General features: G+C 73.6%; 42 protein-coding genes (1 of these 42 running past the window's edge). 28 read left to right on the forward strand and 14 right to left on the reverse strand.

Going from position 1 to position 57,671, the window contains the following annotated elements; translation table 11 throughout:
• Window positions 1–264: 264 nt before the first annotated feature.
• Together ACIQWA_RS36865 and ACIQWA_RS36870 are read left to right on the forward strand one after the other, a co-directional pair.
• Entirely contained in the window at window positions 265–876 is a 612-nt protein-coding gene (locus ACIQWA_RS36865; RefSeq protein ID WP_402490471.1) for a DivIVA domain-containing protein, read from the forward strand.
• Window positions 877–1,052: 176 nt separating this feature from the next.
• Window positions 1,053–1,634, forward strand: a complete 582-nt coding sequence (locus tag ACIQWA_RS36870) for a hypothetical protein (RefSeq protein WP_402490473.1) — start codon at window positions 1,053–1,055, stop codon at window positions 1,632–1,634.
• A gap of 19 nt (window positions 1,635–1,653) precedes the next feature.
• Here the strand turns inward: ACIQWA_RS36870 and ACIQWA_RS36875 are convergent, their stop codons facing one another.
• Complete coding sequence (locus ACIQWA_RS36875; protein WP_402490476.1) at window positions 1,654–2,505, reverse strand: LysR family transcriptional regulator; 852 nt, start codon at window positions 2,503–2,505, stop codon at window positions 1,654–1,656.
• 95 nt (window positions 2,506–2,600) lie between these two features.
• Between ACIQWA_RS36875 and ACIQWA_RS36880 the strand changes: the two genes are divergently transcribed.
• On the forward strand, window positions 2,601–3,332 hold the full coding sequence (locus ACIQWA_RS36880) for an SDR family oxidoreductase (RefSeq protein WP_402490479.1): 732 nt from the start codon (window positions 2,601–2,603) through the stop codon (window positions 3,330–3,332).
• Window positions 3,333–3,398: 66 nt separating this feature from the next.
• Here the strand turns inward: ACIQWA_RS36880 and ACIQWA_RS36885 are convergent, their stop codons facing one another.
• Together ACIQWA_RS36885 and ACIQWA_RS36890 are read right to left on the reverse strand one after the other, a co-directional pair.
• Window positions 3,399–4,628, reverse strand: coding sequence for a methyltransferase domain-containing protein (locus tag ACIQWA_RS36885; protein WP_402490482.1), 1,230 nt, complete (start codon window positions 4,626–4,628; stop codon window positions 3,399–3,401).
• A 316-nt stretch (window positions 4,629–4,944) separates the two neighbouring features.
• Window positions 4,945–5,109 carry a hypothetical protein gene (locus ACIQWA_RS36890; protein WP_402490485.1) on the reverse strand — a complete coding sequence of 55 codons (165 nt, stop codon included), beginning with the start codon at window positions 5,107–5,109 and terminating at the stop codon, window positions 4,945–4,947.
• Between the two features lie 302 nt (window positions 5,110–5,411).
• On the opposite strand from ACIQWA_RS36890, the gene ACIQWA_RS36895 reads away from it, so the two are divergent.
• From ACIQWA_RS36895 to ACIQWA_RS36925, 7 genes are all read left to right on the forward strand, one after another.
• The gene (locus ACIQWA_RS36895) at window positions 5,412–5,852 is read left to right on the forward strand and encodes a DUF2690 domain-containing protein (protein ID WP_360229420.1); all 441 of its coding nucleotides are present in this window, start codon (window positions 5,412–5,414) and stop codon (window positions 5,850–5,852) included.
• Between the two features lie 117 nt (window positions 5,853–5,969).
• Entirely contained in the window at window positions 5,970–6,707 is a 738-nt protein-coding gene (locus ACIQWA_RS36900; RefSeq protein ID WP_402490566.1) for a PIG-L deacetylase family protein, read from the forward strand.
• A 411-nt stretch (window positions 6,708–7,118) separates the two neighbouring features.
• Window positions 7,119–7,625, forward strand: a complete 507-nt coding sequence (locus tag ACIQWA_RS36905) for a hypothetical protein (protein WP_402490569.1) — start codon at window positions 7,119–7,121, stop codon at window positions 7,623–7,625.
• The gene (locus tag ACIQWA_RS36910) at window positions 7,625–9,052 is read left to right on the forward strand and encodes a hypothetical protein (RefSeq protein WP_402490488.1); all 1,428 of its coding nucleotides are present in this window, start codon (window positions 7,625–7,627) and stop codon (window positions 9,050–9,052) included. Before ACIQWA_RS36905 ends, ACIQWA_RS36910 begins: the two co-directional genes overlap by 1 nt.
• 8 nt (window positions 9,053–9,060) lie before the next feature.
• Entirely contained in the window at window positions 9,061–10,545 is a 1,485-nt protein-coding gene (locus ACIQWA_RS36915; RefSeq protein WP_402490490.1) for a VWA domain-containing protein, read from the forward strand.
• Between the two features lie 108 nt (window positions 10,546–10,653).
• Window positions 10,654–11,769, forward strand: coding sequence for an AAA family ATPase (locus tag ACIQWA_RS36920; protein WP_402490493.1), 1,116 nt, complete (start codon window positions 10,654–10,656; stop codon window positions 11,767–11,769).
• The gene (locus tag ACIQWA_RS36925) at window positions 11,766–14,732 is read left to right on the forward strand and encodes a hypothetical protein (protein WP_402490496.1); all 2,967 of its coding nucleotides are present in this window, start codon (window positions 11,766–11,768) and stop codon (window positions 14,730–14,732) included. Before ACIQWA_RS36920 ends, ACIQWA_RS36925 begins: the two co-directional genes overlap by 4 nt.
• A 309-nt stretch (window positions 14,733–15,041) precedes the next feature.
• On the opposite strand, the gene ACIQWA_RS36930 is transcribed toward ACIQWA_RS36925, so the two are convergent.
• The gene (locus ACIQWA_RS36930) at window positions 15,042–16,130 is read right to left on the reverse strand and encodes an alcohol dehydrogenase catalytic domain-containing protein (RefSeq protein ID WP_402490499.1); all 1,089 of its coding nucleotides are present in this window, start codon (window positions 16,128–16,130) and stop codon (window positions 15,042–15,044) included.
• A 126-nt stretch (window positions 16,131–16,256) separates the two neighbouring features.
• Between ACIQWA_RS36930 and ACIQWA_RS36935 the strand changes: the two genes are divergently transcribed.
• The gene (locus ACIQWA_RS36935) at window positions 16,257–17,150 is read left to right on the forward strand and encodes a LysR family transcriptional regulator (protein ID WP_402490502.1); all 894 of its coding nucleotides are present in this window, start codon (window positions 16,257–16,259) and stop codon (window positions 17,148–17,150) included.
• A 68-nt stretch (window positions 17,151–17,218) separates the two neighbouring features.
• Here the strand turns inward: ACIQWA_RS36935 and ACIQWA_RS36940 are convergent, their stop codons facing one another.
• Window positions 17,219–17,728 carry a GNAT family N-acetyltransferase gene (locus ACIQWA_RS36940; RefSeq protein ID WP_402490505.1) on the reverse strand — a complete coding sequence of 170 codons (510 nt, stop codon included), beginning with the start codon at window positions 17,726–17,728 and terminating at the stop codon, window positions 17,219–17,221.
• Window positions 17,729–18,187: 459 nt separating this feature from the next.
• Between ACIQWA_RS36940 and ACIQWA_RS36945 the strand changes: the two genes are divergently transcribed.
• Window positions 18,188–18,784: a restriction endonuclease gene (locus ACIQWA_RS36945; RefSeq protein WP_402490508.1), complete on the forward strand. Its 597-nt coding sequence runs from the start codon at window positions 18,188–18,190 to the stop codon at window positions 18,782–18,784.
• An 8-nt stretch (window positions 18,785–18,792) separates the two neighbouring features.
• Here the strand turns inward: ACIQWA_RS36945 and ACIQWA_RS36950 are convergent, their stop codons facing one another.
• Window positions 18,793–19,329: a hypothetical protein gene (locus ACIQWA_RS36950; RefSeq protein WP_402490511.1), complete on the reverse strand. Its 537-nt coding sequence runs from the start codon at window positions 19,327–19,329 to the stop codon at window positions 18,793–18,795.
• A gap of 289 nt (window positions 19,330–19,618) precedes the next feature.
• Between ACIQWA_RS36950 and ACIQWA_RS36955 the strand changes: the two genes are divergently transcribed.
• A complete protein-coding gene (locus tag ACIQWA_RS36955; protein WP_402490514.1) occupies window positions 19,619–20,392 on the forward strand; it encodes a hypothetical protein in 774 nt (257 codons plus the stop codon).
• A 20-nt stretch (window positions 20,393–20,412) separates the two neighbouring features.
• On the forward strand, window positions 20,413–21,759 hold the full coding sequence (locus tag ACIQWA_RS36960) for a nucleotidyl transferase AbiEii/AbiGii toxin family protein (RefSeq protein WP_402490517.1): 1,347 nt from the start codon (window positions 20,413–20,415) through the stop codon (window positions 21,757–21,759).
• Between the two features lie 315 nt (window positions 21,760–22,074).
• Here the strand turns inward: ACIQWA_RS36960 and ACIQWA_RS36965 are convergent, their stop codons facing one another.
• The 3 genes from ACIQWA_RS36965 to ACIQWA_RS36975 form a co-directional block, all read right to left on the reverse strand.
• Window positions 22,075–22,350, reverse strand: a complete 276-nt coding sequence (locus ACIQWA_RS36965) for a hypothetical protein (RefSeq protein WP_402490520.1) — start codon at window positions 22,348–22,350, stop codon at window positions 22,075–22,077.
• Window positions 22,347–22,634 carry a hypothetical protein gene (locus ACIQWA_RS36970; RefSeq protein ID WP_402490523.1) on the reverse strand — a complete coding sequence of 96 codons (288 nt, stop codon included), beginning with the start codon at window positions 22,632–22,634 and terminating at the stop codon, window positions 22,347–22,349. Before ACIQWA_RS36970 ends, ACIQWA_RS36965 begins: the two co-directional genes overlap by 4 nt.
• Before the next feature lie 673 nt (window positions 22,635–23,307).
• Window positions 23,308–23,961, reverse strand: coding sequence for a class I SAM-dependent methyltransferase (locus ACIQWA_RS36975; RefSeq protein ID WP_402490526.1), 654 nt, complete (start codon window positions 23,959–23,961; stop codon window positions 23,308–23,310).
• Between the two features lie 577 nt (window positions 23,962–24,538).
• Here ACIQWA_RS36975 and ACIQWA_RS36980 point away from each other — a divergent pair.
• A complete protein-coding gene (locus tag ACIQWA_RS36980; RefSeq protein ID WP_402490529.1) occupies window positions 24,539–26,284 on the forward strand; it encodes a WD40/YVTN/BNR-like repeat-containing protein in 1,746 nt (581 codons plus the stop codon).
• A gap of 120 nt (window positions 26,285–26,404) precedes the next feature.
• On the opposite strand, the gene ACIQWA_RS36985 is transcribed toward ACIQWA_RS36980, so the two are convergent.
• Window positions 26,405–26,866: a DUF2199 domain-containing protein gene (locus ACIQWA_RS36985; protein WP_402490571.1), complete on the reverse strand. Its 462-nt coding sequence runs from the start codon at window positions 26,864–26,866 to the stop codon at window positions 26,405–26,407.
• A gap of 551 nt (window positions 26,867–27,417) precedes the next feature.
• Here ACIQWA_RS36985 and ACIQWA_RS36990 point away from each other — a divergent pair.
• Window positions 27,418–28,959 (forward strand): alpha/beta fold hydrolase, encoded by a 1,542-nt coding sequence (locus ACIQWA_RS36990; RefSeq protein ID WP_402490532.1) that lies wholly within the window; start codon window positions 27,418–27,420, stop codon window positions 28,957–28,959.
• A gap of 155 nt (window positions 28,960–29,114) precedes the next feature.
• On the opposite strand, the gene ACIQWA_RS36995 is transcribed toward ACIQWA_RS36990, so the two are convergent.
• Complete coding sequence (locus ACIQWA_RS36995; RefSeq protein WP_402490535.1) at window positions 29,115–29,864, reverse strand: FadR/GntR family transcriptional regulator; 750 nt, start codon at window positions 29,862–29,864, stop codon at window positions 29,115–29,117.
• A 213-nt stretch (window positions 29,865–30,077) separates the two neighbouring features.
• On the opposite strand from ACIQWA_RS36995, the gene ACIQWA_RS37000 reads away from it, so the two are divergent.
• The 5 genes from ACIQWA_RS37000 to ACIQWA_RS37020 are packed head-to-tail and all read left to right on the forward strand — an operon-like array spanning window position 30,078 to window position 35,931.
• On the forward strand, window positions 30,078–31,685 hold the full coding sequence (locus ACIQWA_RS37000; RefSeq protein ID WP_402490537.1) for an amino acid permease: 1,608 nt from the start codon (window positions 30,078–30,080) through the stop codon (window positions 31,683–31,685).
• The gene (locus tag ACIQWA_RS37005; RefSeq protein WP_360229450.1) at window positions 31,682–33,040 is read left to right on the forward strand and encodes a glutamine synthetase family protein; all 1,359 of its coding nucleotides are present in this window, start codon (window positions 31,682–31,684) and stop codon (window positions 33,038–33,040) included. Before ACIQWA_RS37000 ends, ACIQWA_RS37005 begins: the two co-directional genes overlap by 4 nt.
• Entirely contained in the window at window positions 33,037–33,744 is a 708-nt protein-coding gene (locus ACIQWA_RS37010) for a gamma-glutamyl-gamma-aminobutyrate hydrolase family protein (RefSeq protein ID WP_402490540.1), read from the forward strand. Before ACIQWA_RS37005 ends, ACIQWA_RS37010 begins: the two co-directional genes overlap by 4 nt.
• 40 nt (window positions 33,745–33,784) lie before the next feature.
• Entirely contained in the window at window positions 33,785–35,158 is a 1,374-nt protein-coding gene (locus ACIQWA_RS37015; protein WP_402490543.1) for an aldehyde dehydrogenase family protein, read from the forward strand.
• Between the two features lie 5 nt (window positions 35,159–35,163).
• Window positions 35,164–35,931, forward strand: coding sequence for a 3-oxoacyl-ACP reductase (locus tag ACIQWA_RS37020; RefSeq protein WP_360229456.1), 768 nt, complete (start codon window positions 35,164–35,166; stop codon window positions 35,929–35,931).
• A 54-nt stretch (window positions 35,932–35,985) separates the two neighbouring features.
• On the opposite strand, the gene ACIQWA_RS37025 is transcribed toward ACIQWA_RS37020, so the two are convergent.
• Complete coding sequence (locus ACIQWA_RS37025) at window positions 35,986–38,058, reverse strand: HelD family protein (protein ID WP_402490573.1); 2,073 nt, start codon at window positions 38,056–38,058, stop codon at window positions 35,986–35,988.
• A gap of 296 nt (window positions 38,059–38,354) precedes the next feature.
• Window positions 38,355–38,687: a transcriptional regulator gene (locus ACIQWA_RS37030; protein WP_360229460.1), complete on the reverse strand. Its 333-nt coding sequence runs from the start codon at window positions 38,685–38,687 to the stop codon at window positions 38,355–38,357.
• A 469-nt stretch (window positions 38,688–39,156) separates the two neighbouring features.
• Between ACIQWA_RS37030 and ACIQWA_RS37035 the strand changes: the two genes are divergently transcribed.
• From ACIQWA_RS37035 to ACIQWA_RS37060, 6 genes are all read left to right on the forward strand, one after another.
• Window positions 39,157–39,360: a cold-shock protein gene (locus ACIQWA_RS37035; RefSeq protein ID WP_402490546.1), complete on the forward strand. Its 204-nt coding sequence runs from the start codon at window positions 39,157–39,159 to the stop codon at window positions 39,358–39,360.
• 132 nt (window positions 39,361–39,492) lie between these two features.
• Window positions 39,493–39,975, forward strand: coding sequence for a MarR family winged helix-turn-helix transcriptional regulator (locus tag ACIQWA_RS37040; protein WP_402490549.1), 483 nt, complete (start codon window positions 39,493–39,495; stop codon window positions 39,973–39,975).
• Entirely contained in the window at window positions 39,972–40,895 is a 924-nt protein-coding gene (locus ACIQWA_RS37045) for an ATP-binding cassette domain-containing protein (RefSeq protein ID WP_402490552.1), read from the forward strand. The genes ACIQWA_RS37040 and ACIQWA_RS37045 overlap by 4 nt, the downstream gene beginning before the upstream one ends.
• Entirely contained in the window at window positions 40,855–41,748 is an 894-nt protein-coding gene (locus tag ACIQWA_RS37050) for an ABC transporter permease (RefSeq protein ID WP_402490555.1), read from the forward strand. The genes ACIQWA_RS37045 and ACIQWA_RS37050 overlap by 41 nt, the downstream gene beginning before the upstream one ends.
• Before the next feature lie 184 nt (window positions 41,749–41,932).
• On the forward strand, window positions 41,933–42,466 hold the full coding sequence (locus ACIQWA_RS37055; protein ID WP_402490557.1) for a pyridoxamine 5'-phosphate oxidase family protein: 534 nt from the start codon (window positions 41,933–41,935) through the stop codon (window positions 42,464–42,466).
• Window positions 42,467–42,673: 207 nt separating this feature from the next.
• Window positions 42,674–43,711: a GDP-mannose 4,6-dehydratase gene (locus ACIQWA_RS37060; RefSeq protein ID WP_402490560.1), complete on the forward strand. Its 1,038-nt coding sequence runs from the start codon at window positions 42,674–42,676 to the stop codon at window positions 43,709–43,711.
• Window positions 43,712–43,776: 65 nt separating this feature from the next.
• Here the strand turns inward: ACIQWA_RS37060 and ACIQWA_RS37065 are convergent, their stop codons facing one another.
• Complete coding sequence (locus ACIQWA_RS37065) at window positions 43,777–44,091, reverse strand: hypothetical protein (RefSeq protein WP_402490563.1); 315 nt, start codon at window positions 44,089–44,091, stop codon at window positions 43,777–43,779.
• A 271-nt stretch (window positions 44,092–44,362) separates the two neighbouring features.
• On the opposite strand from ACIQWA_RS37065, the gene ACIQWA_RS37070 reads away from it, so the two are divergent.
• Window positions 44,363–57,671: the 5' end (the start) of a type I polyketide synthase gene (locus ACIQWA_RS37070; protein WP_402490576.1), read on the forward strand. The gene runs 14,672 nt beyond the window's last position; 13,309 of the gene's 27,981 nt are visible here — the first part of the coding sequence; it begins with the start codon at window positions 44,363–44,365; its stop codon lies off the right edge, out of view.

A 57,671-nucleotide genomic window follows, 5' to 3' on the forward strand; every position in this document is an offset into this window, starting at 1 on the left:
GGGTTCCCCTTGAGCGTGACCTGAGCCATGAAAAGCCTCCTACCAGCGGTGTACGACTGACAACGCCGACGATCCTACTGCCCGCACCCCGCCCCGACGCGGGGTGACCGAGGAACGGACACCCACCCGCCCGGCGCCGCGGGCGTCGGCCTGGTCCTGTGCCGGTCCTGGTCCTGGTCCTGTTTCCCGGTCCTGGGGCCGGTGGGCGGCTCTGTGCGATGCTGACGGGACGGCAGGCGGCCGGTGGGACAGCGGGAGGGGCGAATGGCCGAGGGCGGCGGGAGCGGGTTCGACGTGGTGCGGCGCGGCTACGAACGCGCGGAGGTGGACGCCTACTTGGCCCTGGCAGCCTCCCAGCGCCCGGACGTTCCGCGTTTCACCATTGCCCGACGCGGCTACGACCGGGCCCAGGTCGACCGCGCGCTGGCCGCCGGACACCCCGCCGACGCCGGTGCTCCTGCCACCGCCGCTGCGACCGCCACCGCTGCGGTGCCGGTGGACGCGGTCGCCCGCCGGGGGTTCGACCTGGTGCGCTGGGGCTACGAGCGGTCCGAGGTGGATGCGTACCTGGCGCCGGCGCCGGCGCCGGCGTCCGTGCCGGGTCGGCGTGCGGGTGGGCCGCGGTTTCGCGTCGTGCGACGCGGTTACGACCCCGCGCAGGTCGACCGGGTAGCGGCGGGCGCGGTGCCGGTGTTCGCCACGGCGTGGCGCGGCTACGACCCGGCCCAGGTGGACGCCCATCTGGCGCAGGCCTCGAACCGGCACCCGGCGGCCGCGGTGTTCGCGGGGTTCGCGGTGGTGCCCCGGGGCTACCGGCGTGCGCAGGTGGACGGCTATCTGGAGGCGTACGGTCCGGGCGCGGTGGCGTCGGCCTGAGGACCGCCGGGCGGGGGCGGGTCGAGAGGTCGGGGTCCTGGCCGGGTGCCGGGGTCATCCGGTGGCCGTCCGCCACCGGCGGTTGCGGAAATTGAGTGACGTTCCGTCAGTTCATCGTGGTCTACTGCGTGCCAGGTTCGTTCGCGCACAAGTCACCCCGAGGAGTGGACTGTTCGATGAGCGCCGTATGCCCGGGTTGCGCCGTCGGGGAGCACGCCCTGCCCGTGCCCGAGGCCCTGGAGGACGTGGCCGCGGCCGCCGTGGACCCACCGGCGGCTGCCCACCTGGCCCCGCCGCCCGCGCCGGGGCCCGCGGCCGTACGGGAGAGTGCGGCGGTGGCCGTACTGGTGGCGCTGGCGGCGCTGTGGCTGCTGCTGGGGGTGCTCGCCATGCTGCGTCCGGAGCCGGACCTGGGCCGTCACGACGACGTCTACCGCGCGGGCTACCTGTTGGGCGGCTTGGTCGGCCCGGCGCTGCTGACGGCCGCGGCCCTGGTGGTGCGCACCGTCTCCCGGCGGCGCGCTCGGCGGCGGGAGGAGGAGCGGCTAAGGGTCCAGCACGCGCGCTGGCAGGACCTGGTGCAGCGGTGGCGGTGCGGCTGGTGGTGCCGGCGCTGCCGGGTGGCGTTCTTCCCGGCCGGTGTGCTGCACCCGGGCAGTCCGCCCTCGCCCGCGCTGGCGGCGCGGCACTATCCGGCCTGGGTGCTGGGCGCCGGTCTCCCGGGGATGTGGGGGGAGAGTGGCCAGGTGTTCTCGTAGTGGGCCAGGCGGATGGGAACTACCGGAGACCGGTCGCAGTCCGGACCAGGTCGGCGACGGCTCTGGACCTAAGGTGCGGCGGCCAGGCGATCACGGTGGTGACCTTCGGCGCGTCCAGCACGGGTACGGCGGCGAGGTCACCGGGGAGTTGGGTTCGGCACGACTCCGGTGAGACCGCGCAGGCACGGCCGAGCGCGACGAGCTGCAACAACTGTGCGTGGTCGCGGACCTGCGGCCCGGGGCCGGGTGGGTAGCTGCCGTCGGGGCCGGGCCAGCGCGGCAGGGGCAGGCCGGGCAGCCCGGTGATGTCGGCCATGTGCACATGGCGCCGGACGGTGAGCGGATGCCCGGCCGGGAGGACCACCACCTGGCCCTCCGTGCTGAGTTCTTCGGTGTGGAACCCGGCCGTCGAGTCGAAGGGCCGGTGCAGCAGCGCCACGTCGGCCCGGCCCTGGCGCAGGAGTCGTTCCTGCTCGCCCGGGCCGCACAGGATGACGTCGACGGGGACCGCGCCGGGTTCGGCGGCGTACGAGTCCAGGAGTTCCGCCAGCAGTTCGCGGGACGCGCTGGCCTTGGTAACCAATACCAGGCCGGGACGGCCGGTCGGGGGAAGGGCGGCGCGACGGGTCCGGCGCTCGGCCGCTTCGACCGCGTCGAGGGCCGCCCGGCCCTCGGCCAGCAGCACCGCGCCGGCTTCGGTCAGCGTGACGCTGCGGCTGGTCCGATCCAGCAGCGTTGCCCCGAGTCGGCGTTCGAGCTGCTGGATCGCCCGCGACAGGGGCGGCTGTGCGATCCCGAGCCGCTGCGCGGCCCGCCCGAAGTTCAACTCCTCGGCGACAGCGACGAAGTAGCGCAGTTCCCTGGTCTCCATCCGGCCACGGTACTCCGGATCGATACCTGACAGGTATCGTTGCCCACCCGATCGGTCTTGGACCCCCGCCGGGGTCCGGGAGCAGCATGGTCTCCATGAGCGAACGAACGACTGCGCTGGTCACCGGCGCGAACAAGGGAATCGGCTACGAGATCGCCGCAGGCCTGGGCGCCCTCGGCTGGAGCGTCGGCGTCGGCGCCCGTGACGACAAGCGTCGCCAGGCCGCGGTGGAGCGACTGCGCGCGGCCGGCGTCGACGCGTTCGGCGTACCGCTGGACGTGACCGACGACGCGAGCGCGACAGCCGCCGCACAACTGATCGAGGAACAGGCCGGGCGCCTCGACGTGCTCGTCAACAACGCCGCCATCACCGGCGGCATGCCCCAGGAGCCCACCCGCGTCGACCTCGCCACCATCCGCACGGTCGTGGAGACCAACGTCATCGGCGTCATCCGCGTCACCAATGCGATGCTGCCGCTGCTGCGCCGCTCTGCCTCACCGCGGATCGTGAACATGTCCAGCAGTGTCGGCTCCCTCACCCGGCAGTCCGGGACCGGCGGTGAGCTGACCACGGGGCCGGTGGCCGTGGCGTACTCGCCCTCGAAGACGTTCCTGAACGCCGTCACCGTCCAGTACGCCCGGGAGCTGAGCGGCACGAACATCCTGATCAACGCGGGCTGCCCCGGCTACGTCGCGACCGACCTCAACGGCTTCCGGGGCGTGCGCACCCCCGAACAGGGCGCGGCCATCGCCATCAAGCTCGCGACCCTGCCCGACGACGGCCCGACGGGCCAGTTCTTCGAGGACGCCGGTGTAGTGCCCTGGTGATGTGCACGGCGGTCATCACCCCTGCGCAGCCACCAGGGTGGAGGCCGCTTCGGCCGCGCGCGCCGATCAGTGTCCGGCCGGTGTCGACCGCCCTGCCGGTGCCGACCCTCCGGCCGGTGCCGGTGCCGGTGCCGGTGCCGGTGCCGACCGTCCGATCGGCCAACGCGGTCCGTCCGGGCCGCCCTGCCACGCCCACTGGGAGTCGGGGGTGACGGTGATGCCGTAGTCGTACCGGTCCGGGCGGCCGACTTCCTCCCACTCGGACCGGGCGGCCGTCACCTCGTCGCCGATGCGGCGCGGCCCGCCCTGGTACAGCAGCACGGAGCCGTCGCCGCGCGCGGTGAACGCGGCCCACGACCGGTCGCCGTCGTGGACCCAGGCGTTGACGCCGTCCTCGTCCCGGTCGGTGAGCAGCGTCGCGTCCGGTACGGCCACGCGCAGGGCGAAGCGCAGGTCCCAGTCGCTCTCCAACGGGCCGAGGTCGTACGCCGGCAGCAGGCGCTCCGTGTCCGGTTCGGCCGTGCCGCGCACCGCGGTGTAGGCGGCGTGGCCGACCGGTCCCGGGGCGGGGGCGGTGCGGTCGGCCATGAACTGGGCGAGGCCCTGGACCCAGCCGGTCGCGCTCTTGCCGTCGTCGGCGACGGTGAGGGCGACGTGCCCCAACAGGCCCCAGGGGTAGACGATCCGGCCGCCCGGCCGTACCGCCTTCACCCAGGCCCACGGGACGGCCTCCACCGCGTAGGTGGCGTGGATCCGGTCGACCGGCACCCCGCCGGGCACCCCGCCGCCGGTCGCGTCGCCGGTCACCACCTCGACGATGAGGCCGGCGGCCGCCAGGCGTCGGCGGGCGGCGGCGGCCAGGCGCTCGTCCAACTCGCTGGAGACCACCAGCCCGGGACCGACCCGCCACGCGGCCAGTGCCGCCGTCCACCCCTGCCCGGTGCCGATGTCCCACACCCGGTGGCCGGGCTCCGGGCGGAGGCTGTCCAGCATGTCCGCCACGACGGACGGCGCCGACAGCGACGAGGACGGCAGGCCGCCGTGGACCTGGGTGACGGCCGCGTCGTGGACGCCGGCGAACAGTTCGTCCGCCCAGCCCCGCCGGTCCGTCGTACGGTCGAGCGGAACGTAGGCCCGGCCGTCCCAGCGCCACAGCCGGTCCGGTGCGAACCGGTCCCGCGGCACCGCCGCCATGGCCTCGCGCACCCACGGGGACGCGGCCGGCCACGCCCCGTCGCGCTCCATCACCGCGTCCAGGCGCGTCCGGCGGCCCGTCAGGTCCTCGTCGTCCGGCATCGTGCCCTACTTGCGCCGCGTGCCGGTGCCGGGGGGAGGGGGCGGGACCTGCCCGTCCCGGTTCCCGGGCGGCGGGGTTCCCGTTCCGGGGTCCGGCGCCGGCTTCTCGTGCTTGCCCATGCGGTTTCCCTTCGGTCGCGGAGGGGACACGGTCGGCCGCTCATCCTGGCCCACCCCGGTGCCGCACGGTAGTGGGCGCGCGGGAGCGCCCACGGGGCGCGCGCCACGGCGCCGCGCCCGCCACGGGCCCCTCGTTCGCCCCGGAAGGGGGGTTCCGGCCGGCCCGTTCGGCGTCCCTGTCCGTGGGCTTCCGAGGTCAGAAGAGGGTGGGCTCGGCCCCGCCGAGTCCCGGAAGGGCGTCCTGCCAGTTGACGGCGTCGGCCAGCGGCACCTGCCTCATGCTGCCTTCGCAGAGGATGAGGGAGCGACGGTCCCGCTTGTGGTCATGGATCACGCCGTAGCCGGCACGGCGGGTCGGCATGAGGGCTACCGGCCGCTCGCAGGCCGGGCATTGAACTCTCGGGGCACGCATACGCACAGGTTGCCCGGTACCACTGACATCGACCAGGTCGCGCGGATGCGGGCAGAGGTCCTCCTCGTCCTCCTCCTCGTCCTCTTCCCGTCACCGGCGGCGGACCGGCGTTCCCGAGCGGTCAATGCTGCCGCGCGATGTCCCCGTTCGAGTGAATGACCGAAGTCCCCTGCTCGGACAGGGCGATGTCGGCAGTACTCAGAGGGATGACGAGCAGCCCCTCCCGGTGCTGCCTGTGGAAAGGACGGACAATGCGCGTATCACGTGCGGCCCTTGCCCTGGTTCTCGCAACCGCCACGGCGCTGCTACCGCCCCTGTTGGCGCCCGCCCCGGCAGTCGCCGCCGAGACCTGTCACGGCAACGCCTGCGACGGCCTGAGCCCGAAGGCGACGGGCTGCGCGGCGGACGCGCAGACGATTCCCGGCACCGCGGTCCCTCCGGGACATGCCGAGGCTGTGCACGCGTGGTTGCGCTATTCCAAGAAGTGCCATGCCGTCTGGGCACAGGCCGACCAGTCGAACGGCTGGGGCTTCCGACTGCAGACCAGCAAGGTCTCCTACGACGGGACGACCGTCATGTCAGGCCCGACCTACACCGCCATGAGCGGCGCGGACCAGCGCCACCGCGTCGGCCTCCAGGACGCCGGCGACGGCCAGTGGACGTACGGAGCCTGGCGCACGGGCGGTGTGTGACCACCCGTCCCGAAGCCCCGTCGTGCCACGACTGGCGGGGCCCGACCGGGTCCAACGCCGCAACCCGGTCGGGAGGATTCCGTGCCGCTGCCCCGCCTGCCCAGCCTGCTCGCCGTGATGGCGCACCCCGACGACGAGTCGCTCGTGGCCGGGGGCGTACTCGCACAGCACGCGGCTGCCGGAGCCCGGACCACCGTCGTCACCGCGACCTGGGCACAAGGGACGCAGCGCGCACGGGAGTTGGCCGAGGCGGCCCGGCTCCTCGGAGCGGGCGAGCCCCGGCTGCTCGGATGGGCCGACCACCGCGTCCCCGCGTCAGCCCCCGGGCGGACGCGGCTGTGCGACGTGCCGCTGGACGTGGTGGTCGGACAACTCGTCAGGATCCTGCGCGAGGTACGGCCCGAGATCGTCGTCACGCACGACTCCCACGGCGGACTCACCGGACACCCCGATCACGTGCACACCCACCGCGCCACCCTGCTCGCCGTCCAGGCGGCCGCACTCCGGCATGCCTACCCCGATGCCGGCGCCCCCTGGCAGCCCCGCGCCCTCTACTGCGCGACCCACCCGGACTCCGCCGTCGGCGACCTGGGCCCGCTGCTGACCGGGGTGAGCAAGTCGGTCCTCAGCGTTCCCGACGAGCACATCACCGCGACCGTCGACGTCCGCCCCTGGCTGACCCAGAAATGGTCCGCGGTGCTCGCCCACGCGAGCCAGGTCGGCCGGGAACGCCCGCTGCCGGGCCTGCTGTCCCGCCTGAGCCCGGACGCCCGAGAACGGATCATCGCCACCGAGTACTTCACCCGCCTCGACCTCCGCCCCACGCCGGGAACGCTCCACGAGCTGACACCCTGACCGGGCCTGCCCTGACGCTCCGCCGGGACCAGCCCCAGACGCCCGCCAGCAGGCCCGGACACCCGAACGGGGTTCGGGGCGAGAACCGCGTGACCTCCGCAGAACGCAGCACCGAATCCGCCGAACCACAGCGCTGACCCCCGCAGGTGCGGGGAGGGGCCCTTCGAACTGCAGCGATGGAGTGGCTTCGCCCTGTTCCTGGCCGATGGCCCCGTAGCCATCGTTCGTGAACCGCAGGGGTGTTGAGGCGTCAAGGAGCGATGGACATCGTGCCACGGGGGCGTGTCTGCGGACCGGGAGAGCGTCCGGCGGGCCCGTTTGTCGGTGGTGACCACTACGTTCATCACCACAAGCGCCGCCGCCGTGTTGCGGCGCGCTGTCCCCCCCAAACCCATTGGAGATGGTGTGCTTCTGCCTGCCTGGGAAGGTTCGAGTACGGTCCGGGTGGTTCCGCCCGCCCGGCCCCGCAAGCTCGCCAAGGTGCCGTTCGTGCAGTTGGCGGACGGTCGCTTGCAGGGTGTCGTGTCCAGCGGCTCGGACATCGGCCGGGTCTACGTGTCGGCCGTCGAGGCCGGTTCCTTCGCGTTCTCGTGCAGCACCAACAACAACCGTCCCTGCGGCGGCGCCCGGGGCAGCTACTGCAAGCACCTGGAGGCGCTGGTCGGCGAGGCCGTGGTGCAGTTCGGCGGCGACCGCGTCGCCCGTTACCTGCGGGTGGACACCGGTACGGCGGAGGCCACCGCCCCGGTCATCACCGGTGCCATGACCGCCACCCGTCCGGCGAAGGCCGCCGAGTCCCCTGCGGCGGCGGTGTTCACCCGGTTCCTGAACCACCTGGAGTACCTGGAGTTCGAGCCGGTGACCACTCCGCTGCCGGACATGCACTGGTTCCCGACCACGCGGACGGCGGTGGCGTGATGCGCACCGACCTCCTCCACGCACCGGTCGACGGCCTCGACGAGGCGCTCGCCGTCGTCGACGCCTTCGACCGGGCGATGTCCGACGGTCTGATGAGGCCTCGGCCCGCCCAGGCGCAGGCGCTGGCCGAGCTCGCCGGGGCCGTCGCGGACTCGCCGCTGGCCGCTCTCGTCGCCGAGGCCGCCGAGAAGGCGGCCGCCGGCACCGCGGACGAGCACCACCTGCTCGCCCTGGCCGCCGCCCGCACCGCTCTGCTCGGCGCGGCCCACGACGCCCTCCACGGCGTGGTGGCCGAGGCGACCGGCCGCCCCACCGCCCCGTGGACGGTGCCCGCCGCGGGCCCGGCCGGTTCGTCGAACGTGCTCACCGCCGCCCGTGCCTGGCTGGCGGACCTGGCCCGGGCCGGCTGGCTCGGCATGGACCACGACCTCGTGTCGGCCTCGGCGCAGGTCGTCTCCGCGATGCTCCCGGATCCGCGGCTGCGCCGCTTGGCAGTGCTGCTGGACGGGTTCGCGGGCGAACTCGCCGCCTCCTGCCCGGGAGCGAGCCTGGAACGCGTGCCGGTCCGCCGCTGGGCCGACCTGGGGTCGCGGGCGGTGCTGCTGACGACTCCCGGTGCGTGCTCCGTCCCTGACCCGCAGCCGGTCAGCGGACGGCTGCTGCCGCTCGGTGTCGACCTGCACGAGCACGCGACGGCCGCGCAGGCCCAGGTCCATGCCGTGTTCGAGCCGGCGGACGGTTCGGTTCCCCGCCTGGTCCGGGCGTCGGTGTCGGTCCCGAAGCCGGACAGCGTTCTGGGCGCCGGGGTCTGGCAGTTGCTGCGGCCCCGGATGTCGCTCCTCGCGGCGGCGGGGGAGGGCCGCGCGATGACGGTGACGGACATGCCGCTCACCGCCGAGGGCGACCTGCTGTGGAGCGACGACCTCGCCCGCACCGCGGCCGAGGCCGACCCGTTCGCCACCGCCCGGGTCGTGCTGCCCACTGCCATGGGCGCGCCGGTCGCGCCGCTGGAGCGCCACCCGGTCCGCCTGGCCGAACCGGTCTTCCTGGAGGGCTACACCGTCCGGCAGCAGGACGACGGGGCGCAGGACGGGGCGCGGGACGAGGCGCGGGACGGGATGCTGACCTTCGACCTGGCCGGCCACCCGCTCGCCGTCGACACCGACCGCATCCCGGCGGCCGGCCCGCTCACGCCGCAGGCGGTGGCGGCGTCCACCGCGTGCATCGGCCTGCTGCGCTGGGACGCCGGGGCCTTCGTCCTCCAGCCGCTCGCCGTCGAAACCACCGTCAAGCGCCGGACGGTGGGCCTGTACGCCGGTGCGTGGGCGGGCGGCACCACCGACAAGAGCGGCGCCAAGGCCGAGGCCGTCGCCACCGAGACGGTGACCGTGCTGCGCGAGCGCGCCGGCAAGCTGCTGCGGAAGTGACCGGACCCATGACCACCACCAGCACCATCTCCACGACCACCATCTTCACGACCACCACTGACGCGAACGGCGTTCCCCTCGCGGACCCCGAGGGGAACCGCCGACAGGTGCTGTACTGGCAGCTGCTGGCGCGCCTGTTCGACCCGGCGGAGCAGCCCGCCCTGGAGACGGCGAGCCTGGCCGTCGTCGAGGACCTGGGCCTGCCCGCGGGCCTGCTGGACCCCCGTACGTCCGTCGATTCGCTCGTCCAGCGCCACCCCGGCCTGGCAGCGGAGTTCGACGGCCTCCTGGCACCCGATGCCGACACCGACGCCGGGGCCGACGCCGACGCCGATGTTGCCGCCCCCGCCGGGGCCCGCGACCGGGCCGCCGAGGTACGGCGCGCGGCCCTGTACTCCAAGATCCTCCTCAACGCCCTTGCCACCGGCTCCGGCACGGTGACCGCGGGCCGGCTCTCCCGCTGGCAGTCCGACGCGGGATGGCTGGAGCGCGCCCTCGGCTGCAAGCCCGGAGAGCTGCGCGCCGGCCGCCACGCCGGTCGCCACGCCGGCACCGGCATACCCACCGGCACCACCGGCACTCCGGACCTGTCCACGCTGATCCCCGTGATCGGCCCCGAACTCGCCGCCATCGAGGCCGACCTGGTCAAGCGGATGCGCCTGCGTGAGGTCCTCGCGGACAGCAAGCTCGCCTCCCGCCTGACCCCGAGCATGTCGCTGATCGAGCAACTGCTGCACGACAAGGGCAACCTCGACGGCACCGCGCTCGCCAACGCCAAGGCCTTGATCCGCCGGTTCGTCGACGAAGTCGCCGAGGTGCTGCGCACCCAGGTCGAGAAGGCCACGGTGGGGGAGCTCGACCGCTCGGTGGCGCCGAAGCGGGTGTGGCGCAACCTCGACCTCAAGCGCACGGTCGAGAAGAACCTCGTCAACTGGAGCCCCGAGGACGAGCGGCTCTACGTCGACCGGCTCTACTACCGGCACACCACCCGCAAGACGACGCCGCAGCGCCTGATCGTGGTCGTGGACCAGTCCGGCTCGATGGTCGACTCCATGGTCAACTGCACCATCCTCGCCTCGATCTTCGCCGGCCTGCCCAAGGTCGACGTGCACCTGGTGGCCTACGACACCCGTGCCGTGGACCTCACCCCGTGGGTCCACGACCCGTTCGAGACGCTGCTGCGCACCCAGCTCGGCGGCGGCACCGACGGCACGGTCGCCATGGCCCTCGCCCAGCCGAAGATCGCCGAGCCGAGCAACACCGTCGTCGTGTGGATCTCCGACTTCTACGAGTGGCGCGGCGAGGAGCTGTTCGCGCAGATGGCCGCCGTGCACCGCTCCGGTGCGAAGTTCATCCCGGTCGGTTCGGTCACCAGCTCGGGCCGGGGCAGCGTCAACCCGTGGTTCCGCACGCGGTTCAAGGACCAGGGCACCCCGGTGATCTCCGGCCACATCAGCAAGCTGGTCCACGAGCTCAAGACCTTCCTCACCTGACCCGGCGCCCCGCCCAGCCCCGCACCCACGTCACGCCCGAAGCCACAAATCCCCAAATCCCCGAACCCCCGAATCCCCAACCCCGTGCCGCAGAAAGGCTCCTGCCCGATGTCCGACATGCTCCGCGCCCCCGCCGAGACCAAGTACGCCGACGAGCTGGACTACCTGGAGTCGGTCGACTCCGGCCCGAAGCCGTCCACCTGGCGGCTGTCCCCGAAGATGATCCGCACCTTCGTCCTCGGCTCCGAGCCCTCCGACGGCCTGGAGCGCGAGGTGGCCCAGAAGTGGTTCGGCGAGCGCAGCGTGGTCGAGCGGGCGATCGTCACGCTCGCCTCCGACCGCGGCCTGCTGCTGCTCGGTGACCCCGGCACCGGCAAGAGCTGGCTCGCCGAACTGCTGGCCGCCGCCGTGTGCCGCAACTCCACCCAGGTCGTGCAGGGCACCGCCGGCACCACCGAGGACCACATCAAGTACTCCTGGAACGTGTCCATGGTGATCGCCAAGGGCCAGTCGCGCGCGTCGATGATCCCCTCGCCGATCATGACCGCGATGGAGACCGGCACGATCGGACGCTTCGAGGAGCTCACCCGCTCCACCAGCGACGTCCAGGACGCGCTGATCTCCATCCTCTCCGAGAAGTACGTGTCGGTGCCCGAGTTGAAGGGCGAGGACGGCACCGTGTTCGCCAAGCCCGGCTTCGCAGTGATCGCCACCGCCAACAGCCGCGACCGCGGCGTCAACGACCTGTCGTCGGCGCTCAAGCGGCGCTTCAACTTCGTCCAGATCCCGGTGGTGACGGACAAGCGGAGCGAGGCGGAGATCGTCCGCTTCCGCACCGAGGAACTGCTGCGCCGCCACCAGATCGAACTGGACGTGCCGCCCACCCTGCTGGACGTACTGCTGCGCTCCTTCGAGGACCTGCGCGCCGTCGCGACGGCGGCGGGCAGCGACGACGAGCGACTGGAGTCGGCCCTGTCCACCGCCGAGCAGATCGGCGTGCTGGAGGACGCCATCCTCCACAGCAACTTCTTCGGCGAGCGCGCGCTCACCGCCCACGCCCTCGGCTCCTCCCTGGTCTCCTCGCTCAGCCGCCGCGCGCCCGAGGACACCAGCATCCTCACCAAGTACCTGGCCAACACCGTCCACCACCGCAGCGAGCAGGAGGGCGGCGAGTGGCCGCAGTTCCTCGCCGCCGGCCTGGAGACCCTCAAGGCGCTCGCATGAGCCGCGCCACCACCCGGGTGCCCGCCCTCGGCGGGCAGCCCGGCCCCGAGACCGTCGAGGCCTTCGACGCGCTTCGCGCCCAACTCGACGCAGCCGCAGCCGAGTTCGCCGAAGGACCGGGTGCCCTGGACGGCATCCTCCACGGCCTGGTGAGCGACGTCGAGCGCGCCCTGCGCGAGCCGCTGGAGATCTTCCCGGTCTGCCACCACTCGCCCGCCTCCGCCACCGCCATGGCCCGCCACCTGCGGGCCCGGCAGCCGAGGACGGTCTTCCTCGAACTGTGCGAGGACATGGCCCCGTTGCTCACCGAGCTGCGCAACTGCCGCCTGCCGGTGGCGGTCCAGGCCTTCGCCACCCGCATCGACGGGTTCCCCGCCGACTGGGCACCGCTGTCCGTCGTCGCGCCGATCACCGAGGCCTCCGCCGAGTACCAGGCCATCGCGTACGCGCTGGAGACGCCCGGCGTGGACCTGGTCCTGGTCGACCGGTCCTCGGACCACGTCTTCCAGTGGCAGGCCCGCCGAAACACCCCCGCCGCCCCGGGCGCGACCCCCGCCGTCCCGGATGCGACCCCCGCCGCCCCGGGCGCGACCCCCGCCGCCCCGGGCGCGACCCCCGCCACCCCGGGCACGACCCCCGCCGGGACGGGCGCGACCCCCGCCGAGGAGGCCGCACTGCACGGCGACGCGGTCGGCGTCGAACTCGGCGACCTACGGCCCCGCTTCGCCGACCTCGAACGGCACCTGCTGCGGCACGGCAAGGTGCGGCACTGGTCGGAGTGGTGGCACCAGTACGTCGAGGGGCCGCTCGGCGACGCCGACCACGACACCTACCGGCAGGTCATGTTCCTGATCGGCAGCCTCTTCCGCCGCCTGGCACCCGGCGACGCCGACCGGGTGCGGGTGGACGAGGACCGCGAGCGGTACATGTGGACCCGCATCCGCGAGCACCTGGCCGCCACCGGCGCCGACCCGGCGCAGAGCGTCTACATCTGCGGCGCCTTCCACGCCGCCAGCCGGGTCGAGGAGTTCGGCCTGCACGGCTCCGACACCTTCGTCGTGCCCCCGCGCACCGCCACCGAGTGGCAGTACGGCCTGATCCCCTCCAGCCACACCGCCATCGAGACGCAGTTCGGCCTCGAAGGCGGGGCGGTGTCGATCGCCGCGGCCCAGTGGGAGAAGAACCTCGAGCGCACCCAGGTCCAGCCCTACCGGCTCAAGGGCCAGGCCGGCGCCGGTGCCAAGGCCCCCCGCGCCCGCAAGGCGGCCACCCGCGCCCGCAAGCCCGTCGCCCTCGCCCCCGTCGCCGAGGCCGACAGCACCGACAGCGCCGACAGCGCCGACCGGCTATCCGGGTTCCTGCAGCGCCCGCCCGTCCTGGACCGGCTGGACCAGGAGGAACTGCTCGGCTGGTCCGTGGAGATCGTGCGCGCGGCCCGCCGCAACGGCTACCTCGCCTCCACCGCCGACGCCATCGCCGTGTACGAGACGTCCATCCTCCTCGCCGGCCTGCGCGACCGCGCCCGCCCGACCCCGTACGACTTCCAGGACGCGGCCGTCACCTGCATCGAGAAGGACACCGTGCCCGGCCGGCGCGACGTCCGCCGCCTGGTCGAGATCATGATGGGCGGCGACCGGATCGGCCAGGTCGGCTACGAGTCGCTGCCCCCGCTGGCCCGCGACGTCCACGACCGCCTCGCCCCGCTCGGCCTCAACCTCCAGGCCCGCGGCGTCAAACGCGCGCTGCTGGACATCAAGTCCCAGCCCGACCTGCGCCCCTGCTCCGATGTGCTCTGGATGCTGCGCCACCTGATCCCCGACGCCGCCCGCCCGATCATGGGCGAGCGCACCCTCGGCGACGAACCCAAGCAGGAGTCCTGGGACCTCTCGCTCGGCACCCACCAGCGCGCCCTGATCGAGCTCGGCTACGAAGGCGTCACCCTCGAACAGGTCCTCGAGCAGCGCCTGCGCCGCGAGGCCACCGCCCCGCAGGCCGACGCCGCCGTCGTCCTGCGGACCGTGGAGGACGCCACCCGGTACCTCGGCAGTCGGCGGCTCGCCGACGAACTCGGCGCCCGCGCCCTCCAGGTGCTCACCACCGAGCGCAGCGTCGACGGCGCCCCCGAGGTGCTGCGCCGGGTACGGAGACTGCTGGCCTTCTACCGCACCAGCGAGCCGGTCCTGCCGCGCTGGATCGAACGTTTCGCCGAGGCCGGGTACGCCCACTACTGCGCCCTGCTGCCCACCGCGTTCACCGACGAGACGGCGACGGCGCGCCAGGTCGCGGCGATGCTGAGCTTCCTGTTCAGCATGGAGGGCCTGGCCCTGTCGCTGGGTGGCGACCGCGCCCAACTGGAGCTCGCCGTCGCCCGGTCCGACCCGCAGGACCAGTCCAAGCGCGCCCTGCTGTGGGCCGCGCAGGTCCAACTCGGCCACCTCACCCGCCAGGAGCTGCGCGAGCGCTGCGACGGACTGCTCGGCAACCCGCTGCTGCTGCCCGCCTACCCGCGCTACCTCAGCGGGCTGCTCCACGCGCTGGAGCCGGTCCCCAGCCTGGTCGACCTCGTCGTCGAGGCCGTCTCCCAGGCCTTCGCCCGCCTGCCCGACCCGGTCCTGCTGCCCTGGCTGCCGATCCTCATCACCACCCTGCGCAGCGGCGGCGCCGAGCTTGCCCCGAAGCTCACCAAGGAAGCCGGACGGATCTTCCCCGGCCGACTCGCCGAACTGGACGCCTGGGTGCCGCCGTGGCTCGCACCGGCGCCCCAGCCGGCCCGGCCCGGCAGCAGCACCGCCGGACGGGGATCCGCCCTGCTCGCGGCACACCCCGCCACCTGCGACGCGCTCGCCGGCCTCCTGGACTGCGACGGGCCCTGGACGGCGCCGCACACCCCGGCGGGTTCGGCGCTGCTAGGCCGGCACCCCGAGACGGGCGGCGCCCTGGCGTCCCTGCTCGGCGCCGCCTGAGCGGAGCGCGAGCGGGCCGCGCGTGCGCCGTGGCCCGTCGGGCCTGTCCTGGGACTCGGCCCTGCCTCGGCACCCGGCCCTGTCCTGACACTCGGTCAGGACAGGGCCGACGGGCGCCTCCGGGGTGGCCGTGGTCATGCGCAGGGCCGAGCGCCCCGTCTACCGTGACCCGGAAACCGGCTTCGAGCGGCACAACGTGTCGGCGGCCCCGGGTGCGGGACGATCCGAGATGATCGTCCACCACCTCCCCGCGCACGTCTCCACCGGACTGCTGCCCGCCGGCCGACTGCCTTCCCCGCTGCGGCCCCGTCAGCAGGCCGACGGGGTGAGGACGGTGCGGTCGAACGGACCGCCGTGCGAGGCGGCGTACGCGACGGCCTCGTTGACCGCGTCGAGACCGAAGGACCGGACCCGTTCGGGGGCGAGGTCCAGGGCGCCCGAGGCGAGCAGCCGGATGATGCCGACGTTCGCCGTACGCGGGTACATCCACTGGCCGCGCACGGTGATCGAGTTGCGCATGATCCACGGGTAGGGGAGTGCGAGGTCGTCGCCGCCGAGCATGCCGACGCCGCCCATGAGGACCACGCGTCCGTACTCGCGCACGGTCATGGCCGCCGTGCGCGCCACCGAGCTGGGAGCGCTCGGCGGCAGCAGGTCCAGCACCAGGTCGATCGGGCCGTCGCCCGCCGCGGACATCGCGGCGCGGTCGCCGGCCTCGTCCCCGGTGAGCGGGACGGGGCGCACCCGCGGGCCGAACCGGTCGGCGAGGAGGTCGAGCGCGGCCCGGTTGCGGCCGGGGGCGACCACACGGCCCGCCCCCATCGCCAGCGCGAGCGCGACGGCGCTGCTGCCGAGGTTGCCGGTGGCCCCGCCGACCAGCAGCGTCTCACCGGCCGCGAGCCCGCCGGCCAGCAGCCCGCCGTACGGGATGACGTGCACACCGAGCGCGGCCCAGCGGGCCGGGTCGTCCCCGGCCGCCGCGGGCAACGGGAACACGTTCTCCGTCGGGACCCGCATGAGCTCGGCGAACGACCCGTCGTGCAGGTGCCGGGCGAGCCGCGCGCCGCCCTCGCCACGTGAGCTCCAGCCCTGGAGGGCGATGTCGGGCGTCAGCGCGTCGTCCCGCGAGCGCACCGTACAGTCGCACCACACCAGGTCGCCGACCCGCAGCCGGGTGGCGTCCGGGCCCACCTGGACGACCCGTGCCACGCCGCCGATGCCGGGCACGACGGGAGGCACGAGGGGGTACCTCCGCTCGCCGCCGAACACCTCGGCGGCGTACGGGGCCACGCAGGCGGCGAGCACCCGGACCACCACCTCGCCACCGCCGGCCTCGGGGTCGGGCACCTCCCGCACCGTGAGCGGGGCGCCGAACCGCGTCAGGACTGCTGCTCGCACGTGTCGACCTCCGTGTTCGTCCTTGTGTCTGTGCGTCCGTGCGTTCGTGTTCGTCGGGATCGACCCTAGGAGCCCGACGGACATGCGGGAAGCGACGATCGAGCATGTGTGGTATGCGTATGCGGCATGGACGTCACCAGCACCGGCCTGCGGGTCCTGCGACAGATCGCGGAGTCCGGCAGCTTCACCGCAGCCGCCGCCCGGCTCGGCTACACGCAGTCGGCGGTCTCCCGCCAGGCCGCCTCCCTCGAACGAAGCGCGGGCACCGCCCTGTTCGAACGCCGCCCCGACGGAGTGCGGCTCACTCCCGCGGGCCTGACCCTGCTGCGCCACGCCCGCACGATCCTGGACAGCCTGACCGCGGCCGAGCGCGACCTCACCGGTACCGCCCCGCAGGCCGAACTGCTGCGGCTCGGACTGTTCCTGAGCGCGGGCGCGGGCATCCTGCCCCCTGCGCTCGCCCGCCTCGCGGCAACCGACCCGCAGATCACCGTCACGACCACCGAGGGCACCACACCCACCCTGGTCCGGGCCCTGCGGGCGGGCTCGATCGACCTCGCCGTGCTGACCTCCCGCCCGCCCCACCGCCCCCTGGACGGCGAGGCGCCGCGGCTGCACGTCGAGACCGTCGCGGACACCGAACTGGTCCTGGCGGCGCCGTCGACGGGGGAGTTCGCCGGCCGCACCGCGGTGCACGTCGACGAACTGCTCGACGCCCGGTGGATCGCCGCCCCGGCGTCGAACTCCGAACCACTGCTCGGCGTCTGGCCCGGCCTGCCCGGCCGACCGCGCATCGTCCACGCCGCGCGCGACTGGCTGACGAAGCTCCACCTGGTCGCCGGCGGCTTCGGAGTGACGACGGTGCCCTCCCGGCTCGCGCCGCTCCTTCCACCGGGGGTGAGCCTGCTGCACGTCGACGGTGCCCCGCCCGAGATCCGCCGGATCCTGGTGGCCCGACTCCCCGGCCGCCCGACCCCGACCGTCACGGCCGTCACCCGAGCCGTCATCGCCACTGCGTAAGCGGGGGTCGGTAGCCCCGCCCGCCTGCGCGTCCACCGCTACCGCCACCGCCACCGCCAGGGCTACGGCTAGGGTTCCTGCTCGGCCTCGGTGCGGTAGACGCGCAGGCCCCGGCGCTGGTAGTTGACGAGTGCGTTCGGATGGTCGTCGGAGTTGGTGTGCAGCCACACCCTGCGCACGACCTCCGCCTCCAACGGTTCGGTCGCCCAGGCCTGTTGCAGCGCAAGCGTCAACGCATGTCCGCCGAGCCCCCGGCCGACGTACTCAGGCAGCAGCCCGAAGGTGCGGATCTCCACCTCCCCGCCGGCCAGGGGCTCCAGCGCGGTGATCCCAGCCGTCTCGCCCTCCAGGACGATCAGCCAGTACTGACGGTGCGGATGAGCCCGCGCCAACTCCTCCCACTCCCGCTCGGACCGCCTCGCACTGCGCCAGCCGTAGGCCGCACCGACCCGCGCCTGCACCGACCGCACCAGAGCCGACAACCCCTCCTCCCGCCGCAGCCCCAACGCCGACACAACGCGCCCGGGCCGCAGCTCCCCGAGACCGGTCATCTCCAGATACGTGACAGTCCTGCCCATCCCGCCACGCTACCCGGGCCCACCGACACATCGGCCTCCGAGCCTCCCGAACCGGCCCAGGCAGCCCACGTTGCCCAGAACGTGCAACCCTCCGGCCAGCGGCTGACCCCCGCGGGCGCGGGGAGGACCCTTCACGACCTGCAGCGACGCAGGGGCTTTGCGGGTTCCTGACCGTCGGCCGGTTGGGTGCTGCACTGCTTCACTCCCCGGTCAGAGGCGTTGGTCGAGGCGCGACGCCATGGCCCGGCGCGATGCGAACCCGTGCTCGCAGTGTTCGGTCGTCGGCCGCCGGGATCCGGTCAACTCGGAGCCGTAACCAGCGGAATTCATCGAGTTCGCAGGCGGCCGATCGGGAGCGGACTCTACGCTCGCACGAACACTGTGGCGCGAAGGGGGAGTGCCGTGGCCCGTGGACCTGTTCGGCGACGCCGGTCGACTGCCGCGCGGAGGGCCCGTCGGGTGCGGCAGGCGCGGGACAACGCGGTGCTGCTGGGCGTGGCGGCCGTGATCGTCCTCGTGCTGCTCTCGGTGGTGGTGCAGTGGCTGGCCCAACACCCGCTGCTGGTGGCCGTGCTGGTCCTCGCGGGCGCGGGGGCGGGCGTCGCCGTGCTGCGCACGCGCGTCCGGGCGCGACAGCGGGAGTTGGACACGCGGGCGGCGCAGCTGCGCCACATCGGGCCGTTCCTGGCGATGAGCCCGAAGGCGTTCGAGCACGCGTTGGCGGACCTGTGCCGACGGGACGGTTGCACGAAGGTCTCGGTGGTCGGTGGTGCCGGGGACCTCGCGGCGGACGTGCTGGCCACCACCCCGACCGGACAGCGGATCCTGATCCAGGCGAAGCGGTACGGGCCACGGACGTTCGTCGGCTCGCAGGACGTCCAGCGGGTCAACGGCACGTATCGTGACGTGCACCGCTGCGACCTGGCCGCCGTGGTGACGACCAGTTCGTTCACCAAGGCCGCCGCCGCGTTCTGCGCGCGGGTCGGCATCCGCGCCGTCGACCGGCGGGCGCTCGCCCGGTGGGCAGAGGGCACGGGCGGCCCGCCCTGGGCGTGACCCCCGGCTCAGCGCCCGGCCACGGGCACCTGGTGCCCCGGCCGCGCGGCCCGGAACCCGACCGCCAGGGCGGCCACGCTCACGGACAACAACGGGACGAGGATGCCGACGGAGCGGCCGTTCAGCAGCCCGTGGCAGACCTGGTCGACACCGACGACGGCCACCGAGGCGGTGCCCAGCGCGGTGACGATGGCGAGGGCAGGCGCTGTCCGTGTCCCCCGGCGGAGGTGGACGGCGGTGCCGATCCACAGGCAGACGGCGGCCGCCGCGATGCTGAGCACCAGGAAGGCGATGAACCCCGCTGCGAGAGTGTTGAGCTGGGAGGTCTCCACCTCGGCGGCGCTCCACTGTTCACGCGGCGGCAGGCGGTTGGCGTGACGGGGCCGCACGACCACGAGGTACAGGGGCGCAATGCCCCAGAGCCAGGCCCCGGCCTGCGCCAGCCGTACGGGTACGAGCCCTTCGGCGACGAGCCTTGCGGGCAGGGGCAGGGGCAGGGGCAGGGGCAGGGGCCGGCGGTCCGACGGTTCGTGGGGTGCGGTCATGGCGGTCGCTCCGGGGGAGGCGGACGGGTGAGGACGGGTAGAGCCTCGTCGGTCCGTCCAGGCCGCCGCATGAGTACGGCTACTCATTCGCGCAGGTCCGGACCCCGAACGGACCGCTGTGACGTTTCCTCAATTGAATCGACCCCGATGGAGTGCCCGGCCCGGCCCACTGGTGCCCACCCTCCTCACCCCTGTTGCCGCCGCCGTGGGGCGGGGGCGGTGCGGTGGTCGATGTCACCAAGTCGACCAGCAAGGGCCGTTGTCAGAGCCGTTTGGCAGGATGATCCCCATGCTCGCCATCCACCCTGACCAGCGCCTTGACGACCGGCCCGCCCAGCCCGCTCAACTCGCTCTCCCCACCGTCCGGGGCGGCTTCGAGGTGCACCTGACCGTCGGGCACGGCGCCGCCGACGCGCTGGCCGCGTGGGCAGACGGCCACGGCTTGAAGTTCACCCACATCCTGCTGGAGCGCGGCGCGTCGCCCTCGCAGCCGATGCTCACCCTGCGCGCCGACGGCACGCTGGAAGAGGTCGCCGCGCTGACCGCCCGGGTCCGGGGCCGGGTCGAGCGGGCCGGATTCACCGTCCTGCGGGCGAAGATCGAGGCCACGCCGTGGGCGGAGGGCGTCCCGGCCTCGGACGAGGACGCCGCGTCGCACGGGGCCGGGCGCTACTTCGAGCACCACGTCAAGCTGCTGCTACCGGCCCAGGCCCAGGCTCTGCCCCAGGCCCAGGCTCCGGCCCAGACGGCCCATCCGGCCCAGACCCCAGCAGCCGACCCCGCCCGCTTCGCCGAGCTCACCGCACTGGCCGTCCGGCACGGCGCGCACCTGTCGCGCAACCCGCGCCGGACGCGCGAGGACGGCCGGCGCGAGTGGTTCGTGACCCAGCGGTGCCGCCTGGTCGGCCTGGCCAGTGCGGGCCGCCGGCTGGACGAGCTGCTGCGGGACCTCTCCGCCGACGGCCGCGAAGTCGCCTCGGTGGAGCGCGAGTTCGTGGTCGTCGACAGCGACGAGACGCTCGACGCGGGATGGATCACCGAGCCCGGGCACAGTGCCCGGTAGTACGGAGAAGGAGAGCCGACATGACCGAGGGCCAGTCCCAGTCCCCCCACTCCCAGTCCCAGCTCGGGCCCCAGCCGCAACCCCGGCCCGAGTCCCCCGTGGCGTGGGAGGACCTGCGGTACGGGCCCTGGCAGGGTGTCCTGCTGCCCAAGCAGCCGCCGTCGGAGGATGTCCGGGAGGACCGCGACCTGCCCAGGAGCATCCGCCCGATCGACGACGAGACGGTGACCCAGCAGCCGGTCTTCGACCCCGCCCTCGCCGGGTACGCCCGCGCCCTCCGGCCCAGCGAACCCGCGTTCACCGACCCCGGGCTCGCCGAACGCTGGCTCACCGCGCGGCGCGAGGCGCTCGACACCGTACTGTCCGCCGTTGCCGACTCGCCGTGGGCCGAACACCTGGTGCTGCGCGGAAGCGTCCTGCTGCGGGCCTGGTTCGGCGAACACGCCCGCGAACCGGGCGACCTGGACTTCGTGGTCCGCCCGGTGGATTGGCAACTGGAGGACGAGCGGACGGAGCGCATGCTCAGCGAACTCGCGACCGCCGCCGAGCGCCTCTCGGGCGAGATGCGGTTGCACGCGGACCAGGCGCTCAGCGACGAGATCTGGACGTACAGCAGGATCCCCGGGCGGAGGCTCGTCCTGCCGTGGTCGGCGCCGGGCGTCCCGGGCGGGAGCGTCCAACTCGACTTCGTCTTCACCGAGCACCTGCCCGTCCCGCCGCAGCCCTACCGGCTCCCGGGCGTCACCGGACCGCTGCTCGGCGCGACGCCGCAGCTCTCCCTCGCGTGGAAGCTCCTGTGGCTGGTCTCCGACAACCACCCCCAGGGCAAGGACCTCTACGACGCGATCCTGCTCTCGCGCACCGCCGAGGTCCCCTACGACCTGCTGCGGCAGGTCTTCGTCCAGTCCGACGAGAGCTGGTCGCGTTGGCCGGTCCGCCCTGAGCAGATCAGCGGCCTCGAGGTCGACTGGGACGAATTCGCCAAGGACCACCCGGAGTTCGCCGAACCCGTCGAGGAGTACCCGGCCCAACTGCTCGCCGCACTCCACCCGACCTTCGCCGACCGCGGCGAGTACGCACTGCGGGCCCGGTGGCTGGCCCCGCTGATCGAGGAACTGCGGGCCGTACTGGCGAGCGAGGGCATGGACGAGGTCCAACAACGCATGTCCCGACGCCACATGCTCCCGGACAACACCCTGGTGATCACGTGCGAACTCCTCGGCGGCGACCTCGACGCCGCCGACCGTACCGTCGCCGACCACCTCGGCACCGCACCCCACCGGAAGACCCGCCTCCTGGCCGAGGCCGCCTCGCGCTACGCCGTCGAACTCGCGGGCGACGACGGCCGGGCGAGCACCACCGGCTGAGACCGATCAACCCCGGGCGCACCAATCGTCGCCCTGACCGGGCCGTGCCGCCTCAGGAGCCCTCGGCGGCGCGGCTGGGGAGGTGGCTGGGTGGGGACGCCGAACGGATTGCGGTCGCGGATGACGGGAACGCGGGCGACGGCCGCGCTGATGTCGATGTCGCCGAACTCGTGGATGGTGATGGCGACACTGTTGCCGTCCCGGCGGTCGGAGAGTCAGGTGAAGTCGGCGGGGGTAGCGACCGTGTAGGCGAGGCTGGACGTAGGCGAGCGCCACAGGCGCGGAGAACGGTCCCGGGTCCGCCCTCACCATGGTTCAGGGATGCCAGCGTGGCGCCTCGTCATCAGGCCTGTCCGGACTGGCGAAGCGGAAGGGCACCGAGAGGTGGGCGGCAAGGGCACGGCCGGCCCGCTCGGCGGCCACCGCCGACGGGTGACGCGGGTGGTGGTCCCCCTCTTCACCCAGGTACCGCGCGGCCGTCGACCGGAAGACGGTGGCCAAGTGCACATCCTCTGCGGGATCGGCGGTGACGGCCAACAGCTCAACGAACCAGTCGTGGACGGTGTCACCGTCCCAGACTGCCTCGATCACCACGACACGGCCGGCATGCCCGGCCGCCCGGTACGCCAGCGACTCCAGGTCGAGTGGGCTCTCCGGCGTGCGGCGATCCGGTCCCCGTAGTGCAGGTACCGATCGTTGGCGATCAGCTGGGCGGTACCGACCCCGATGTCGTGAGACAGGAATCCGACGCTGGTGATGACACGCACCGCCCCGAGCAGGGAGTCCTGCAGGACGTACCCGTCGATCTGCTCGCGGATCCCTGCCGGCAGGCCGTCCCACCACGCGGTCCTGGCCGCCTTGTTCATGATGCCCATCAAATGCCCCCTCCTGGTGAGAGCCCGAATCGTGGAGCTCCGCGCCACTCAGACCTCGCCGATCAGCCGACAGCGGCCACGACCGACCGCCCATGTGCGGTGCGCCGCCCGAAGACACCGACGGGGACGTCCGGACCGGATCGTCCCGTCCTGGTCGACGTACGATATCCGTTCTCGAACGAAGCGTTACAGCCCAGCCCAGCACGCAGGCCGCCATCAGGCTCACCGACTCCCGCCGCTCGGTGGGCAGACACCTCCACCGGCGCTCGACGTGGGCAGCCTGCCGCCGTGGTGGACCGGCCGAAGCCTGGTTGCCCCCACCGGTGCAGGGAGGAGCCCGGCGGGGCTGGTCTATGTGGGGCTCCGAGCGGCTGCCCCCCGCAGGTGCGGGGAGGAGCAAGCCGTCACCTACCAGAACAACTTGATTTTGTCGGGCCATGTGAGAGCCACTGCTCCGGGGTGAACGGGAGCCGGGTCTAGGCTGTTCGTGGCGGTGACGTACTCGACCGTAGCGGGTGTTCTTCGTCGAGTTCGGGAGCCATTCCGGCGAGGGCCGGGGCCGGAGCGTCGGTAGCTTGTTATCGCGGGCCCGGGTCGCCTCCCTGACAGGTCGCGGCCAGGGGCTCGCACCTGGTTGTGCAGGCGGTCTGCAAGAACGTGTCGAGCCATAGCCCTACTGGGTATCGGACTGGCGGCGCGCGAAGAGAATTGCTCCGAGCGGGCTCTCGGCTGAGCTGAGCGTCATCTGCGCCTCGACCGCGAAGCCGGCATCGTTGAGCCAGGCGGCCACCTGGCCAGGCTGGCGGCGATGGACGTAGGTCTTCATCGGGTGGCCGCCGTAGCCCTGCGTCTTCAGCTGCGACTCATCACCGACGTGGAAGCCGAGAAGCAGTGGACCACTGGGCCGCAACACTCGCCGGAAGTGCGCGAAGACCGAGCCGATCTCGTCGTCAGGAACGTGTATCAGCGAGTACCAGGCGACCAGGCCCGCCATCGAGGCGTCGGCGAGGTCGAGGTCCGTCATGGAACCGACCTCGAACCGTAGGCCGGGATGATCACGCCGAGCCACCTCGATCATCGCGGGCGACAAATCGATCCCGAACGTGTCCACGCCCAGGTCACGCAGGTAGGCCGTAATCCTCCCCGACCCGCATCCCACGTCCGCGACTGGCCCCTCGCCGGTGGTCTGCACAAGGTCGGCGAACAGCGTCAGGGCCGTGCGTTCGTAGGGCGTTTGGTCCAAGAGGTCGCGCACCTGGTCCGCATAGCTGGTGGCGACGGTGTCGTAGGACGTCCGGGTGTCTACCAACCAGCCTTCGGTGTTCATAGCCAGACACCGTAGTTCAGTGACCGGGGCGTGCCCACCGCGGCCAAGGTCGGCTGCCCGCCACGGCGGCGGAGCGGCTCAAGGCTCTGGTCGCCTGGATGCGTGGGCAGGCCGCGGCGGGGCATCCGGCACCGGTGCCCGTAGCCGCCGCACGCCGGGCCCTGGGCTGGCTCTGTTCCGGTGTGATCGTGTGTGGCATGCCGCTGTTGGCGCAATGCCGGGGTTGGGCCGTTCGGCCGTCCACGCTGTGCGTGTTGTTCACCGTCATGTCAGGGGACCGCGGGGTGTGAAGGTCGCGTCAGCGGCCCTACGGGAAGATCGGCCACCGGCCGTCCCATACACGACATGCAGTCCGCGGAGGCCCCTGCGCCGGCTGACGTGCGTGGCTGGGTCGCCAGGCACGCGCGTGGCGCTTCCGACCCCACCGAAGGCGAGGAGATTCGAGGTGCTGCTCCGCCCAGCAGATCGCGCAGGGGGCCGCACCCGCCCTCGCCACGTCGTGTCCCCGCCCAGGCCTGCCGGCGGTCCGTCGAAGGGCTTTCGCTCCGTGGGGCTGATCGGGGCCGCCCTACTCGTCATGACGGGCATCCTGTGCGGCCCGGCTTCCGCCCGTACCGCGGAGGTGACGCCACGCTCGTACGGATCGGGGCTGACGCTCACCAACGTCCGGGCGCACGGTCGCACTGTGGTGGCAACCGGCTCTGACGGCCGGTTGATCGTCTCGACCGACGACGGGCAGACCTGGGCGGCGGTGCGCTCGACCGTAGGGCCGAACCTGCGCGGGGTCGCGTACGGGGGTGGTCGGTGGGTCGCGGTGGGTGACCTGGGCGCCGCTGCGACATCCACGGACGCGGTGCACTGGTCCTCGGTCGACCTGGGGTCCACCGAGGGGTTCCGTGCGGTCACCTACGCGAACGGTCGCTGGATCGCCGGGGGCGGGTCGGGCACCGTGCTGGTGTCGAGCGACGGCGCACGCACATGGGCTCCGGTGTCCGTCGGCTCGCAAGTTCCGTTCTGGGGAGCGACCTCGTGGCGCGGGCTGAGCGTCCTCACCGGCGACAACGGCGCGATCCTGACCTCGACGAACGGCGCGACGTGGACGCTCACCCAAGCTCCGGTCCGATGTGAGCCGGCTACCCACCGACGGGCGTTCCTCTGGCAGGTCGTGCACGGCAGCGATGGCTTCGTGGCCGTGGGCGCCTCCGGCGCTGTCGCCTTCTCGCCCGAGGGCAGCCACTGGTCAGCGCCGTCGTCGCCGCTCAGCCAGACGCTGCGCGGCGTGACCTTCGGGAACGGCCGCTATGTCGCGGTCGGCGAGGACGGCCAGATCGGGGTGGCCCGCGACGGTCGCCACTGGACCGTCGCCACGGACGTGCCCACCGACGAAGATCTCCGCGGCGTCACCTTCACCGGCGAGTCGTTCATCGCAGTAGGGGACTTCGGTACCGCGCTCCGTTCGGTCGACGGAGAGCACTGGACCCGCGTGCTGGACGGCTCCGTCGACGGCCTGGCCGCGGTAGCCCACGACGATCACCGCTTCATCGCCGTGGGCGCGGGAGGGCGCATCCTGCACTCCCCGGACGGCAAGCGCTGGAGCCACGTGGCCTCCGGAACCGATCGACACCTGTACGGCGTGGCAAGTGGTCCGGGCGGGTTCGTCGCGACCGGAGCCGAAGGCGTTCTGCTGACCTCCACGGACGGGCGGCACTGGCTCCGTCGCACCACCCCCACGCGTGAAAGCCTGAGAACGGTCGCATACCTCGACGGGACGTGGTACGCGGCCGGCGACGACGGTGTCGTGCTCTCGTCCCGTGACACCCGTGCCTGGTACCCGGAGGCCTCGCTGGCGCCGCTCTCGATCCGCAGGTTCGCCGAGAAGAACGGGACGCAGGTCGCCGTCGGGGCGGGGATCATCGCCTCCCGCCGACCGGACGGCCCATGGATGCTCAACCCGATTGCCACCTACCACTTCTGGACCGGCGTCGCCGCCGGCGAGGGGCTGTTCGCGATCGTCGGACATGCCGGCGGGATCCTCACCTCACCCGACGGCACCAGCTGGACGCCCTCACCGATCGCCACTGTCGAGAACCTCGACACCGTCGCATACAGCCACGGCCTGTGGATCACCGCCGGATTGGCGTTCCTCGCCACCTCGCCCGATGCCATCGCCTGGACACAACGACCGATCCCGACCCGGAGCTCGATCCGCGGGATCACGTACGGGCAAGGACGCTGGATCGCCGTGGGTGACCAGGGTGTGATCCTCAGCTCCCGCGACGGCGTCTCCTGGCTTCCGGTCAGCTCGAGCTCGGCGGATCGCTGAACTTGATGCAGGTGGAGTCGGGGCCGTCCTTCGGCATGGGCCGTTGGCCGATGCAGGCGAAGTGCTCGCGCTCGTCCAGCTCCGGGAACTGCTCGATGGGCTGTCCGTCGGCTGTCGGGGTCAGGGGTTGTTGTCGGCCGGGTGCAGAACGGCCTGGGCGATCTCGCGCACGCGAGCCAAGGTGATTCCGGTCCGCTGCTCGACGGCAAGGGGGTGGTCGGTGGGTTCGAGCTCGATGAGGGGGCGCCGACCGATGGGCCTGGTGTGGAGGCGGGTCTTCAGGTTGACGGTGCTGGGCGAGTAGACGGGAAGCTCGGTGGTCAGCCAGCCGAAGTACGGCTTCTCGGATTCACGCCCTGGTGTGTCCCAGAGGTCTGCGGCGCGGGAGAAGTTCTCGGGGCTCAGGGAGACCCAGACGCCCCAGGAGAACACGTCGCTGCTGCCGATGACCGGTATCTCGACCAGGCCCTTGACGAAGTGGTGCTGCGCTTTGATGACGCACTGATCCGACGAGAGCAGGCAGTCCGGGGCCCCGTCGAAGCTCGGGTCCCAGACGGAGGGGGCCGTTGCCGAGTAGTTCATCGGCAGTTCTGCGTGCCGCGCGCCGCAGCACGAGCAGGTGAATCCGGGATCACTGGTCATGGGCGGAATCCTAATGATCGGATCTGACACCTGTCGGGGCAGGGCACTCCGCCTGCCGGGACCGGCGGCGACCCCGATCCCCCCCGAGACGGCCTCTCGAGGGGGCAGTCCCGTTCCAGCTTCGAGGCGGATGAGGCCGCAGCTGCCCCACAACCTCCGCCACGGCAGGTGAACGGACTCCGTTGAGGGGCGGTTCACCTCGCCCGGGTCCGTCCGGCAGCGGTTCGGGACCTGTTCGGGGACGTTCCTCGGGCAACGGCCTTCGTGCGTTCGGGTGTTGGGCGTGGAAGTGGGAAGGACGGCGGGTCACCGGATCGGGGTCCACCCTGATGGGCGGTTGACGGGAAGTGAGACGCCAGCAGTAGGCACGGCGTGTCGGTGTACGCCGCAGGTTGGATCATGGGCCCCTCCCCGCGCCGTACGAGATGCGGGTGCGGCGGACCGAAGACTGGAGGTGATCCCGGACACCGACTCCGCACGGAGGAACTGCCATGGCTCTGCAAGGCATACGAACGATTCCCGTACTGACGGCAGGTGTTGCATCCGCCGTTCTGGCGGCGCTGACTCCCGCGACGGCGTTCGCGGCGGCAGATCCGCTCCAGCAGTACGAGCGGCAGGGCCTCCGTTGGGAGCGCTGCGACGCGCAGCGCCCGGAAGAGTTCGAGTGCGCGAAGGTCAAGGTGCCGCTGGACTACGGCGACCCCGGGGGCAGGCGGATCGACCTCGCGATATCGCGGATCAAGGCGAGCAACGCGAAGGAGCGGCACGGCGTGCTGCTGATCAATCCCGGGGGCCCGGGCGGTCCGGGGCTGACCATGCCCGTGGAGATGCAGCCGCTGCTGCCGGCCGGGGTGAGGGAGCGGTTCGACCTGATCGGGTTCGACCCGCGCGGAGTCGGGCAGAGCTCGCCGATCGGCTGCGACCTGACGGCGGACGAGCAGACCTTCCAACACCCCTACGCGGCGGCGACGTTCGCCAGGGACGTGGCCCGGGCCCGTACGGTGGCCGACAAGTGCTGGGCCAAGGCGGGGGATGTCCTGCCGCACATCACCACCCGCAACACGGCGCGGGACATGGATGTCGTCCGGGCGGCGCTGGGGGAGCGGCAGATCTCCTACTTCGGGCACTCGTACGGCACCTACCTGGGCGCGGTCTACACCCAGATGTTCCCCCGGCGCTCGGACCGGTTCGTCCTCGACAGCGCGCTCGATCCCGCGCTCGCGTGGCGTGGCTCGCTCCGGGGGTGGTCGGCAGGGGCCGAACTCGCCTTCACCCGCTGGACCGAGTGGGCCGCCGCCCGCAGCTCCACGTACGGGCTGGGCAGGACCCCGGGCGAGGTCCGGAAGACGTTCTGGGACCTGATCGCCCACGCCGACCGGACGCCCGTCCCCACGACGGGCGGGGCACTCGACGGGGACGCCATCCGCTCCGGGTACGCCGCGTTCGTCCGGGTGGAGACGGTGACCCCCTGGATCGTCGCGTTGAAGGCCGCCGCCGACGGCGGGGCGCCGGCACCTGCCGGGCCGGCGGAGCCGGGAGCCGCGGCAGCGGGCGAGTCGGCGCCGAACCGGCCGAACACGGCGCCGTCGGGGGCGTTCGGAGCGGCGGTTCCGGCGGACAACATCCCCGCCGTCGCGTGGGCCGTCTTCTGCGGCGACACCCGGAACTGGCCGCGCGACCCCGAGCGGTACCGCCGGGACGCGATCCGGGACCGGGCCGAGTACCCGTTGGCCGGCGACCTGGGAGCGGGCATCGTGCCCTGCGCGTTCTGGAAGTCGGCGGCCACCGAGCAGGCGACCGTGGTGGACAACGACGTCAACGCGCTGATCGTGCAGAACCAGTGGGACCCGCAGGCGACCCTGGCGATGGCCCAGGGCATGCGGCGGGCACTGCACGGTGCACGGATGGTCACGGTGGTCGGCGGCGAGGGTCACGGTGTCGTGGTGGCCGGCCCGTCCTGTGCGGACGACAGCGTCACCCGGTACCTGACCACAGGCCGGCTGCCCGCGAAGGACCTGAACTGCCGGGCCTGAACTGCGGGGCCTGAACTGCGGGGCCTGAACTGCGGGGCCTGAACTGCGGGGCCCGAACTGCGGGGCCCGAACTGCGGGGCCCGAACAGGCCGCCGACCGTGTCGGCGACGGCACGGCGGCGACGCAGAACGGACCCCCGGCTCGACCGGGAGAGCTCAGGCGAGGAAGGCGCGGAGCAGGGAGGCCGTTGCGGCGAGGTGTTCCTCGGTGGCGCGGCGGGCGGCGTCGCCGTCGCCGGCGAGGATCGCGCGGACCATGGCCCGGTGCTGTTCGGCGGCGTGCTCGATGTTGCGGTCCAGCATGGGGATCGCGTTCAGCAGGTCGTTGAGGCGCATCCTGGCCTCGGCGATGGCGGCGGCGAGGGCGGGGGAGCCGGTGAGCTCGCCGATGGCGAGGTGGAAGCGGGAGTCCAGCTGGCGGTACTGCTCCGCCGGGGCCGCGTCCAGTTCGGTGAGCCGGTCCTCCAGGTGGGCGCGCTGTTCGGGGGAGAGGGGGCGCCGGGCGGCGGCCTCGGCGGCGCCGACCTCCAGGACCTGCCGGTAGGTCAGCGCGTCCTCCAGTGCGCCGCCGAGGTCGCGGGCGGCGCGGCGCAGGTCGGCGACGTCCGGTTCGGGCATCCGGTAGGTGACGAAGGTGCCGCCGTAGCGGCCTCGGCGGGGTTCGACGCAGTCGGCCTGCTGGAGCGTGCGGAGTGCCTCGCGCAGGGTTTCGCGGCTGACGCCGAGCCGGGCGGCGAGGTCGCGTTCGGCGGGCAGCCGGTCGCCGGGGCGGAACACGCCGAGCTTGATCGCCTGGAGCAGCCGTTCGACGGTCTCCTCGAAGGCGTTGCCGGTCCGGACCGGGCGCAGGACGGCCCCGGCCTCCCAGTCGAGCCGTGCCTGCTCACGTGTCACATCCACGTCCACGCGGGAATCGTACCTGCGATCGGATCTCCCGCACTCGTTCCCGTCCCGCCCTTGACGTGGCCACCGTCCAGCCGGAACGATGCTGCTCACCCACCCAATGGTCTGACTTTAGACCATTGAAGAGCCGTCCGACCGTCGAAGCCGCCGGGGCGGGTGTGCCACGCCGTCGTGGCCGCGCGCACCCCGGCACACCCTCAACCCCCAGGGGTGCCCATGACCGACGCACGCTCACCCGACCACCCTGCCCCCGCCGTGTTTCCGCTCGACTCATCCCCCGTTTCCGCCGACGAACAACGCCTCCGCGAGCTGGGCTACACCCAGGAGCTGGCCCGCTCGATGTCGGGCTTCTCCAACTTCGCCGTCTCCTTCTCCATCGTCTCGATCCTGTCCGGCTGCCTGACCCTCTACGGGACGGGGATGAAGACCGGCGGCCCGGCCCTGATCATCTGGGGCTGGCCGGTGGTCGGCCTGCTGACCCTCTGCGTCGGCCTCGCGATGGCCGAGATCTGCTCCAGCTACCCGACGGCCGGCGGGCTCTACTACTGGTCCGCCAAGCTGACCCGCAGCCGGAGCCACGGCCCGGCCTGGAGCTGGTTCACCGGCTGGTTCAACTTCCTCGGCCAGGTCGCGGTGACCGCCAGCGTCGACTACGGCGCCGCCTTCTTCACCAACGCCTTCCTCGACCTGCGCTTCGGCGTCGCGGCCACCCCCGCGCACACCATGGAGATCTTCGCGGTCATCCTGGTGGTGCACGGCCTGCTCAACACCTTCGGGGTGCGGCTGGTCGCTGTCCTCAACAGTGTCTCCGTGTGGTGGCACCTGATCGGCGTCGCGATCATCGTCGGCGCGCTCGCGCTGCTCCCCGAGCGGCACGCCTCCGCCTCCTTCGTGTTCACCGAGTTCGTCAACCAGACCGGCTTCCACAGCCAGTTCTACGTCGCGATGCTCGGCCTGCTGATGGCCCAGTACACCCTCACCGGCTACGACGCCTCCGCGCACATGACCGAGGAGACCCAGGACGCCGCCCGCTCCGGCCCGCGCGGCATCGTCAACGCCATCACCGTCTCCCTGGTGGCCGGCTGGATCCTGCTGCTCGGCATCACCTTCGCGATCCGCGACTACGACGGGGCGCTCAACAGCGACACCCAGGTCCCGCCCGCGCAGATCTTCATCGACGCGATCGGTTCCGGCGGCGCCCAGTTCCTGCTGCTCATCGTGATCGGCGCCCAGTTCTTCTGCGGCATGGCCTCCGTCACGGCCAACTCCCGCATGATCTACGCCTTCTCCCGCGACGGCGCACTGCCCGGCTCCCGGCTCTGGCACCGCATCTCCCCGCGCACCCAGACCCCGACCAACGCGGTCTGGCTGGCCACCGGCGGCGCCCTGCTGCTCGGACTGCCCGCGCTCTGGAACAACACCGCCTACACGGCCGTGACCTCGATCTCCGTCATCGGCCTCTACCTCTCCTACGTCATCCCGGTGTACCTGCGGCTGCGCCAGGGCGAGGACTTCCCGCGCGGCCCGTGGCACCTGGGCCGCTGGAGCCGGCCGATCGGCGTCGTGGCGGTCGTCTGGACGGCGGTGATCACCGTCCTGTTCATGCTGCCCACCGCCAGCCCGATCACCGTCGACAGCTTCAACTACACCCCGGTCGCGGTGGCCGTCGTGGTCGGCTTCGCGGGCATCTGGTGGCTGGCCTCGGCCCGGCACTGGTTCACCGGGCCGCACGTCGGCGCCGCGCCGTCCGACCTCGGCACCCCGCAAGCCCACGAAGCACCGCCCGCCCCCGACACCCGGGACACCGAACAGGAGACCCGATGACCACCCCCCGGCTCACCCTCGACGAGCTGCGCACCCGCGTCGCCGACGGGTCCGTCGACACCGTCGTGCTCGCCATGACCGACATGCAGGGCCGCCTCCAGGGCAAGCGCGTCGCCGCCCAGTACTTCCTCGACGACGTCGTGACCGGCGCCGCCGAGGGCTGCGGCTACCTGCTGGCCGTCGACGTCGACATGAACACCGTCGACGGCTACGAGGTCTCCTCCTGGGAGAACGGCTACGGCGACCTGACGCTGCGCCCCGACCTCGCGACCCTGCGGTCCGTCCCCTGGCACCCGGCCACCGCCATGGTCCAGTGCGACGTCGTCCAGCACGACGGCACCCCGGTCGCCGTGTCCCCGCGCCAGGTCCTCCAGCGCCAGCTCGACCGCCTGGCCGGCTACGGCTGGCAGGCCCAGGCCGCCACCGAGCTGGAGTTCATCGTCTTCCGGGACAGCTACGAACAGGCCTGGGACAAGGACTACACCCGGCTCACCCCGGCCAACCAGTACAACGTCGACTACTCCATCCTCGGCACCGGGCGCATCGAGCCCCTGCTGCGCCGGCTGCGCAACGGCATGGCCGGCGCCGGGCTGACCGTCGAGTCCGCCAAGGGCGAGTGCAACCTCGGTCAGCACGAGATCGCCTTCAAGTACGCCGACGCCCTCACCACCTGCGACAACCACGCCGTCTACAAGACCGGCGCCAAGGAGATCGCCGCCCAGGAGGGCTGCAGCCTCACGTTCATGGCGAAGTACGACGAACGCGAGGGCAACTCCTGCCACATCCACCTGAGCCTGCGCGACGAGCAGGGCGCCCCGGTGTTCGCCGGGGACCGCCCGCACGGCTTCTCCCGCACCATGGAGCACTTCCTCGCCGGCCAGCTCGCCTGCCTCGCCGACTTCGCCCTGCTGTTCGCCCCCACCGTCAACTCCTACAAGCGCTACGTCCCCGGCAGCTTCGCGCCCACCGCCATCGCCTGGGGGCGCGACAACCGCACCTGCGCCCTGCGCGTCGTCGGCCACGGGCAGTCGCTGCGCTTCGAGAACCGCGTCCCCGGCGGGGACGTCAACCCGTACCTCGCGGTGGCCGCCCTGATCGCCGCCGGACTGCACGGCGTCGAGCAACAGCTGGAACTCCAGCCGGAGTTCACCGGCAACGCCTACGCCTCCGACGCGCCCCGGGTGCCCGCCACCCTGCGCGACGCGGTCGACGCCTTCGAGCGCAGCGCCGTCGCCACCGAGGCCTTCGGCAAGGACGTCGTCCGGCACTACACCCACGCCGGGCGCACCGAACTGGCCTCCTACGAAAGGGCGGTGACCGACTGGGAGCGGCGCCGCGGATTCGAGCGGCTGTGACCCACGAGGACCGCCGACCACCGCTGATCGGCATCAGCAGCTACCAGGAGGACGCCGCCTGGTCCGTCTGGAACCAGCGCGCCTCGCTCGTGCCCCAGACGTACGTCGACTCCGTCGTCCGCGCGGGCGGCACCCCCGTGCTGCTGCCGCCCCAGCCCGGCGGGGCAGACCACCTGCTGGACGCCCTCGACGGGCTCGTGCTGGCCGGCGGATCGGACGTCGACCCGGCCCGCTACGCGGCGGCCCCCCACCCGCGCACCGGTCCGCCCCACCGGGCCCGCGACGACTGGGAGAGCCGGCTGCTCCGTGCCGCCCTGGCCCGGGACCTGCCGGTACTCGGGGTCTGCCGCGGCATGCAGCTGCTCAACGTCGAACTCGGCGGCACCCTCGTCCAGCACCTGCCCGACGACAGCCACCAGATCGTCCCCGCCCGCTTCGTCCGTCACCGGGTCGACGTCGTCGACGGCAGCAGGCTCGCCGCCGTGCTGGGGCCCGCCACCGAGGTCGCCTGCTACCACCACCAGGCCGTCGACCGGATCGGCTCCGGCCTCCGGGCCACCGCGCACAGTGCCGACGGGACGGTCGAGGGGCTCGAACTGACCGGCCACCGCTTCGCCCTGGGCGTCCAGTGGCACCCGGAGACCGACCCCGACGACCCTCGCCTGTTCCACGCGTTGATCAACGCGAGCCGGGCCGCAAGCTAGACCGCCAGCCACTACCGTCAGCCCAGAGGGAGAGCCCCCGATGACCGAACCGGACCTCTTCGAGGTCGTCAACCCCGCCACCGAGGAGGTGATCACCACCGTCGAACTGGCCGGCCTCGCCGAGACCGACGCCGCCGTCGCCCGCGCCCGCGCCGCCTTCGACACCTGGCGCCGGGTGGCCCCCGCCGACCGCGCCCGACTGCTGCGCGCCTTCGCCGCCGCCGTCGACGCCGACCGCGAGCACCTCGCCGCCCTGGAGGTCGCCAACGCCGGCCACACCATCGGCAACGCCCGCTGGGAGGCGGGCAACGCGCGGGACGTCATCGAGTACTACGCGGCCGCCCCCGAGCGGCTGTTCGGCCGGCAGATCCCCGTCGCCGGCGGCATCGACGTCACCTTCCAGGAGCCGATCGGCGTCGTCGGGGTCATCGTGCCCTGGAACTTCCCGATGCCGATCGCCGCCTGGGCCCTCGCCCCGGCGCTCGCCGCCGGCAACACCGTCATCGTCAAACCGGCCGAGCTCACCCCGCTCACCGCGCTGCGACTGGCCGAACTCGCCCTGGCGGCCGGGATCCCCGAGGACGTGCTCCAGGTCCTGCCCGGCCGCGGCCCGGTCGTCGGCGGGCGCTTCGTCACCCACCCCGACGTGCGCAAGGTGGTCTTCACCGGCTCGACCAGGGTCGGCAAGGAGATCATGGCGGGCTGCGCCGCCCAGGTGAAGCCCGTCACCCTCGAACTCGGCGGCAAGAGCGCCAACATCGTCTTCGCCGACGCCGACCTCGCCAAGGCCGCCGCGACCGCGCCCTACGCCGTCTTCGACAACGCCGGCCAGGACTGCTGCGCCCGCTCCCGGATCCTGGTCGAGGCCTCCGCCTTCGACGACTTCATGGCGCTCCTGGAGCCGGCCGTGCGCGGCGTGCGGGTCGGCGACCCGGCCGACGAGAAGACCGAGATGGGCCCGCTGATCTCGGCCGCCCACCGCGAGCGGGTCTCCTCGTACGTCCCGGACGCCTCGGCCGTCGCCTTCCGCGGCAACGCCCCCGAGGGGCCCGGCTTCTGGTACCCGCCGACCGTCCTCGCGCCCGTGCGGCACGACGACCGCGCCTTCACTGAGGAGATCTTCGGCCCGGTCGTCGCCGTCGTCCCCTTCCGCGACGAGGAGGACGCCCTGCGGATCGCCAACGCCACCGATTACGGCCTGTCCGGCTCCATCTGGACCAGGGACCTCGGCCGCGCGCTGCGCGTCTCGCGCGGCGTCGAGGCCGGCAACCTCTCCGTCAACTCCCACTCCTCGGTGCGCTACACCACGCCGTTCGGCGGCTTCAAGCAGTCCGGCCTCGGCCGCGAGCTCGGCCCGGACGCCCTCGACGCCTTCACCCAGACCAAGAACGTCTTCATCTCCACGGAGGAATGATCACCATGACCCAGCGACTCGACGGCCGCGTGGCCGTCATCACCGGCGCCGGCAGCGGCATCGGCCTGGCGACCGCCCGCCGCTTCGCCGCCGAGGGCGCGAAGGTGGTCTGCGTCGACCTCGACCCCGAGACCGGCGCCAAGGCCGCGAACGAGGTCGGCGGCCTGTTCATCCAGGCCGACGTCACCGACGAGACCGCGGTGCGCGACCTCTTCCAGCGGGCCGTCGACGAGTACGGCCGCCTCGACATCACCTTCAACAACGCGGGCATCTCCCCGCCGGACGACGACTCCATCCTCACCACCGGCCTGGAGGCCTGGAAGCGCGTCCAGGAGGTCAACCTCACCAGCGTCTACCTGTGCTGCAAGTACGCGATCCCGCACATGCAGCGCCAGGGCAAGGGCTCGATCATCAACACGGCCTCGTTCGTCGCCGTGATGGGCGCGGCCACCTCGCAGATCTCCTACAGCGCCTCCAAGGGCGGCGTGCTGGCCATGTCGCGCGAGCTGGGCGTGCAGTTCGCCCGCGAGGGCATCCGCGTCAACGCCCTCTGCCCGGGGCCGGTGAACACCCCGCTGCTCCAGGAGCTGTTCGCCAAGGACCCGGAGCGGGCCGCCCGCCGGCTGGTCCACATCCCGCTGGGCCGCTTCGCCGAGCCCGAGGAGATCGCCGCGGCGGTGGCCTTCCTCGCCTCCGACGACTCCTCGTTCATGACCGCCAACACCTTCCTCGTCGACGGCGGCATCTCCGGCGCCTACGTGACCCCGCAGTAGCAGTGACCCCGGAGCCTCCGCGGCCGCCACCGGCCGCGGAGGCGAGGTAGGTGATCACCCGGGCCGGACGGTGATCGTGCAGAGCCGCTTGGTGGCCCGGGTCAGGGCCACGTACAGGTCCCGCTCCCCACCGGGGCGGGCCGTGATGATCTCCTCGGGGTGCAGGACGACGACCCCGTCGAACTCCAGGCCGCGGGCCTCGGACGCGGGCACGATCCGTGCGTGGTCGGCGACGCCCAGGGCCGTCAGCTCGCCCACCCTGGTGTCGGCGCAGACCACCCCCAGGAGTTCGCCCGGGTACGCGGCGCTCTGGGCGTGGAGCTCCTGGACGACGGCGCTGACCAGCCCGTCCGGCGGCGCGGTCACGGTGCGGGGGGCCTCGCCGCTCCGCAGTGACCGGGTGGGCTGCTGGTCCGGGGCGATCCGGGCCAGCAGGCCCCGGACGCTCTCCAGGATCTCCTGGGTGGTGCGGTAACTGACGGTCAGCTCGTGCAGCTTGAACCGCGGTCCGAGGTGGGGGTCCAGGGCCTCCTTCCAGTCCCGCGCCGTCGCGACCGGGCCCGCCTGGGCGAAGTCGCCCACCAGCGTCATTGCCCGTCCCGGGCAGCGGCGGACGATCATCCGCCACTGCATGGCGGTCAGTTCCTGAGCCTCGTCGACGACGACGTGCCCGTACGTCCGCTCGGGCGGGCCGTCGACCAGGCTCGCCGCCTCGTCCAGCAACGGCACGTCGGCATCGGTCCACGGGGCGTCCGGGGCGCGCAGCAGGAGGGACCGCTCCTGCGCGGTCAGGTGGGGCAGCTGCTCGGCGAGGGCGTCGGCGTCCGTCAGCAGCGCGTTCACGAGGTCACCGGGTGCCAGCCGCGGCCACAGCGCCTCGACCGCCCGGTCGACACCGGCGTCGTCGAGGAGATCGGCCCGGACGGCGTCCAGGTCCAGCTCGTGGGCCGGGCCCGGGGCGGCCGCACCCTCGGTACGGTGCCGGCCGGCTCCCGTGAACTTGTCGAGGTCCAGGCCCGTCATCGCGGCGGTGTCGGCGTCGATCCGCTCCAGGAGGTCGCCCATGTCCCGTTGCATCGCGTCGGTGACGGCGTTGACCAGGAGTTCCGTGAACACCCGGCGCGCGGGGTTGTGCCCCGGTACGGCCGCGACGGCGGCGTCGCGGGCCGTGGCCACCTCCGCCGCGGACAGGCGGACCACGTCCCGTCCGACCCGCACCGTGAAGTCACCGGCGGGCGCCTGGTGGGCGCGCAGCAGGCCGGCCAGGGCGTCGGCGAGGTCGGTGCCGCCCTTGAGACGCGCCGTGTCGAACGGCTCCACCGTGTCCGTGGACACCCCGGCCAGCTCCCGGCAGGTCGCCAGGACGACGTCGTTCTCCCCGAGGGAGGGAAGGACCTGGGAGATGTAGTCGAGGAACCGGGCGTTCGGGCCCACCACCAGGACACCCTCCTCCGCGGCCCGCGGGAACGCGTACAGGACGTAGGCCGCCCGGTGCAGGGCGACCACCGTCTTGCCGGTGCCGGGCCCGCCCTGCACCACCGTCACCCCGCGGTGCGCGGAACGGACGATCTCGTCCTGCTCGGCCTGCAGCGTCGCGACGGCCGCGTGCATCCGGCCGGTCCGCCGTGCCGACAGGGCCTCCGTCAACGGGCCGTCGCCCACGACGTCCTCGTCGGTCGGGGCGCTCCCGTCCAGCAGTTCGTCGCTCACCGAGACGACCGTGCGCTCGTCCAGGCGCAGGTGCCGGCGCCGCCGCAGGCCCATCGGGTGGACCGGCGTCGCCTCGTAGAAGGGCCGCGCCGCGCTCGCGCGCCAGTCCACGAGCAGGGGCAGGTCGTCCTCGTCCGTGTGCAAGCCGATCCGCCCGATGCGCAGGGCCGTGCCGTCCGCCCAGTCGATGCGCCCGAAGACCAACCCCCTTTCGGCGCCCTCCAGCCTGCCGATCTCCTTGGCCAGCCGTTCGGCGGCGATTTCCCTTTCGTATGCCTCGCCGGCGTTGTCCGCCGGGGTATTCAGCACGCTCGCCCGCTGCGCCCGCGCTTCGGAAAGGCGCTCGGTGAGGAACTCGTACAGGGAGGACACATAATCCCGCTCCGCGTCAACTGCGAGCGTGGCGGGGTCGTTCATCGTCTTCGACGGCTTCGGCAACGGTGAGCTCCTTCGATTCGGCCCATACCATACGGCCGGAGCTCTTCGAAGGTAAGTCTTGACTTGTCCGGTGAACATATGGCCCGGTGGCTGAATTCACGGCTGCCGGGTGGTGTGGCGTGTCAGGAATTCCGCAATTCCGCTGTTCCGTCATTCTGTGCACCGCCAATTGCGCACCTGGAAAAGGGGATATCCGGCGAGGCGCCCCGCCCCTGGTCCCGGCCCCCGCCCCGGCAACCGGCCCCCGACCTGCCCGGGCCGGGGGCCGGGAGGCGTCAAGGGGCGTTGTGGGCCTCGGTGTCGGCGGCGGCGATGACGGCGGTCAGGAGGCCGGGGAAGCGTTGTTCGAGTTCCTCGGTGCGGAGGGTGTTCATCTTCGTGGTGCCGACGTAGTACTGGCGCAGGACGCCCGCTGCGCGCAGGACGGAGAAGTGGTGGCTGGAGGTGGAGCGTCCGACGGGGAGGTCGAAGGATCCACAGCTCAGGTCAGCGCCCGAGTGGGCCAGGGTGTGCACCACTTTGCGCCTCGCCGGGTCGGCGAGGGCCTCCAACACCTGCTGGACGTTGACGTCCTCCACACCGGGGTGAACGATCACTCGCGCTGTCACGCGTGCCCGTCCCACACCCACCACCCCTTCCCAAGCCTGGCCCCCGTTCCGAGTCGAACCCCCGTCAATCGCCGCGTACCGTGCGCGACTTCATGCCAGACGCTACTACGGGACGTGGCCCCGCCACGCCCGCTGCAACACCTTGGCAACACTGCTCGTGCACCGGATGCGCACGTTCCACCCGGGCGTGCGCCCGGGCCCACCCGGGCGAGGGTGGGTGAGGAGCAGTACGTGTGGAGGTGGTCGGAGGCCATGCCGGTGCCGTGGTGCCGGTGTGCGAACGCCCGGCCGGGGTGGGTCGGTTGGGAGTGGCCGAATCTGGGTGAAAGCCGGACGCGGACGGCGACGGGTCGGTAGCATGATCATGAGATTCGCCGTCCGCGGTACTGCTGAACGTGCTGTTCCTGGACGCGACAACCGTGAGGGGTGCGCAGCAGCGCGCATCCCTTCGTCCCGAGGGGAGATCGGCATGGCCACGGGTACCGTGAAGTGGTTCAACGGGGAGAAGGGCTACGGGTTCATCGCCCAGGACGACGGCGGCCCGGACGTGTTCGTCCACTTCTCCGCGATCCAGGGCAGCGGCTACCGCAACCTGGAGGAGAACCAGCCGGTCGAGTTCGAGATCACGCAGGGCCAGAAGGGCCCGCAGGCCGAGCAGGTCCGCGCGATCTGACCGGGCGGCGTACGAACGCCCCGCACGAAGGCCCCGCACCGGCGAGCACGCGCCGGTGCGGGGCCTTCTGCTGCTGTCCGCCCCCGCCCGCCCCCTCGACAGATACCTCTCACTGAGAGCTAAAATCGAGGTATGGAGACAGGACCCGCCCACCCGCCCAACGGCGCCCTCGCCGACGAGTTCTCCGCCCTCCTCACCGGCATCCAACGGATGCTGCGCCGCCGCCTGCGCCAGGGCCTGGACCAGCCCCGCCTGCGCGGAGCCCAGGTCGAACTGCTGCACCTGGTGATGGACACCCCGGGACTGCGGGTCTCCGCCGCCGCCGAGGAACTGTGCCTGGCCGGCAACTCGGTCTCCACCCTCGTCAACCAGCTCGTCGCCCAGGACCTGTTGCGCCGCGAGGTGGACCCCGCCGACCGCCGGGCCGCCCTGCTGTACGCCACCGAGGCCGCCCACCAGCGCATCGAAGCCTGGCGCGAGCGGCGCCGGGCACTGACCGGCGAGCTGGTCGCGGGCCTGCCCGGCCCCGAACGGGCCGCGCTGGCCGCCGCCCTACCCGCGCTGCGCTCCCTCGCCCAGGGGCTGCGCGACCTGCCCGAGGAGGACCCGCGATGACCGAACCGGAACCAGCAGGAATACCGGGAGCCACGGGAACGCCAGGAGCCACGGGAACGCCAGGAGCAGGTGGAGCGTCGGCCGCGGCGGAGGCCGTGGTGTGCCGGGGCCTGGAGTACAGCTTCACCCACGGCCGTGGCAAGGTCACCCGCGCGGTGGACGGTATCGACCTGACCGTGCGGACCGGTGAGGTCTTCGGTCTGCTCGGTCCCAACGGCGCGGGCAAGACCACCACCATCCGGGCGATCACCACGCTGCTGCCCGCCGGCCCCGGCATGGTGCGCGTCTTCGGCCATGACGCGGCCCGCCGCCCCATGGAGGTACGGCGCCTGCTCGGCTACGTGCCGCAGCAGTTGTCCGCGGACGCCGGGCTGACCGGGCGGGAGAACGTCGCCCTGTTCGCCCGGGTCTTCGACGTCCCCCGTACCGAGCGCGCCCGCCGCGTCGCCCAGGCGCTGGCCGCCGTCGACCTCACCGACGCCGCCGACCGGATGGCCGCCACCTACTCCGGTGGCATGGTGCGCCGCCTCGAACTCGCCCAGGCCCTGGTCAGCGCCCCGCGCCTGCTCGTCCTGGACGAGCCCACCATCGGCCTGGACCCGATCGCCCGCACCGGCGTGTGGGAGCGCGTGGACGCCGTACGCCGGGCCACCGGCATGACCGTCCTGGTCACCACCCACTACATGGACGAGGCCGAGCGCCACTGCGACCGCATCGCGCTGATGGACCGCGGCCGGATCCGGGCCCTGGGCACCCCCGCCGAGCTCAAGGAGGGCATCCGCCAGGCCGTCCCGGGCGGCGAGGAACCCACCCTCGACGACGTGTTCCGCCACTTCGCCGGCCGTGACCTGGCCGACGCCACGGAAGGAGACTTCGGCGATGTCCGCCGCACCCGCCGCACCGCCAGCCGCGTCGGCTGAGCCGCCCACCCCCGGCGCCACCCCCGGCGCCACCCCCGCCGGCGTCCCGGACCTGAGCCTGCTGCTGGTGCCCCCGCGCGCCCGCACCGGCTGGCGCCTGGTGCCCGCCCGGGTCGCCGCGATGTGCGCAGTGGAACTCCAGAAGCTGCGCCACGACCGCACCGAGCTCTACACCCGCGCCGTCCAGCCCGCCCTGTGGCTGCTGATCTTCGGCGAGACCTTCACCCGCCTCAAGGCCATCCCCACCGGCGGCATCCCCTACCTCGACTACCTGGCACCCGGCATCATCGCCCAGTCCGCGATGTTCATCGCGATCTTCTACGGCATCATGATCATCTGGGAGCGGGACTCCGGCGTCCTCACCAAACTCCTGGTCACCCCCACCCCGCGCGCCGCCCTGGTCACCGGCAAGGCCTTCGCCGCCGGCGTCAAAGCCGTCCTGCAAGCCGTCGTCGTGGTCCTGATCGCCGCCGCCCTCGGCGTCGCCATGACGTGGAACCCGCTGCGCCTGCTCGGCGTGGTCGTCGCGGTGCTGCTCGGCTCGGCGTTCTTCTCCTGCCTCTCGATGGCCATCGCCGGGATCGTCCTGACCCGTGACCGTCTGATGGGCATCGGCCAGGCCATCACGATGCCGCTGTTCTTCGGCTCCAACGCCCTCTACCCGGTCGACCTGATGCCCGGCTGGCTGCAGGCCGTCAGCAAGGCCAACCCGCTCAGCTACCAGGTCGACGCCCTGCGCGGCCTGCTCATCGGCACCCCCTCCCACCTACCCCTGGACTTCGCCGTCCTGGCCGCCGCCACCGCGGCCGGCATCGCCGCCGCCTCCGCCCTCCTGGGCCGCCTGGCCCGCTGAGGCGGCCGCCCGGGTGTACGAGCGGGGACGCAGGTCCGTAGCAGCACCGCCGGTGGTCTGTTCGAAGGAGCCGGTGGGAAAGGCGAAAGGAGGTGCAGGTGTCGGGTTTCGCCGCGAGAGTAGGGGGGACCGGTCGGCGCTGACGGCGTCGGCCGCGGACCACGTACCACGGACAAGGGACCCCATGCTCGAGACGCCCGACGACCTCGCCCGCCTCCAGGACCTCCTGGACACCTCGCTCGCCAGCTCCACCGCCCACCTGCGCTCGATCATCAACAGCGAGCGCACCCTCACCGCCGTCCAGCTGACCGGCGTGCTCACCGGGATGTGCACGCTCGCGCTGTCCACCGTCACCGCCAAGGGCGAGCCGCGGATCAGCGGCGTGGACGGCCACTTCCTGCACGGCAGGTGGCACTTCGGCACCGCGCGCACCGCCGCCAAGGCCCGTCACCTGGCCACCCGGCCCGCCGTCAGCGCCGCCCACCTGCGCGGGGAGGACCTGGGCGTGTTCACCCACGGCACCGCCGAGATCCTCAACCCCCGAGACGGCGAGCCGGCCGCCGACTGGCCCGAACTCCTCGCCTACTTCCAGGACTTCTACGGCCGCGATGCCTTCGACTGGGAGCACGACGTCGTCTACTACCGGCTGCACCCGCACTGGATGTCCGTTTTCGCCTCCGATCCGGCCGAACTCCTCGCGACGGCGGAGCGGGCCTAGAACAAGGCAAGGTGATGTCGTCCCAGGTGTGGACGTCGACGCTCTGGACGACGTTGACGGTCTGGACGACGTTGACGGTCCGGGTGGTGCTGGTCCCGTTCGATTTCTGGGCGGCGTGCGCCGGAAGTCTCGCAAATTCCTTAGCCCCTCCTCTGGTTCGCTGGCCGTGCCGAGAGCGCTCCGCGAGCAGTGGCTGAAGGGGAACGGATGTCCAAGCGTGCACTGATCACCGGGGTGACCGGTCAGGACGGGTCTTACCTGGCCGAGCACCTGATCTCCCTGGGATACCAGGTCTGGGGCCTGACCAGGGGGCAGGCCAACCCGCGGAAGGACCGGATCAGCCGGCTGATCCCGGAGCTGCGCTTCGTCGACGGTGACCTGATGGACCAGAGCAGTCTGGTGTCGGCGGTCGACACGATCCAGCCCGACGAGGTGTACAACCTCGGAGCGATCTCCTTCGTGCCGATGTCCTGGCGGCAGCCGGAACTCGTCACCGAGGTCAACGGCACCGGCGTGCTGCGGGTGCTGGAGGCGATCCGGATGGTCAGCGGGATCAACAAGCCGGCCGGGGCCGTCGCCGGCCCCGGCCGGATCCGGTTCTACCAGGCCTCCAGCTCCGAGATGTTCGGCATGGTGGCGGAGACCCCGCAGAACGAGCGGACCACCTTCCACCCGCGCAGCCCGTACGGCGTGGTGAAGACCTACGGTCACTACATCACCCGCAACTACCGCGAGTCCTACGGGATGTACGGTGTCTCGGGGATCCTGTTCAACCACGAGTCGCCGCGCCGCGGTGCCGAGTTCGTGACCCGGAAGATCTCCCTCGCGGTCGCGCAGATCAAGCTCGGCCTGCAGGACCGGCTTCTGCTCGGGAACCTCGACGCCGTCCGCGACTGGGGTTTCGCCGGGGACTACGTCCGGGCGATGCACCTGATGCTCCAGCAGGACGAGCCGGGCGACTACGTCATCGGCACCGGGCGGATGCACTCGGTGCGGGACGCGGCCCGGATCGCCTTCGAGTGCGTCGGGCTCGACTGGGAGCAGTACGTCGAGGTCGATCCAGGGCTCGTGCGACCCGCCGAGGTGGAGACGCTCTGCGCCGACGCCGGCAACGCGCGGGAGAAGCTGGGCTGGGACCCGGAGGTCGACTTCCCCGAGCTCATGCGGATGATGGTCGAGTCCGACCTGGAACAGGCGCGGGTGGCCCGCGACTACGACGAGGTGCTGGCCGGTGCCCGCTGGTGACACCGGCCGGGAGCAACGGCAGGGCGGTGGGGATCTCGCGTCCCCACCGCCCTGCCGTTGCCGCCCTACCGTTGTTCGACGGCCCGCTCGGTCGGCGGCCGGGAGAGCCCCAGGATGGCCAGCGCGATCCCGACGCCCTGGTCGCCCAGCCGGGCGGCGTAGCGGTGCAGCATCGCGTTCTCCTGGGCGAGGCTGGTGGTCGGCAATCCGGCGGCACGGCGGCTGAGTTGCTGGCCGCGGGCCAGGCGGATGCGGTGGACGAGCTGGGCGATCAGCTGCTCGTCGAGCTCGCTGAGCTCGGCCGCGGCCGGGTCCGTGGTGCCCTCGGTGGAGGGCAGCGGCACTCTCGGTGCGTCGCCGTGCGGGAAGGGTTCGGGCATGGCGGTGATCCTCGTCGACGTCGGGGCGCTCGGCCCGGGGGGCCGCACCCATGGCTCGCGCAACTGACGATCCAGCCGAACGCCCCGGCAATTCCCTAGAGTCCGGGACCGGTTCGGACGTGATCGACAGACCCTAGGGAAATTCGGCGCGGCCCCGATCGAGACTGGGCGCTGGAGTGCGGGAATGCGAGCGCCGCGCGTGCCGGGCACGCGGGCCGTCCTCAAGCGGATCCCTGCCGTTCGCCGGTCTTCCAGATGGGTTGCGTCGATGATGGACAAGGAACAGAAGCTCCGGGACTACCTCAAGCGGGCCAGCGCGGACCTCCAGCGCTCCCGGCAGCGGGTGGACGAGCTGGAGGCGGCCGCCCGGGAGCCGATCGCCATCGTGGGAATGAGCTGCCGCTTCCCCGGCGGGGTCGCGTCTCCGGAGGACCTCTGGGCGATGCTCGTCGCCGGCGAGGACGGCATCACCGGCCTGCCCGCCGACCGCGGCTGGGAGCTCGACCCGGCGGCCGGGCCGGTCGACGTCCGGGGCGGGTTCCTGCAGGGCGCCGCCGACTTCGACCCGGGCTTCTTCGGCATCTCGCCGCGTGAGGCGCTGTCCATGGACCCACAGCAGCGCGTCCTGCTGGAGGCGTCCTGGGAGGCCGTCGAACGGGCAGGCATCGACCCGAGCAGCGTCCGCGGCACCCGCACCGGCGTCTTCGTCGGTGCGATGCCGCAGGACTACCGCACCGGGCCGGACGACGACGTCCAGGGCTTCGTGCTGACCGGCAACGCGACCAGCGTGATCTCCGGCCGCCTCTCCTACGTCCTCGGCGCCGTCGGCCCGGCCGTCACCGTCGACACCGCGTGCTCGTCGTCGCTCGTCGCGCTCCACCTGGCTGCCCAGTCGCTACGCGCGGGGGAGTGCGGCATGGCGCTCGCCGCGGGCGTGACCGTCATGTCGACCCCCACGACCTTCGTCGAGTTCGCCCGGCAGGGCGGCTTGGCCTCGGACGGTCGCTGCCGCTCCTTCGCCGACGCCGCGGACGGCACCGGTTGGGCCGAGGGCGTGGGCGTGCTCGTCCTGGAGCGGCTTTCGGTGGCCCGGCGCAACGGGCACCGGGTGCTGGCCGTCGTGCGCGGCACCGCCGTCAACCAGGACGGCGCCTCCAACGGGCTCACCGCGCCCAACGGGCCGTCCCAGCAGCGCGTCATCGAGCAGGCGCTGCGCAACGCGCGGCTCTCCGCCGACCAGGTGGACGCGGTCGAGGCACACGGCACCGGCACCGTCCTCGGTGACCCGGTCGAGGCCCAGGCGCTGCTCGCCACCTACGGGCGCGGCCGGGACCCGCAACGCCCGCTGCTGCTCGGCTCGGTGAAGTCGAACCTGAGCCACACCCAGGCCGCGGCGGGCATGGCCGGAGTGATCAAGACGGTGCTGGCGCTGCGGCACGAGCTGCTGCCCCGCACCCTGCACGTGGACGAGCCGTCGACGCACGTCGACTGGGAGTCCGGCGCCGTCCGGCTGCTGACCGAGGCGACGCCGTGGCCGCGGGGCGCCGAGCCGCGCCGGGCGGGCGTCTCGTCCTTCGGCCTCAGCGGCACCAACGCGCACGCCATCATCGAGGAGGCCCCGGCTGCGGAGGAGGCGCCCGCCTCCGGGGCCGTCGAGGCCGGGGCGCTGCCCTGGCTGGTCTCCGGCCGTACCCCCGAGGCGCTGCGCGCCCAGGCCCGGCGGCTGGTCGTCTTCCTGGCGGCGGACGCCGAGGGCTCCGACGCCGACCTCGCCCACGCGCTCGCCACCACCCGCGCCGCCCTGGAGCACCGCGCCGTCGTCACCGCGGCCGGCCGCGCCGAGGCCGTCGCGGCGCTCACCGCGCTCGCGGACGGCGAGGGCGACGGCCGGGCGGTGCTCGGCACCACCCAGGGGCGCGGCAAGCTCGCCTTCCTGTTCGCCGGCCAGGGCTCGCAGCGCCTCGGCATGGGCCGCGAACTCGCCGCCCGCTTCCCGGTGTTCGCCGCCGCGCTGGACGAGGTGCTCACCCGGCTCGACGTCCAGCTCGAAGGCCGGCCGGGCGCGCCGCTGCGCGAGGTGATCTGGGGTGCCGACGAGGACGCCCTGAACCGCACCGGTCGCGCGCAGCCCGCGCTGTTCGCCGTCGAGGTCGCGCTGTACCGGCTGCTGGAGTCCTGGGGCGTGCGCCCGGACTTCCTGGCCGGCCACTCCGTCGGCGAGATCGCCGCCGCGCACGTCGCCGGGGTGTTCACCCTCGCCGACGCGTGCGTCCTGGTCGCCGCCCGGGCCCGCCTGATGCAGGCCCTGCCGGCCGGCGGCGCCATGGTCGCGATGCAGGCGAGCGAGGAGGAGGTCCTCCCGCTGCTCGGCGACGGCGTGTCGCTGGCAGCCGTCAACGGGCCGCGGAGCGTGGTCGTCGCGGGCGAGACCGCAGCGGCCGGTGCCGTCGGCGCGCACTTCGCCGAACTCGGCCGCAAGGTACGGCGGTTGCGCGTCTCGCACGCCTTCCACTCGCCGCTCATGGACCCGATGCTCGACGAGTTCCGTGCCGTCGTCGCCGGGCTGGACCCGCAGGCGCCCGCGATCCCGCTCGTCTCGACGCTCACCGGCACGCTCGCCACCGTCCAGCAGCTCACCTCCGCCGACTACTGGGCCGACCAGGCCCGCCAGGCCGTCCGCTTCGCCGACGCCGTCGGCTGGCTCGGCGGGCACGGCGCCGGGCTGTTCCTCGAACTCGGCCCGGACGGCGCCCTTGCCGCGCTCGCCCAGGGAGCCCTCGACGAGCCGGCCGGCGAAGGTCGCCGCGCCCTCGCCGCGCTGCGCCCCGGCCGCGACGAGACCGAGGCGCTCACCGAGGCACTCGCCGGCCTGCACGTGCGCGGGGTCCCGGTGCACTGGGACGCCTACTTCGAGGGCACCGGCGCCCGCCGTGCCGACCTGCCGACCTACGCCTTCCAGCGCAAGCGCTACTGGCCGAAGAGCGCGCTCTCGCGCACCGGCGACGTCCGCGCCGCCGGGCTCGGCTCGGCCAACCACCCGCTGCTCGCCGCCGCCGTCTCCCTCGCCAACACCGACGGCCTGCTGCTGACCGGCCGGCTCTCGCTGCGCACCCACCCGTGGCTGGCCGACCACGGCGTCGACGGAACCGTGCTGCTGCCCGGCACGGCCTTCCTTGAACTCGCCGTGCGTGCGGGCGACGAGGTCGGCTGCGAGCGCGTCGAGGAGCTGACGCTCACCGCGCCCCTGCCGCTGCCCGAACAGGGGGGCGTGCAGGTGCAGGTGTGGGCCGGACGGGCCGACACGAGCGGGCGGCGCACCGTCGGCGTCTACGCCCGCCCCGAGGGTGATGAGGACGCCCCGTGGACGCAGCACGCCGACGGCATCCTCGCGCCGGGCGACTCGGCGGGTGAACAGCGCTTCGCCGCAGAGGAGTTCACGCAGTGGCCGCCGGCCGGCGCCGAGGCGCTGGACCTGGACGGCCTGGACGAGCGCCTCGTCGGCGCGGGCTTCCGCTACGGCCCGGCGTTCCGCGGGCTGTGCGCGGCCTGGCGGCGCGGCGAGGACGTGTTCGCCGAGGTCGCGCTGGACGAGGGCGCGAGTGGCGAGGCGGGCGCGTTCGGGATGCACCCGGCGCTGCTGGACGCGGCGCTGCACGCGACGGCGTTCCTCGGGCTCGGCGGGGTGCCGTTCTCCTGGCAGGACGTCAGTCTGCACGCGGCGGGTGCGTCGGTGGTGCGGGTGCGGCTGTCCGCGACCGGGGACGACTCGGTCGCCGTCGAGATCGCCGACGCGGCGGGCGGCCCGGTCGTCTCGGTCGGCTCGTTGCTGCTGCGACCGCTGCCGGCGCTCGCCGGGGCGGGCGCGGGGCCGGTGCGGGACGCGATGTTCGAGCTGCGCTGGTCCCGGCCGCGCGGCGGTGGACAGGCGCCCGCCTCGGTGGCCGTCCCGAACGCGGACCCGCTCGGGCTCGGCGTCCTCCCGTCGGCGGGCGAGGGGTCGGCCGAGGTGGTGCTCGTGCCGCTCGCGGGGGACCCGGCCGACCCGGTCGGCTCGGCCCACGCGCTGACGGCCCTGGCGTTGGCCCGGGTCCAGGAGTGGCTCGCGGCGGACACGGACGGCCGGCTGGTCTTCGTGACCCGCGGCGCCGTCGCGACGGCGGCGGACGGCGAGGTCACCGACCCGGCCGCGGCTGCCGTGTGGGGCCTGGTGCGCTCCGCGCAGGCCGAGGACCCGGGCCGGTTCGGCCTGGTCGACCTGGATCCGGCCGGCGGTCCGCTGCCCGAGCGGGCCCTCGGCGGTGACGAGCCGCAGCTGGCCGTGCGCGGCGGCGCTGTGCTGGCGGCCCGGCTGGCCCGCGCGGCCGCGGTGGCCGGGACCGGCGCGGCGTGGAGCCCGGACGGGACCGTCCTGATCACCGGCGGCACCGGCGGCCTCGGCGCCGTCCTCGCCCGGCACCTGGTGGCCGAGCACGGCGTTCGTCGCCTCGTGCTCGCGAGCCGCCGAGGAGCCGCGGCCGAAGGCGCCGCCGACCTGGTCGCGCGGCTCACCGCGGCGGGCGCCGAGGTGGCCGTCGAGGCGTGTGACCTCAGCGACCGCGTCGCCGTCGAACGCCTGATCGCGGGCGTGCCCCTCGGTCACCCGCTGACCGCCGTGGTGCACGCCGCGGGCGTCCTCGACGACGGCGTCGTCGAACACCTCACCCCCGAGCGGCTCGCCGCCGTCCTGCGGCCCAAGGCCGACGCCCTGTGGCACCTCCACGAGGCCACGCGGGCGCTCGACCTCGCCGCGTTCGTCGTCTTCTCGTCCTTCTCCGGCACCGTCGGCGCGGCCGGGCAGGCCAACTACGCCGCGGGCAACGCCTTCGCGGACGCGCTCGTGCGCACCCGCCGCGCCGCCGGCCTGCCCGGACTCTCACTCGGCTGGGGCCCCTGGGCCCCCGTCGGCGGAATGACCGGAGGGCTCAGTGACGCGGACCTCGACCGGCTCGCCGGGCTCGGCACCCCGGCGCTCTCCGAGGCCGACGGCACTGCGCTGTTCGATGCCGCCCTCGCCCGCCCCGAAGCCGTCCTGCTGCCCGTCCGCCTCGACCTCCCGGCGCTGCGCGCCCGGGGCGAGGTGCCGCCGCTGCTGCGCGGCCTGATCCGCACCCCCGCACGGCGCGCCGCCGTGGCCGCCGGCGAGGCGGCCGGCGCCCTCACCCGGCGGCTCGCCGGGCTGGACGGGCGCGCCCGCACCGAGGCCGTCGTCGACCTGGTCCGTGCCCAGGTGGCGGCCGTGCTGCGGCACGCCGACGCCGCCGAGGTCGACCCGCACCGCCCGTTCCAGGACCTCGGCTTCGACTCGCTCACCGCCGTCGAGCTGCGCAACCGTCTGAGCGCCGCCACCGGGCTGCGCACCTCCGCGACCGTCGTCTTCGACTACCCGACCGTCACCGCCCTCGCCGGCCACGTCCTGGACGGTCTGACGGGCGCCCAGGCGCCCGCCGCCGCGGCCCCCGTGCGGGCGGCGGCCGACGACGACCCGATCGTCATCGTCGGCATGAGCTGCCGCTACCCCGGCGGCGTCGCCTCGCCCGAGGACCTCTGGCGGCTGGTGCGCGAGGGCACCGACGCGATCTCCGGCCTGCCCACCGACCGCGGCTGGGACGTCGAGGCGCTCTACCACCCGGACCCGGACCACCTCGGCACCAGCTACACCCGCTTCGGCGGCTTCCTGCACGAGGCCGCCGACTTCGACCCGGGCTTCTTCGGCATGAGCCCGCGCGAGGCGCTGGCCACCGACGCCCAGCAGCGCCTGCTGCTGGAGGCCTGCTGGGAGGCGGTCGAGCGGGCCGGCATCGACCCGGTGTCGCTGCGCGGCAGCCGCACCGGCGTGTTCGCCGGCGTGATGTACAACGACTACTCCGCGCTGCTCGCGGGCGGCCGCTTCGAGGGCCACCAGGGCAGCGGCACCTCGCCGAGCATCGCCTCCGGCCGCGTCTCGTACGCGCTCGGCCTGGAGGGCCCGGCCGTCACCGTCGACACCGCGTGCTCGTCCTCGCTCGTCGCCATGCACTGGGCCATGCAGGCCCTGCGCACCGGAGAGTGCACGCTCGCACTGGCCGGCGGCGTGACGGTGATGTCCACCCCGACCTCGCTGATCGAGTTCTCCCGCCAGCGCGGCCTGGCCCCGGACGGGCGCTGCAAGGCCTTCTCCGACCGGGCCGACGGCGTCGGCTGGTCCGAGGGCGTCGGCGTGATCGCCCTGGAGCGACTGTCCGACGCGCGCCGCAACGGGCACGAGGTGCTGGCCGTCGTGCGCGGCTCGGCCGTCAACCAGGACGGGGCCTCCAACGGGCTCACCGCGCCCAACGGGCCGTCCCAGCAGCGCGTGATCCGCCAGGCCCTGGCCACCGCCGGGCTGGCGACGGCGGACGTCGACGTCGTCGAGGCACACGGCACCGGCACCTCTCTGGGTGACCCGATCGAGGCCCAGGCCTTGCTGGCGACCTACGGCCAGGACCGCGAACTCCCGCTGCTGCTCGGCTCGGTGAAGTCCAACCTCGGCCACACCCAGGCAGCCGCGGGCGTCGCGGGCGTGATCAAGATGGTGCTGGCGATGCGGCACGGCGTCGTGCCCCGCACCCTGCACGCGGCCGAGCCGTCCTCCCACGTGGACTGGGAGGAGGGCGCGGTGGAGCTGCTGACCGAGGAGGCGGACTGGCCGGAGACCGGCCGGCCGCGCCGGGCCGGCGTGTCCTCCTTCGGTTTCAGCGGCACCAACGCCCATGTCATCCTCGAACAGGCCCCCGCCGTCGCCGTCCGGAACACCGCTCCGGCCGTCGCCGAACCCGTCCTGCTGTGGCCGCTGGCCGGCCGCAGCCCGGCCGCGCTGCGCGACCAGGCCGCACGCCTGCGCGCCTTCGCCACCGCGGACCCGGCCGCGAACCCGGCCGACCTCGGCCTCTCGCTCGCCACCACCCGCTCCGGCTTCGACCACCGCGCCGTCGCCGTCGGCGGAGACCTCGACGAGCTCCTCGCCGCCCTGAAGGCCCTCGCCGCGGGCGAGTCCGCCGCCGGACTGGTCGCGGGCGAGACCGGCGCCGGCAAGCTCGCCGTGCTGTTCGCCGGCCAGGGCGCCCAGCGCCTCGGCACCGGACGCGAACTCGCGAAGCGCTACCCGGTGTTCGCCGAGGCGCTGGACGAGGTGCTGCGCGAGTTCGGCCCCCGGCTGGAGCGCCCGCTGCGCGACGTGCTGTGGGGCGAGGACGAGGAGCCGCTGCACCGTACCGGCTGGGCGCAGCCCGCGATCTTCGCCGTCGAGGTCGCCCTGTTCCGTCTGGTCGCCTCGCTCGGCGTGCGCGCCGACGTGCTGCTCGGTCACTCCGTCGGAGAGATCGCCGCCGCGCACTGCGCCGGGGTGCTGTCGCTGGCCGACGCCTGCGCGCTCGTCGCCGCCCGGGCCCGGCTCATGGACGCGCTGCCCGAGGGTGGCGCCATGGTCTCCGTCGAGGCCGCCGAGGACGAGGTGCTGCCGCGCCTGGTGTCCGGGGTGTCCGTCGCGGCCGTCAACGGGCCGCGGGCCGTGGTGATCTCCGGCCTGGAGGACGAAGTCCTGAGCATCGCCGAAGAGTTCGCGGCCGAGGGCCGGCGGACCAAGCGGCTGCGCGTCTCGCACGCCTTCCACTCGCCGCTGATGGAGCCGATGCTGGAGGAGTTCCGGCGCACCGTCGCGGAGCTGGACTTCCGCGCGCCGGCCATCCCGCTGGTCTCCGACACCACCGGTGGGCTCGCCACCGAGGCGGAGCTGTGCTCACCCGACTACTGGGTCGAGCACGTGCGCCGGGCCGTGCGCTTCGCCGACGGCGTCCGCGCCGCCCGCGCGGCCGGCGCCGTCACCTTCCTCGAACTCGGCCCGGACGGCGTGCTGTCCGCGCTCGCCGAGGAGGTCCTCGTCGGCGAGACCTCCGTGGCGGTCGTCCCGCTGCTGCGCGCCGACCGCCCCGAGGAGCGGACCGCCGCCCTCGCCCTGGCCGCGCTCCACGTGCGCGGCCACGCCCTCGACTGGGCCGCGCTGTACGCGGGCACCGGCGCCCGCCGCACCGGCCTGCCCACCTACGCGTTCCAGCACGAGCGCTACTGGCCCGAACCCGAGCCCGACGCCGCCCACCCGTCGGCCGCCGACCCCGCCGACTCCGCGCTGTGGGGCGCCGTCGAGCGCGGCAGCGCCGCCGAACTCGCCGGCCTGCTCGGCCTTCGCGACGAACAGCACGCCGGCCTCTACGCCCTCCTGCCCGCCCTCGCCGACTGGCGCCGCACCCGGCACGAGAAGGCCCAGCTCGACGCGGCTCGCTACCGGGTCCACTGGCGGCCCGTGCGCCCGGCGGCTGCGCCCGTGCTGGACGGCACCTGGCTGGTCGTCACCACCGACACCGTCGACGACGACGAGCTCCTCGACGCCCTGCGCGGCCACGGCGCCCGCCTGGAGCGCCTGGTGCTCGCCGAGGACTCCCGCGACCGCGGTGAACTCGCCAACCGGATCGCGGACTTCGGACAGCTGAGCGGCATCCTGTCGCTCGTTCCGCTGGCCGACCGGCCCGTCCCCGGGCCCGGCCTGCCGGAGGGCGTCGCGCTCGGCGTCGTCCTCGCCCAGGCCCTCGGTGACCTGCGCTCCGCCGCACCGCTGTGGACCGTCACCCGCGGCGCCGTCTCCACCGGGCCCGCCGATCCGCTCACCAACCCCGTCCAGGCCGCCGCGTGGGGCCTGGGCCGGGTCGCCGCCCTGGAGCGCCCGCAGGCGCCCGGCGGGCTGGTCGACCTGCCGCCGGTGCTGGACGCGCCGACGGTGCAGGGCCTCGTCGGCGTTCTCGCGAGCAGTAGGCGTGGGGGAGAGGACCAGATCGCCTTGCGCGGCAGCGCCGCCTACGGCCGCCGCCTGGTGCGGCACGCCGTCGACGAGCTGCCCCGCGCCGAGGAGTTCACCGCCGAGGGCACCGTCCTCGTCACCGGCGGCACCGGCGCGCTCGGCGCCGAGGTCGCCCGCTGGCTGGCCCGCAGTGGCGCCCGGCACCTCGTGCTCACCGGCCGCCGCGGGCCGGCCGCCCCCGGCGCCGCCGAACTCGTCGCCGAACTCGCCGAACTCGGCGCCTCCGCCGCCGTCGTCGCGTGCGACGTCGCCGACCGCGACGCGCTCGCCGCCGTCCTCGCCGCCGTCCCGGCCGAACACCCGCTGACCGGCGTCGTGCACGCCGCCGGCGTCGGCCAGGCTGCCCCGCTCGCGGACACCCCGGTCGCCGAGGTCGCCGCGCTCACCGCCGCCAAGCTCCAGGGCGCCGCCCACCTCGACGCCCTCCTCACCGACCACGACCTGGACTTCTTCGTCCTCTTCTCCTCCGTCGCCGGCATCTGGGGCAGCGTCGGCCAGAGCGCCTACGCCGCGGCCAACGCCTACCTCGACGCCCTCGCCGAGAACCGTCGCGCCCGCGGCCTGACCGCCACCTCGATCGCCTGGGGCCCGTGGGCCGGCGCCGGCATGGCCGCCCACGAGGCCGTCTCCGACGGCCTGCGCCGCCAAGGCCTGCGCTTCCTCGCCCCGGAGACCGCGCTCACCGAGTTGCGCCGCGCGATCGTCCACGAGGACGTCGCCGTGACCGTCGCGGACGTCGACTGGGAGCGCTACGCCCCCGTCTTCACCGCCGCCCGGCCGAGCGTCCTGTTCGACGAGCTGCCCGAGGTCCGCGCCCTCGCCCGCAGTGCCGCGGCCGATGCCGGGGCCGCCTCCGACCTCGTCGGCCGCCTGCGCGGCCTGGCCGAGGCCGAGCGCGACCGCCTGCTCGTCGACCTGGTGCGCCGGGAGGCCGCCGCCGTCCTCGGCCACGGTTCGGTCGACGGCGTGCCCGAGAAGCGGGCCTTCCGCGACGCCGGGTTCGACTCGCTGACCGCCGTCGAGCTGCGCAAGCGCCTCGCCGCGCTGACCGGCCTTCCGCTGCCCAGCACCATGGCCTTCGACCACCCGACGCCGGTCGCGCTCGCCGCGTTCCTGCGCGGCGAACTGCTCGACGCACCGCAGGACGCGACGGCGCTCCCGGTCGCCGCCGCCGACCCGGACGAGCCGATCGCGATCGTCGGCATGGGCTGCCGCTTCCCCGGCGGCGCGGCGAACCCCGAGCAGCTGTGGCGGCTCGTCGCCGAGGGCACCGACGCCATCTCCGAGTTCCCGGAGAACCGCGGCTGGGACACCGGCCTCTTCGACCCCGACCCGGACACCCCCGGCCGCACGTACTCGACCCAGGGCGGGTTCCTGCACGAGGCCGGCGAGTTCGACGCCGCGTTCTTCGGCATCTCCCCGCGCGAGGCCCTCGCCATGGACCCCCAGCAGCGCCTGCTGCTGGAGACCACCTGGGAGGCCCTGGAGTCCGCGGGCATCGACCCGACCTCCGTCCACGGCAGCGCCACCGGCACCTTCATCGGGTCCACGTACCAGGAGTACGGGCTCGGCATGGACGACAGCTCCGCCGGGCACGCCGTCACAGGCACCAGTCCGAGCGTGCTCTCCGGGCGCCTGGCCTACCTGTTCGGCCTGGAGGGCCCGGCCGTCACGGTCGACACCGCGTGCTCCTCGTCGCTCGTCGCGCTGCACCTGGCCTGCCAGTCGCTGCGCGGCGGCGAGAGCTCCCTCGCGCTCGCCGGCGGCGCCACCGTCATGACCAACCCCAACGCCTTCATCGCCTTCAGCCGCCAGCGCGCCCTCGCCGCCGACGGCCGCTGCAAGGCCTTCTCCGAGGCCGCCGACGGCATGACCCTCGCCGAAGGCGTCGGCGTCGTCGTCCTGGAGCGGCTCTCCGACGCCGAGCGCAACGGCCACCAGGTGCTCGCCGTCATCCGCGGCTCCGCGATCAACCAGGACGGCGCCTCCAACGGGCTCACCGCGCCGAACGGGCCGTCCCAGCAGCGCGTCATCCGCCAGGCCCTGCACAACGCGGGCCTCACCCCCGACGACGTCGACGCCGTCGAGGCGCACGGCACCGGCACCGCCCTCGGCGACCCGATCGAGGCCCAGGCCCTCCAGGCCGCCTACGGGCGCGACCGCGACCCACGGCGCCCGCTGCGGCTCGGCTCGCTCAAGTCCAACATCGGCCACACCCAGTCGGCGGCGGGCGTCGCCGGAGTGATCAAGATGGTCCAGGCGCTGCGCCACGGCGTGCTCCCGGCCACCCTGCACGCCGGCGAGCCGTCCTCGCACATCGACTGGACACCCGGCACCGTGGCCCTGCTGGACGAGGCCACACCGTGGCCGGCCGGCGAGCGGATCCGCCGCTGTGCGGTCTCCTCCTTCGGCATCAGCGGCACCAACGCCCACGTCGTGCTGGAGGAGGCGCCGGCCGCGCTCCCGACGGAGACCGCCGAGGCGTCGGACGGCGTCCTGCCGTGGTTGCTCTCCGCCCGCACCCCCGCCGCCCTGCAGGCCCAGGCCGCGCGCCTGGCCGACCACCTCGACGCCGAGCCGGACCTGCGCCCGCACGACGTCGCCCACACCCTGCTGACCACCCGCGCGCTCTTCGAACACCGCGCCGTCGTGCTCGGCGCCGACGCCGCCGAACTGCGTGCGGGCCTCGCCGCGCTCGCCGCCGGCGCGTCCGCGCCCAACGCCGTCCAGGGCCTCGCCGAGGACGGCGGCCGCACCGTCTTCGTCTTCCCCGGCCAGGGCTCCCAGTGGGCCGGCATGGGCGCCCAGCTGCTCGACGAGTCGCCGGTGTTCGCCGCGCGCATCGCCGAGTGCGCGGCGGCCCTGTCCGGGCACGTCGACTGGTCGCTGCTCGACGTGCTGCGCCAGGTCGAGGGCGCGCCCGCCCTCGACCGCGTCGACGTCGTCCAGCCCGCGACCTTCGCCGTCATGGTGGCGCTCGCCGAGGTCTGGCGCGCCCACGGCATCCACCCGGATGCCGTGGTGGGCCACTCCCAGGGCGAGATCGCCGCCGCCGTCGTCGCCGGGGCGCTCTCCCTGGAGGACGGCGCCCGGGTGGCCGCCCTGCGCAGCCGCCTGATCGGCCGTGTCCTGGCGGGCTCCGGCGGGATGGTCTCGGTGCCGCTGTCCGCCGAGGAGGCCGAGGAGCGGCTGCGCTCGCGCTCCGGCGGGCTCGCCGTCGCCGCCGTGAACGGGCCGCGGACCGTCGTCGTCGCCGGCCCGGCCGGTGAACTCGACGAGCTGATGGCCGAGTTCGAGGCCGAGGGCCTGCGCGCCCGGCGGATCAGCGTGGACTACGGCTCGCACTCCGCCCAGGTCGAACTCCTCAGGGACGACCTCCTGGCCGACCTCGCCCCCGTGCGCCCGCGCGCCGCCGAGGTGCCGTTCTTCTCCACCGTCACCGGCGACCGGCTCGACACCACCGCCATGGACGCCGGCTACTGGTACCGCAACCTGCGCAACCCGGTCCGCTTCGACCCGGCCGTGCGCGAGCTCATGGCCCAGGGCCACAGCCTGTTCGTCGAGGTCAGCCCGCACACCGTGCTCACCATGGCGATCGAGGCCACCGCCGAGGACCGCGGCGACCGCGCCACCGCCGTCGGCACCCTGCGCCGCGACAAGGGCGGCACCGACCGCTTCCTCACCTCCCTCGCCGAGGCCTTCGTCCGCGGCGGCCGGGCCGACTGGTCCGCCCGCACCGCCGGCGGGCGCCCCGTGCCGCTGCCCACCTACGCCTTCCAGCACGAGCACCTGTGGGCCGTCGCGCCCCGGCCCGGCGGGCAGCCGGAGGACGGCGAGTTCTGGAGCGCCGTCGAGGAGGCCGACGTCGAGGCGCTGGCCGCCCGGCTGCGCATCGACAGCGGCGCGCTCGCGCCGGTGCTGCCCGCGCTGACCGACTGGCACCGCCGCCGGCGGGAGCGCTCGACGGTCGACTCCTGGCGCTACCGGGCGACCTGGAAGCCGCTGACCGCCGCGTCCGCCCGCCTGGACGGCACCTGGCTGCTCGTCACCGCCTCCGCCGACGAGGGAGAAGACGTCGCGGAGGCCCTCACCGCGCACGGCGCGAGCGTCGAACGCCTCGTCCTGGACGACGCCTGCACCGACCGGCAGCGGCTCGCCGCGCTCCTGCAACCGGCGGACCTCACGGGCATCGTCTCCCTGCTCGCCACCGCCGAGCGGCCGAGCGAACGCCATCCCGCCCTGCCCGGGGGCGTCGCGCTCACCCTCGCGCTGATCCAGGCCCTCGGCGACGCCGGGCAGGACGCCCCACTGTGGTGCCTCACCCGCGGCGCCGTCGCCGCCGGGCGCACCGACCGGGTGACCAACCCGGTGCAGGCGCAGGTCCACGGCCTCGGCTGGACGGCCGCCCTGGAGCACCCGCAGCGCTTCGGCGGCGTCGTCGACCTGCCCGTCGCGCTCGACCGGCGCGCCGGCGAGCGGCTGGCCGCCGTGCTGGCCGCCCGCGTCGAGGACCAGGTGGCGATCCGCCCCTCCGGCGCCTACGCCCGCCGCATCGTGCGCGCCGCGGCCGCCACCCGCCGCGAGGCCGGGCCGCTGCGCGGCACCGTCCTCATCACCGGCGGCACCGGCACCCTCGCCCCGCACCTGGCCCGCCGCCTCGCCGCCGAGGGCGCCG

The sequence above is a fragment of the Kitasatospora sp. NPDC098652 genome (assembly GCF_044760155.1).
In the GTDB taxonomy this organism is placed as follows: Bacteria; Actinomycetota; Actinomycetes; order Streptomycetales; family Streptomycetaceae; genus Kitasatospora.

Bases quoted from the DNA above. Each gene is read 5' to 3' on its own strand.
- ACIQWA_RS36865 (WP_402490471.1), top strand. From the start codon at position 265: ATGGCCGAGGGCGGCGGGAGCGGGTTCGACGTGGTGCGGCGCGGCTAC.
- ACIQWA_RS36870 (WP_402490473.1), top strand. From the start codon at position 1,053: ATGAGCGCCGTATGCCCGGGTTGCGCCGTCGGGGAGCACGCCCTGCCC.
- ACIQWA_RS36875 (WP_402490476.1), bottom strand. From the start codon at position 2,505: ATGGAGACCAGGGAACTGCGCTACTTCGTCGCTGTCGCCGAGGAGTTG.
- ACIQWA_RS36880 (WP_402490479.1), top strand. From the start codon at position 2,601: ATGAGCGAACGAACGACTGCGCTGGTCACCGGCGCGAACAAGGGAATC.
- ACIQWA_RS36885 (WP_402490482.1), bottom strand. From the start codon at position 4,628: ATGCCGGACGACGAGGACCTGACGGGCCGCCGGACGCGCCTGGACGCG.
- ACIQWA_RS36890 (WP_402490485.1), bottom strand. From the start codon at position 5,109: ATGCCGACCCGCCGTGCCGGCTACGGCGTGATCCATGACCACAAGCGG.
- ACIQWA_RS36895 (WP_360229420.1), top strand. From the start codon at position 5,412: ATGCGCGTATCACGTGCGGCCCTTGCCCTGGTTCTCGCAACCGCCACG.
- ACIQWA_RS36900 (WP_402490566.1), top strand. From the start codon at position 5,970: ATGGCGCACCCCGACGACGAGTCGCTCGTGGCCGGGGGCGTACTCGCA.
- ACIQWA_RS36910 (WP_402490488.1), top strand. From the start codon at position 7,625: ATGCGCACCGACCTCCTCCACGCACCGGTCGACGGCCTCGACGAGGCG.
- ACIQWA_RS36915 (WP_402490490.1), top strand. From the start codon at position 9,061: ATGACCACCACCAGCACCATCTCCACGACCACCATCTTCACGACCACC.
- ACIQWA_RS36920 (WP_402490493.1), top strand. From the start codon at position 10,654: ATGTCCGACATGCTCCGCGCCCCCGCCGAGACCAAGTACGCCGACGAG.
- ACIQWA_RS36925 (WP_402490496.1), top strand. From the start codon at position 11,766: ATGAGCCGCGCCACCACCCGGGTGCCCGCCCTCGGCGGGCAGCCCGGC.
- ACIQWA_RS36935 (WP_402490502.1), top strand. From the start codon at position 16,257: ATGGACGTCACCAGCACCGGCCTGCGGGTCCTGCGACAGATCGCGGAG.
- ACIQWA_RS36940 (WP_402490505.1), bottom strand. From the start codon at position 17,728: ATGGGCAGGACTGTCACGTATCTGGAGATGACCGGTCTCGGGGAGCTG.
- ACIQWA_RS36950 (WP_402490511.1), bottom strand. From the start codon at position 19,329: ATGACCGCACCCCACGAACCGTCGGACCGCCGGCCCCTGCCCCTGCCC.
- ACIQWA_RS36955 (WP_402490514.1), top strand. From the start codon at position 19,619: ATGCTCGCCATCCACCCTGACCAGCGCCTTGACGACCGGCCCGCCCAG.
- ACIQWA_RS36960 (WP_402490517.1), top strand. From the start codon at position 20,413: ATGACCGAGGGCCAGTCCCAGTCCCCCCACTCCCAGTCCCAGCTCGGG.
- ACIQWA_RS36970 (WP_402490523.1), bottom strand. From the start codon at position 22,634: ATGGGCATCATGAACAAGGCGGCCAGGACCGCGTGGTGGGACGGCCTG.
- ACIQWA_RS36975 (WP_402490526.1), bottom strand. From the start codon at position 23,961: ATGAACACCGAAGGCTGGTTGGTAGACACCCGGACGTCCTACGACACC.
- ACIQWA_RS36980 (WP_402490529.1), top strand. From the start codon at position 24,539: ATGACGGGCATCCTGTGCGGCCCGGCTTCCGCCCGTACCGCGGAGGTG.
- ACIQWA_RS36985 (WP_402490571.1), bottom strand. From the start codon at position 26,866: ATGAACTACTCGGCAACGGCCCCCTCCGTCTGGGACCCGAGCTTCGAC.
- ACIQWA_RS36990 (WP_402490532.1), top strand. From the start codon at position 27,418: ATGGCTCTGCAAGGCATACGAACGATTCCCGTACTGACGGCAGGTGTT.
- ACIQWA_RS37000 (WP_402490537.1), top strand. From the start codon at position 30,078: ATGACCGACGCACGCTCACCCGACCACCCTGCCCCCGCCGTGTTTCCG.
- ACIQWA_RS37005 (WP_360229450.1), top strand. From the start codon at position 31,682: ATGACCACCCCCCGGCTCACCCTCGACGAGCTGCGCACCCGCGTCGCC.
- ACIQWA_RS37015 (WP_402490543.1), top strand. From the start codon at position 33,785: ATGACCGAACCGGACCTCTTCGAGGTCGTCAACCCCGCCACCGAGGAG.
- ACIQWA_RS37020 (WP_360229456.1), top strand. From the start codon at position 35,164: ATGACCCAGCGACTCGACGGCCGCGTGGCCGTCATCACCGGCGCCGGC.
- ACIQWA_RS37025 (WP_402490573.1), bottom strand. From the start codon at position 38,058: ATGAACGACCCCGCCACGCTCGCAGTTGACGCGGAGCGGGATTATGTG.
- ACIQWA_RS37035 (WP_402490546.1), top strand. From the start codon at position 39,157: ATGGCCACGGGTACCGTGAAGTGGTTCAACGGGGAGAAGGGCTACGGG.
- ACIQWA_RS37040 (WP_402490549.1), top strand. From the start codon at position 39,493: ATGGAGACAGGACCCGCCCACCCGCCCAACGGCGCCCTCGCCGACGAG.
- ACIQWA_RS37045 (WP_402490552.1), top strand. From the start codon at position 39,972: ATGACCGAACCGGAACCAGCAGGAATACCGGGAGCCACGGGAACGCCA.
- ACIQWA_RS37050 (WP_402490555.1), top strand. From the start codon at position 40,855: ATGTCCGCCGCACCCGCCGCACCGCCAGCCGCGTCGGCTGAGCCGCCC.
- ACIQWA_RS37055 (WP_402490557.1), top strand. From the start codon at position 41,933: ATGCTCGAGACGCCCGACGACCTCGCCCGCCTCCAGGACCTCCTGGAC.
- ACIQWA_RS37060 (WP_402490560.1), top strand. From the start codon at position 42,674: ATGTCCAAGCGTGCACTGATCACCGGGGTGACCGGTCAGGACGGGTCT.
- ACIQWA_RS37065 (WP_402490563.1), bottom strand. From the start codon at position 44,091: ATGCCCGAACCCTTCCCGCACGGCGACGCACCGAGAGTGCCGCTGCCC.